Source organism: Streptomyces cyaneus (assembly GCF_004028635.1).
In the GTDB taxonomy this organism is placed as follows: domain Bacteria; phylum Actinomycetota; class Actinomycetes; order Streptomycetales; family Streptomycetaceae; genus Streptomyces; species Streptomyces cyaneus.
On record NZ_RQJW01000004.1, the window covers coordinates 573036 to 629947 of the forward strand.

A 56912-nucleotide genomic window follows, 5' to 3' on the forward strand; every position below is an offset into this window, starting at 1 on the left:
ATGACGTCGTCGTCGGGGAACCGCCGCTTGTGCGCGGCCAGTTGCTGGGCGTACCCGAACATGTCCGCCAGCATCGCGGGCGACCGCGGATTGACCGGCCTGCCCGCCGCGTCCAGCACCGGGGCACCCGCCTCGTCGGGGTCCTGGTAGCCGATCACCCGCTGCGTCCAGTACAGCAGCAGCTTGCGATCGGACTTCGGCACGCCGAGCAGGTCGGCGAGGTTGAGCAGGGCGTAGTCGTCGGTGACGGCGGTGACCAGGTCGACGGTACCGTCGGAGGCACAGGCCTCGTCCAGGGCGTGCGCGAGGAGCGCTCGGGCCCGCTCCTGCGCGACCTTGGTGAAACGCTCGATGCGGCCGGGGGTGAAAGCCCGGCTGACCAGCCGGCGCAGGCGCCCGTGGCCCGGCGGATCCTGATTGAGCATCATGCGGCGGATGAACGGCAGGTCGTCCGGGTCCGGGTCGCGGATCTGGGTCGCGCCGATGTACGAGGAGTACGTCGCCGAGTCCTTGAGTACCCGCACCACGTCCGCGTGCCGGGTCACCGCCCAGAACCCGGGCCCGGCCGGCCAGCCCAGCACCTCGGGCTCGTCCTGGCGGGCCACCGGGTGGTGGTCGCGCAGGATGCGGTAGGCGTCGTGGGGCACGCCGGCGGCGTACTGCCGGGGGTCGAAGACGTCGGGCACCGGGGGAGCGTGGTGGACGGTCACGCCTGCTCGCCCGCGTCGCCAACGCCAACGCCGTCACCGTCGCCGACGCCGAATCCGGGGAGCCGCGGGTCCGCGCGCAGGAAGTCCTCGACCACTCGGATCAGCTCCAGGGGCGTCTCGTCCATGGCGTAGTGACCGGCGGCGGGTAGTTCGTGCAGCTCGGCGCGCGGATACCAGGTCATCCAGGTCTGCCGCATCAGATCCGCGGAGAGGGCCGGGTCGAGGGCGCCCGTCACGGCGAGCGCGGGTACCGGGGAGCCCTCGACCTGGGTGTGGAAGTCCTCGCCGGCCCAGGAGTCCAACCAGGCCCGGAACGCCTTCTGGTCGCTGACCGCGAGCGAACGGGCGACCATACGGTCGAGCCAGGCGGCCGGGCGGCGGCTGCCGGTGGTGATGTCGATGATGGCGCGCCGGTTCTCCGGCTTGTGCGCCGCGTCCGCGAACAGCTCCCACTGCTCCGGCGGCAGCGCCAGCCCCGTGGCCGGAACCGGCGAGACCCCGACCAGCCTGCGCAGTCGGTGCGGGGCGACGGTGAGGAGGCGCTGTCCGACCGCGCCGCCCATCGAGTGCCCGACCACCGAGAAGCGCTCCCAGCCGAGCCGGTCCGCGAGTTCCACGAGGTCGAGGGCGGCCTCGGCGGTCGTACACGAACCGACGGCGTCCTTGGCGCCGCCGTAGCCGCGCAGATCGACCAGGGCGTAGGTGAAGGCCGTCCGGTCGAGGTCCGGGAGGACGGGTGCGTAGGCGGAGCGATCGGCGAACCAGCCGTGCACGGCGAACACCTTGTGGGCGCCGTCGCCGTGCAGCTCGTGCGGGAGTGTGAAGGAGGTCATGCGACCAAGGTGGCGCATAACGGCGAAGACCGGCAGATTGACGGGGCGCCGTTCACATGCTGTATGTGGTGATCATGACAAAAGCTTGGTAGGCATGTCGACATGCCGTTACGTCAATTGCGCGCGGGAACGGGTAACGCGGGAACGGGTGACGCGGGAACGCGGAAAGCGAGGACGGGGAAAGCGGGGACGCGGAAAGCGAGGACGGGGGAAGCGGGGACGGGGAGAGCGGGGGCGAGGGCGGGGAGGTCGGCGGCCGTCGCGGTCACCTTCATGCTGGTGGCGCTGACCGCCTGCGGTGACGACGGGGACTCCTCATCCGGGCCCGGCGGGCGGGAGACCGTCAGGGTGGCCGCTCTGCCACTGATCGACTGCGCCGCCCTCTACATCGCGCGGGACCGCGGCCTGTTCGAGAAGGAGGGCCTCGACGTCCGCATCCAGCAGATCCAGCAGAGCCTCCAGGCGCTGCCGGCCCTGGCCAAGGGCCAGATCGACATGGTTGCGAGCGCCAACTACGTCACCTATCTCCAGGCCCACGAACAGGGCACTCTCGACATCCGGATCGTCGCCGAGGCGATCAGGGCCGCGCCGCGCATGATGGAAGTTCTGGTCCCCAAGGACTCGGACCTCAAGACCGTCGCCGACCTCGAGGGCAAGAAGCTCGCCGTCAACACCCTCAACAACGTCCAGTCACTCACCCTCAACGAGATCCTGGACAAACAGGGCGTGGGCCGCCCCGTCTACCGGGCGATTCCCTTCCCGCAGATGGGCGCCGCCCTGGACAAGGGGCAGGTGGACGCCGTGCACGCGGTCGAGCCCTACGACAGCGCCATCCAGGACGAGTTGAAGGCCCGTGTCCTCGTCGACGGCTCTTCCGCGCCTGTGGAGGCCATTCCCCTCAGCGGGTACATCAGCGCGAGCAAGTACGCCGACGAGAACGGCGAGACGCTGGCCGCGTTCCAGCGGGCCATCAAGGCGGCCGTGCGGATCGCCGAAGAGGACCCGTCCGTCGTACGCGACATCCTGCCCACGTACACCAAGGTGACGGGGAAGCAGGCCGAGTCGATCGATCTGCCCGTCTTTCCCCCAACCGTGGACGCCGCGCAACTCACCCGCCTCACCGACCTCATGGAAAAGCAGGGGATGCTGAAGAAGCCGATCGACCCGGCGACGCTGATGGTCAAGTGACCTGCTGACATGAAGGCCAGTCAGGAGCGGTTCGCACTGGGCGCTTTGGGTGTGCTCCTTGCCTTCGGCGCCTGCGAGGCCGTCTCCCGCGCCGGTTTCGTACGGCGCGACTACCTCCCGCCCGCCTCCGAAGTCCTCGCCCGTGCCGTGGAGTTGGCGGGCGACGCGGTCTTCCTGGACGGCATCGCCGCCACACTGCGCGCCTGGGCGCTCGGTCTCGGCCTGGCCTGCGCCATCGCCGTCCCGGTCGGTCTGGTCCTCGGGAGTGTGCCGGTCGTCGACGCCGCCGTACGCGCGATCGTCGAGTTCCTGCGGCCGCTGCCGTCCGTCGCGCTGATTCCCCTGGTCTCCCTCCTCCTCGGCTCGGGCACCGAGACCAAGGTCGCGCTGGTGACGTACGCGTCGGTCTGGCCGATCCTCTTCAACACCATCTACGGCCTCGGCGAGACCGACCCGCTGGCCAAGGACACCCTCCGCGCTTTCGGCTTCGGCCGCCTCGCCGTCCTCCTCCGCGTCGAACTGCCGGGCACGGCCCCCTTCATCGCGGCCGGCATCCGCATCTCGGCGGCGGTCGCCCTCATCCTGGCCGTGGCCACGGAGATCCTGTCCGGCTTCGGAGAGGGCCTCGGCATCTTCATCGCCCAGGCGGGGCTGGCCACGGACGGAACGCGGGACGTGCTGGCCGGGGTGGTGTGGGCGGGGGCCCTGGGGCTGGTCATCAACGGGGCGCTGGTGTGGGGGGAGCGGAGGTTGTTCCCGTGGACGCCGGGGCGTCGGGGTGGGGGGTAGGGGAGGGGTGCGGTGGCTTGGTGGCTTGGTGGCTTGGTGGGGGGATTGGCGGGCCTGTGCCGGGGGGCATTGCGGGGGCGGGGTTGGCGGCCTGTGCGTGGGATGCGGTGCGGGAGCGGGGGATTGGCCGGCCCGTGCGTGTGTGTGGGAGGGGGCGCTGTGGGGCGATTGGCGGGGCCCTGCGTGGGGTGCCGTGGCCGGGTGGTCCGGGGAGGGCCGTGCGGGAAGAGGCGGTGCTGCGGCGGGGTGGGGCGGTGCCGAAGTGGGTGTGGGGCGTGGCAGGAGGAGCGGTGCCGAAAGGGGGCGGTGGGTGACGTGAGCGGGGATGGGGCGGGCCGCCTGGGCGTGCGGGGCGTTCCTCGGGGTGGGGTGCTTGGCGAGGGTGAGGGCGTAGACGTAGGCGCGGGCATGGACGCGTGGGGTCTGCGCGGGGGGTTGCCTGGCGCCGCGCCCGTGACCCGCCCGCCCACTCCCACGCCGATGCGCACCGAGCATCCCCGCCGCTCCCCGCACCGCGCGGCGAGGAGCGCCGAGCATCGCGGGGCGAGGAGCGGCGAATGAACCAACCTCGCACCACCGCATCCGAATCAGCCCGGTCGCCTGACCGACGGACGCCCGCCGTACGCCATTCCCTGCTCCCGCTCGCCGTGCGCCACGTCCTGCTCCCGCCCCTCGTACGCCGCACCCTGGCCCCCGCTCCCGTCCGCCACGCCCTCCTCCGCTGGTTCGTCCTCGCGCTCGCCGTGGCCGGCTGGCAGCTGGTCGCCCGGGCTCACGGCAGCGTCTACTTCCCGCCGTCCGCCGAGATCGCCCGGCACGCGCGCGACCTCTGGTTCTCCGGCCCCGTACGGCACCTCTTCCTCACCGAGGACGCCGTGGCCGACATCCTGCCCAGCCTCGGCCGGATGGCAGCCGGGTTCGGGATCGCCGCCGTCGTCGGGATCGCGCTCGGCATCGCGGTCGGCCGCTCGCGGCGCGTGTACGCCCTCTGCAACCCCGTCCTGCAGTTCGCGCGGGCCGTCCCGCCGCCCGCCCTGGTCCCCGTCTTCGTCGTGCTCCTGGATTTCGGTACGCCGATGCAGATCGCGTCGATCGTCTTCAGCGCCGTCTGGCCGGTGCTGATCAACACGGCCGAAGGGGCCCGCGACACCGATCCGCTGCGTCTCGAAGTCGCTGCGGTCCTGCGCCTGACCCCGACCGAACGGCTCCGCTTCCTGATCCTGCCCTCCGCGCTGCCCCGCATCTTCGCCGGCCTGCGTCTGAGCCTCTCCCTCTCCCTCATCCTCATGGTGTTCTCGGAACTGCTGCCAGGCACCGCCAACGGCATCGGCTTCACGCTCACCGACGCCCAGTCCCGCTCCGACCTGCTCACCGTCTGGGCGGCGCTGGCCCTGCTCGGCACCCTCGGCTACCTCCTCAACACCGGTCTGCTGGCAGTCGAGAAGCGGCTCGTCGGCAGGGGGAGGACGACGACCGCATGACCCGTACGCCCCCAACCATCTTCGCCCAAGGACATCCATGCTCCGCCTAGACGCGGTCGGCCGGCACTACGGCGACCACCAGGTCCTGCACGACATCACCCTCACCGTGCCCGACGGCCAACTCCTGTGCGTCGTGGGCCCGTCCGGCTGCGGCAAGTCCACACTCCTGCGCACCATCGCGGGCCTGTTACCGGCGTACGACGGCACGATCACCCTGGACGGCACACCCGTGCACGGCGTCCCCGACAACCTGGCCGTCGTCTTCCAGGACTACGCCCGCTCCCTCTATCCCTGGCTCACGGTCCGCGAGAACGTGGCGCTCCCGCTGCGCCGCAGGGGTCTGCCGAGAGCCGAACGCCGGGCCGAAGCCGACCGCATCCTGGCCCGGGTCGGCCTCACCGACACGGCCCGCCGCCACCCCTGGCAGCTCTCGGGCGGCATGCAGCAACGTGTGGCGATCGCCCGCGCCTTGGTCTGCCGACCCTCCCTCCTCCTCATGGACGAACCCTTCGGCTCGCTGGACGCCCAGACCCGCGAGGACCTGGAGGACCTCCTCCTGGAGGTACACCGCACGGACGGCGCGACGATCGTCTTCGTCACCCACGACATCGACGAGAGCGTGTACCTGGGCGACCGTGTCGTCGTCCTCTCCCCGGGACCCGGCGCCAAGGTGGTCCTGGACCTACCGGTCGAACTCCCCGGCACCCGGGACCAGATCACGACCCGGGGCCTGGCGGAGTTCGTCGCCCTGAGGTCGGAGGTCGGGCGGGCGGTTCGCAACAGGTAGCGCGCTCCCTGAGCGGGGCCCGCCGGTTAGCGCCGCCGGTCAGCGCCGCCGATCGCTCCGCCCGTCAGCCCTGCCGTCGCCCCCCGACCCCTCAGCCCAGGCGCACGTCCTGCCACACCATCCGGTGATCGGACGTCGGCACCGTCGTCCCGTTCCCCACCAGCCGGTACAGCGGGTCGTCGGACGTCGGCCAGAACACGCCGTTCGCGCCCGGTATCAGGCCCTTGGACGGCAGGACGTAGTCGACGCGCAGATTCCCGGGAGCGGTGTCGCCGAAGTCGGCGGTGTCGTACGCCGGGTCGCCGGTGTGCGAGGCGTTGGCGCCGCCCTGGAGCCTCGCGGCCTCCACGCCGCCCGCGCTGGCCGGGGGAGTCGCCGGGAGGTGCACCGCCGGGTGGTCGAGCAGCTGCCGTATGGCGTGGTCGTAGCTGTCGCCGTCGTACGGATCGGCGTTGTTGTCGCCCGCGATCACGAACCGCGCCCCGGGCCGCAGTCCGCCGCGCACGCCCTTGTCGTCGTAGAGGTAGGAGCTGCGCCCGCGCCCGCCGATGTAGTCGGCCCACAGCCGGATCTCGTCGTGGTTGCGGCGGCCGTTGCGGTCCTCGGGGCCGTCGAACGTGGGCGGGGTCGGGTGCGAGACAAGGAAATGCACGGTGGAGTTTCCGATGCACACCGGCACGTCCCAGTGGCTCTTCGACGACAGCCGGAGGATCGCGCGGGCCTCGTCGCTGTAGTAGCCCGGGGGCATGATGTGGCCCGGCATGTCCCGCCACAGGAAGCGCTGGAAGGTCCGCACCGCGCGCCTGTCTATCGGGTACTTCGACAGGACGACCATGCCGTACTGCCCCGGGAACCAGCCATAGCCATACGCGTCCTGCCCGTAGGCGTCCGAACCGGGCGTCGTGACCGCGCCGTTCTTCCCGTCGAGGTCCACACCCGTGGCGACGCCCGTGTTCACGGGGCCGGTGAAGTGGTACGGGAAGTGGATCGGCTTCGCTCCGTTGTGTCCGAGGGACAGGTAGTTGCGCAGGAACAGGCGGACCGCCCGGCCCTGGTCGTCGTAGTCGAACTCGTTGATCAGCAGGATGTCCGGGTCGACCCGCTGGATGGTCTCGGCGGCGTTGCGTGCCTGGGCGTTGTCCGGCGTGGACAGGTCGGTGATCAGCGCGCCCTGGGTGGAGCGGTTCAGGGAGGCGTTGAAAGTGGCGAACCGTACGGACCGGCGGCCGTGCCGCTCGGCCGCCGAGGCCGGGAACGCAGCGGTCGTGGCCAGTGCCGCCCCGGCGAGGGAGGCGAGCGCCGTGCGGCGGGAGAGAGATCCGGTGTGGTTCATCGCGACTCCGGAGAGGGAGAGGGGACACGAGGGACGGGAACACATGAAGCTCGAAAAGTCTGCGCGCGTAGAGATGAACGCCACAAGACCCGGCGAGAACTCCCGGATTCACCCGTGATTCATGTGATTCACGCGATCGTGTGATCATGTCCCGTGCTGCGGATGCCTGTTGGGGCCCGGGGGTAGGGCCCGGCCATGACGCAGCAGCCCTTCGAACTCCCGCACTTCTACATGCCGTATCCCGCGCGGCTGAACCCGCACCTCGACGAGGCGCGTGCCCATTCGACCGAGTGGGCGCGCGAGATGGGGATGCTGGAGGGGTCCGGGGTCTGGGAACAGGCCGATCTGGAGGCGCACGACTACGGCCTGCTCTGCGCCTATACCCACCCCGAGTGCGACGGCCCCGCCCTCTCCCTGATCACCGACTGGTACGTGTGGGTCTTCTTCTTCGACGACCACTTCCTGGAGATCTTCAAGCGCACCCAGGACCGCGCCGGCGGCAAGGCATATCTGGACCGGCTGCCCCTGTTCATGCCGATGGAACTGTCGACCCCGACGCCCGAGCCGCAGAACCCGGTCGAGGCGGGCCTCGCCGACCTGTGGAAGCGCACGGTGCCCTCGATGTCGGCCGACTGGCGCCGCCGTTTCGCCGTCGCCACCGAGCACCTTCTCAATGAGTCCCTGTGGGAGCTGTCCAACATCAACGAGGGGCGCGTCGCCAACCCCGTCGAGTACATCGAGATGCGCCGCAAGGTGGGTGGCGCCCCCTGGTCGTCGGGTCTCGTGGAGTTCGCGACGGCCGAAGTCCCCGCGTCCGTCGCCGAGTCGAGGCCGCTGAGGGTCCTGATGGAGACCTTCTCGGACGCCGTGCACCTGCGCAACGACCTGTTCTCCTACCAGCGCGAGGTCGAGGACGAGGGCGAACTCAGCAACGGCGTGCTGGTGTTGGAGACTTTCTTCGGCTGCACCACCCAGGAGGCCGCCGACACCGTCAACGACGTCCTCACCTCCCGACTCCACCAGTTCGAGCACACCGCCCTCACCGAAGTCCCCGCCCTGGCCCTGGAGAAGGGCCTCACCCCTGCGGAGGTCGCCGCGGTCGCGGCGTACACCCAGGGGCTGCAGGACTGGCAGTCCGGCGGCCACGAATGGCACATGCGCTCCAGCCGGTACATGAACGAGCGCGCCGAATCCACCGCGCCCTGGAAGGGCCTGACCGGGGCCGGCACCTCCGCCGCCGACATCGGCGCGCTGCTCGCGGCGGCCGGCGCCGAACGCCTGCGTGCCTACACACACGTGCCGTTCCAGAAGGTCGGCCCCTCCCTGCTGCCCGACTTCTACATGCCCTTCCAGGTGGAGCTCAGCCCGCATCTGAAGCCCACCCGCACCCGCCTCACCGAGTGGATGCACCGCATGGGCATGCTCCAGGAGGGCGTCTGGGACGAGGACAAGCTGGCCGCCTACGACCTCCCGCTCTGCTCGGCGGGCCTCGACCCCGACGCCACACCCGAGGCCCTCGACCTCAGCGCCCAATGGCTCGCCTGGGGCACCTACGGCGACGACTACTACCCCCTCGTCTTCGGCCACCGCCGCGACCTGGCCGCCGCACGGCTGACCACACAACGCCTCGCGGCCTGTATGCCCCTCGACGGTGAGGAGGCCACCGTCCCGCTCAACGGCATGGAGCGCGGACTCGCCGATCTGTGGGTGCGTACGACGGCGGACATGACCCCCGAGTCACGGCGTGTCCTCAAGGACGCGGTGAACGTCATGACCGAGAGCTGGGTGTGGGAGCTGTCCAACCAGCTCCAGAACCGCATCCCCGACCCGGTCGACTACCTGGAGATGCGTCGCGCCACCTTCGGCGCCGACCTCACCCTCGGCCTCTGCCGGATGGGCAACGGCCCCGCCGTCCCGCCGGAGGTGTACCGCAGCGGACCCGTCCGCTCGCTGGAGAACGCCGCCGTCGACTACGCGTGCCTCCTCAACGACGTCTTCTCCTACCAGAAGGAGATCGAGTACGAGGGCGAGATCCACAACGCGATCCTCGTCGTACAGAACTTCTTCGGCATCGACTACCCGACCGCGCTCGCTGTCGTCCACGACCTGATGACCCAGCGCATGCAGCAGTTCGAGCACGTGGCCGCGCACGAACTGCCCATCGTGTACGAGGACTTCGGGCTCTCGGACGAGGCGCGGGAGGCCATGGGGAACTATGTGGTCGACCTGCAGAACTGGCTGGCAGGCATCCTGAACTGGCACCGCGAGGTCGCCCGCTACAAGGCCGAGTACCTGGCCCGCCGCGCCCACGGCTTCCTGCCGGACCGCGCCCCGGCTGTGCCCGTCCTCAGCTGACCTCCCGCACCCGCGCCGCGGCCTCCTCGGCGAGCTCTCGTACGCTCTTCACGGCGTCTTCCGAGAGCTCGCCGAGTATCGCGTCGGCGGCCGCGAGGAGCGTGCGGGCCTCCTCCGGTCGGCCCGCGTCGACCAGGGCGCGGGTCAGCCTGTAGTGCTCCTTGGCGACGAAGCGGCCGAGGCTCGCGCACCGCCAGTGACGCAGGGAGTCGTCCTCCGGGGCCGCGAGAGTTGCGCGCACGGACACCAAGGTCCTGACGGCTTGCGTCAGTTGCCCGACAGCACGCTCCAGGCGGGCCTGGTCGAGGCGGGCCAACACCCGGTCCCACGCTCTCTCCCGCAACGCGGCGGACAAGCGCTGGGCACGCAGCGCCTGGAGGCGGTCGCCGAGCCTTTCGAAGTCGTGCGCCAGCGCGCGCAGCGGAGCCGTGGTCAATTCCCGCGGCGCGTCGGGCCGACGGAGTCTGCTCTGGTCCATGACGATCTCGTCGAGACGGCGGATCAGCGCGATCCTGGCGAGCTCGGTCATGCCCTGGTCGCGGGCCAAGTCGGTCCAGGTGGACACCGGCTCGTCCGCGGGATCCGCACCGAACAGCGACTCGTCGAGCTCCTGCGCCCAGGCCCGCAACTCCTTGGCGCTCGCCCCGGGTTCGGGTATCCCGCCGAGCCCGCACGCGGTGTCGTAGTCCGTCTCGCGTACCTCGTGGAGCAGCGGCAGGTCCGTCACCTGTCCGTGCAGCCCCACCAGTACGGCGGCGAGCCGCAGTTCGTCCGTCATCGACGACCGGGCCTCGTGCCGCAGCAGATGCCTCAGCACGTCCACATCGTCCTCGGCACGGTCGAACTGCGCCGCTCGCAGGGCGAGTCGACGCCGTACGGGATCCTCGGCCACCGCGTCCCAGACCTCACGGTCACTCGCCCGCAGCAGGGCGAGGTCGGCGCGGCCGCCGGCGAGCACCGGCTCCCACAGGGGCGGGCGCGGATACGAGTCGAGCAGTTGGTAGGCGTTGTGCTCCGTCCCGTTCAGCAGCACGAAGTCGGGTTCGGTGCGCAGGAGCGCTGCCTTCAGCAGAGCTTCGAGCTCGGCGGGAGAGCGCTCCGGAAAGCCCAGTGCGGCGCGCAGTTCGGCCCGCGCCGCTTCGAGGTCGCGGTGCTGGTGGGGCTCCTCCTCGTCCTCTTCGGCTACCGCCAGCCCGATCATGATCTCGAGCGCCTCGTCGACGCTGGAGCCGATGATCCCGGCCGATCCCTCCGAGTCGGCGTACAGCACCGAGCCGTCCGCGCGCACGAAGTACGTACCGCCGGTGTCGTCCCCCGCCACTATGTCGAGCGCTCCCCCCGAAGCGAGACGCACCTCCTCGACGTGGCCATGGGCCGCGCGGGCGATGTCGAAGGTGAAGGGGAAGGCCGCCAGTTCGGCCAGGCGGGGGTTCTCGCGGAGCAGCCGCAGTGCGCGATCGGTCATGTCACAGAACGTAACAGCCGCCACTGACAACGGACTTCTGGCCTCCGGAGGCGGTTTTCGAAACCTTTCGGCCGGAACGGGGCATTCCTGGAACTCCGCCGATGCGCCGGGAGTCTTCCGGGATGAAGGGGAACAGACAACAAGAGCACAACGGGGGTGTTCGACCTTGACCGACATCATCGAGAGGTTCACGGACAGCGACACCGGCAGCGACACGGGGACGGAACGGGAGACCGACACGGGGAGGCTGCCGCTCGACACCGGCGAGCTCACGCCGTACGTGGCCCCGCTGCCCGTCCCTCCCGTCCTGCGGCCGTCGTCCGAGGACGTCTTACAGGAGACCGAGATCGCCCTGCGCCCGACCTGGGTGCGGCTGCACCCGCAGCTGCCGCCGACCCTGATGTGGGGGTACGACGGCCAGGTGCCGGGCCCGACCATCGAGGTGCGGCGCGGACAGCGTGTCCGCATCGCCTGGACCAACCGCATCCCCAAGGACAGCGAGTACCCGGTCACCTCCGTCGAGGTGCCGCTGCGCAGGGACGGCCGCCCGCAGTCCACCACCGAGCCCGGCCGCGAGGGCGTCGAGCCCAACAAGGACGTCGCGGCCCTGCCCGCCTGGTCGGTGACCCATCTGCACGGCGCCCAGACGGGCGGCGGCAACGACGGCTGGGCGGACAACGCCGTCGGCTCCGGTGACGCCCAGCTGTCCGAGTATCCGAACGACCACCAGGCGGTGCAGTGGTGGTACCACGACCACGCCATGAACATCACCCGGTGGAACGTGATGACGGGGCTGTACGGCACCTACCTCGTCCGTGACGACGAGGAGGACGCCCTCCATCTCCCCTGCGGGGAGCGGGAGATCCCCCTGCTGCTGGCCGACCGCAACCTCGACACCGACGAGGACGGCCGTCTCAACGGCCGGCTGCTGCACAAGACAGTGATCGTCCAGGAGAAGAACCCCGAGACGGGCAAGCCGGTCTCCATCCCGTTCAGCGGCCCCTACACCACGGTCAACGGGCGCATCTGGCCGTACGCCGAGGTCGACGACGCCTGGTACCGCTTCCGGCTGGTCAACGCGTCCAACGCCCGCATCTACGACCTCGTCCTCCTCGACGAGGACGACAACCCGGTCCCGGGGATCGTCCACCAGATCGGCAGCGACGGCGGACTGCTGCCGCGTCCGGTGCCGATCGACTTCGACGGTGCCCTGCCCACACTGACCGCGGCACCGGCCGAGCGCTTCGACCTGCTCGTCGACTTCCGCTCTCTCGCGGGCAGGAAGCTGCGCCTGGTCAACAAGGGCCGCAACCAGCCGCCGGGCGTGCCCGACCCGGCGGGCGACGTGCGCTGTCCGGCGGTCATGGAGTTCCGGGTCCGGGAGAGCTGCGAGACGGACACGTTCGAACTGCCCGAGGTGCTCTCCGGCTCATTCCGCCGGCTCACGCACGACATCGAGCACGGCCACCGGCTGATCGTGCTCACCCCGCCCGCCACCAAGGGGGCCGGCGGCCACCCGGAGATCTGGGAGATGACGGAGGTCGAGAACCCGGGCGACATCCAGGTCCCCACCGACGGCGTCATCGAGGTCACCGGCCCGGACGGGAAGACCAAGACATACCGGCGCACGGCCCGGACGTTCAACGACGGCCTCGGCTTCACCATCGCCGAGGGCAGCCATGAGCAGTGGAGTTTCCTCAACCTCGCACCGATCGTCCACCCCATGCACATCCACCTGGCCGACTTCCAGCTGCTGGGCCGGGACGCCTACGACGTCTCGGGCTTCGACCCGGCAGTGGGCGGAACCCGCACCCCGATCCGGCACGACGCCGGCACGCCGATCCCGCTGGCACCCAACGAACTCGGCCACAAGGACGTCTTCCGGGTGCCGGGGAACCAGATGCTGCGCGTCATGGGCAGGTTCGACGGGGCGTACGGCCGGTTCATGTACCACTGCCACCTCCTCGAGCACGAGGACATGGGCATGATGCGGCCCTTCGTCGTCATGCCCCCGGAGGCACTGAAGTTCGACCACGGCGGCGGGCATGGCGGGCACGGCGGGCACAGGGCGGGACACACAGGCTGAAGCACGCGCGCGTGGCGCGTCACGGACCCGTGGGCGTCACGCGCGCGTGAGCACGTTTTGCGCGGCGTGACGCCTATGGCTTCCCGTTCTTGACCACTGGTCAGTCTCACTCGATCGTGGCTCGTTGTGCGCCGGTGTGCAGGGTAGGCACCAGCCGGAGGCGATCCGATGGAACAGACTGCGTTGCGACCCAAGCCCATGCCAGGTCAGGGGGCCGGCGACGGTGCCAAGTCCGACTCCGGCGCACGGCGCCCGCACGCAGCGCCCCGCCGATGCGGCCGACGGCTCACGACCCTCCTGGTCGCCCTGCTCGTCGGGACGGTCCTGGTCCTGTCCGGGGTCGGACTCGGCACGCTGGGGGCCACGGTGATCGGCATGAGCAAGCTCGCCGAGCTGCAGCGGCAGGCGGGCCAGGGCGCCCCGGGAAGCCCGGCCCCCTCGGCGGACCCCGGAGTCTCGGCCCCATCGGCCCCGACGCCGACCTCCTCGCCGCTCCCTGCCGCCGTCGCGACCCTCGGCGTGGAGGTCGTGGACGCCGAGAAGGTGGGCGCCCAGGTCGTCGGCGTCCACGTGCCCGGCCCGGGATACACGGCCGGCCTGATCCGGGGAGATGTGGTCCTCGCGTTCGACCAGACCCGCGTCGACTCGGCCGCCGACCTCGCGCGAGCCGTCGCCGGAGCCCGCCCGGGCAGCGACGTCACCTTGACGGTGCGCCATCGCAGCGGCGGCTACCAGCAGCTGACGGTGGTCCCGGGCGTCGTCACCTGACCACCCCGCATCCCGTGGCGGAGTATGTGAAAACCACTGGTCACCTTCCGCCGACAGGGCCACGATGACCCCATGCCGACCACCCTCCTCGCCTTCCTGGGGGCGTGCACCCTCGTCGCCGCCTCGCCCGGCCCCAGCACCGTGCTGATCATCAAGCAGTCGCTGCACAGCAGACGCTCCGGGTTCCTGACCGTGCTCGGCAACGAGACCGGCGTCTTCATCTGGGGCGTGGTCGCCGCCTTCGGCCTGACCGCGCTGCTGACGGCCTCCGAGATCGCGTACGACGTGATGCGGATCGTCGGCGCGGTCGTGCTCGTCGGCTTCGGCATCCAGGCGCTACGCCAGGCGCGCCGCGCAAAGGGGACCCCGGAGGAGGACTCAGAGGACGCATGGGCGGGCACGCAGAAGAGCGGCTGGGCCTCCTACCGCGGCGGTCTGCTGCTCAACCTCGCCAACCCCAAGGCGGCCGTCTTCGCGATGTCCTTCCTCCCGCAGTTCGTGCCGGAGGGCGCCCCGCACCTGCCGGCCATGGTCGGCCTCGCCGCACTCTGGGCGGTCTACGAAGTCGGCTACTACGGCCTGTACGTGTGGTTCGTCGGCCGGATGAAGTCAGTGCTGTCCCGCGCGGGTGTGCGCCGGCGCCTGGAGCAGGTATCGGGAGGCGTGCTGCTGCTCCTGGGTGTCCGTATGGCGCTGGACGGCTGACGCCATGCCCGACGAGCCGCACGAAAGCCCCGCCGACCGGCTCGCGCCGCCCCGTGCGTCCGGGCAGGATGCTGACCGTAGTCCTTTCACGCGCCCAGGGAGGCCCGGATGACCGGCACCGCACCCGCGCCCTTCACCGCCGACGACTACCGGGCCCGTAGAGACCGTGCCGCGCGGGCGGCGGCGGACGCCGGTCTGGCCGGCCTCCTGGTGGCACCCGGCCCGGACCTGGTGTGGCTCACCGGCTACGCGCCCACCGCGGAGACCGAGCGCCTCACCCTGCTGGTCCTCGTCCCCGGCCAGGACCCCGTCCTCGTCGTCCCCGCCCTGGAGGCCCCGGACGCCGCGAAGGCCGTCGGCGTGCCCGGTCTGGCCCTGCGCGACTGGACCGACGGCAAGGACCCTTACGCCGCCACCGCCGCCCTCCTCGACGCGAGCGGCCGGTTCGGCATCAGCGACAACGCCTGGGCGCTGCATCTGCTGGCCCTGCAGAAAGCGCTGCCCGGCACCTCCTACGCCTCCCTCACCGACGCCCTGCCGATGCTGCGGGCCGTCAAGGACACCGCCGAGCTGGAGCTGTTGGCGGCCGCGGGTGCGGCCGCAGACGCAACGTTCGAGGAGATCCGGAAGGTTCCCTTCGGCGGCCGCCGCGAGTCCGAGGTCGCCGCCGACCTCGCCCACCTGCTGCGCCGCTTCGGACACTCCCAGGTCGACTTCACCATCGTCGCCTCCGGCCCGAACGGCGCCAACCCGCACCACGAGGTGGGCGACCGCGTGATCGAACGCGGCGACATGGTCGTCCTCGACTTCGGCGGCCTGAAGGACGGCTACGGCTCCGACACCTCCCGCACGGTCCACGTCGGCGAACCCACCGACGAGGAGCGCCGGGTGCACGACCTGGTGCGCCAGGCCCAGGAGGCGGGCTACCGCGCCGTACGGCCCGGCGTCGCCTGTCAGGAGGTCGACCGGGCCGCCCGCGCGGTCATCGCGGACGCCGGGTACGGCGAGTACTTCATCCACCGCACCGGGCACGGCATCGGCGTCACCACGCACGAGCCGCCGTACATGATCGAGGGTGAGGAGCAGCCCCTGGTGCCCGGTATGTGCTTCTCCGTGGAGCCCGGCGTCTATCTGCCCGGACGCTTCGGGGTGCGCATCGAGGACATCGTGACGGTCACCGAGGACGGCGGCCGGCGCCTCAACGACACGACCCGCGAGATGGTCATAGTGGACTGACCCGGTGACCGATCCCGGCGCAAGGAGCCCCCGTAGACCCCCGAGCGACAACGGCGCGACCATGACCCAGGCACCGACACCCACCGCGGACACCGTCCGCCGACTGGTCCGTTCCCTGCTCAAGGACGGCGTGGACGACTCGGCCGGACCCGAGGTCCGGCCCGCCGCCGCGGGCGCCGAACCCGCCACTTGGTGGGTCGGCACCCGCCATGTCCTGCGCCTCGCCCCCGACCGCGAGGCCGCTGCCCGCCAGCGCCGCGAGCTGCGCCTGCGCGACCTCGTCCGCCCGCACGTCCCGGTCGCGGTGCCGACGAGCGTCGCGTACGGGGAGTGGGCGCCCGGGCTGACCTACACCCTGGACACCAAGGTGCCCGGCGGGGCCGGCGGGCAGCACGAGGTGTCCGCCCTCGGGGAGGCCGACTTGGCCGGGCTGCTCACGGGGCTGCGCGAGGTCCCGGTCCGGCAGGCCGAGACGCTGGGGGTGCCGCGCGCTGCGCCGCGCTCGCTGGAGGCCCTGCGCCGCGCCGCCGAGCGTGCCGCCGGGCGCCTCGCCGACGCCGACGAGTTCGACGCCGCCCGTCTGCGCCAGCTCACCCAGCCGGCCGCCGTGCAGCTCGCGGCCCAGCCCGGCACCGCGGTCCTCGTCCACCACGCCCTCACCGGCGACCACCTCGTCGTCAGCGCCGACGGCCGGGTGCGCGGCGTCCTCGGCTGGGCCGACACCGTGCTCGGCGACCCCGCCGAGGACATCGCCGGCCTCGCCCTGGCCGTCGGCTCCCCGGCCGCCGTCCGCGCCGCCACCCTCGCCGGCTACGGCGCCCGCCCCTGCCTGCGCGGCCTCTGGCTCGCCCGCTGCGACGCGCTCGTCCGCCTCGCGGACCGCCTCGACGGCAAGGGCGACACGCCGCTCCCGCTGCTGAGGGTGCAGCTGCGGCACGCGTGGGAGGCGATCCTCCTGGAGCGCGTGACGGAGTTCAGGGAGGACGAGACGGAGGAGGCGGACGAGGAGCTGTAGACGCGGATACGGACACGGCGCCGCATACGCGGACTCTCCCGCCCCCGGCCGCCCGCTCACCCCAGCAACAGCGTCAGGCCGCTCACCCCTGCAACAGCACCACGCCCGACTCCCCGGGCACATGCAGCACCCCGTCCGCGCCCGGCGCCTGCACGGGCACCCACGCGGCAAGTACGGCCGCCTGGCGGGGCCCCAGGGGGATCGCCGCCGGATTCTTGGCGAGGTTGACGGCCACGCGTACGTCGCCGCGCCGGAAGGCGAGCCAGCGCTCCTGCTCGTCGTAGGCCACCTTGGTGTCCGCGAGGTCGGGATCCGTGAGGTCGGGCTGCTCGTGGCGCAGGGCGATGAGACGGCGGTACCAGGCCAGCACGCGCGCGTGGTGCTCGCCTTCGAGCTCGGACCAGTCGAGGCACGAGCGGTCCCGCGTCGACGGGTCCTGCGGGTCGGGCACGTCCTCCTCGGCCCAGCCGTGCTCCGCGAACTCTCGCCGCCTGCCGCGCCGTACGGCTTCGGCGAGCTCCGGATCGGTGTGGTCGGTGAAGAACTGCCAGGGCGTGCCCGCGGCCCACTCCTCGCCCATGAACAGCATCGGCGTGAACGGCGCGGTCAGTGTCAGCGTGGCCGCGCAGGCCAGCAGGCCGGGGGAGAGACAGGCCGCGAGACGGTCGCCCTGGGCCCGATTGCCCACCTGGTCATGGGTCTGGCTGTAGCCGAGGAGACGGTGCGCCGCGACGCGCGTACGGTCCAGGGGGCGCCCGTGGCGCCGGCCCCGGAAGCTCGAGTACGTCCCGTCGTGGAAGTAGCCGCCGGTGAGGGTCTTGGCGAGGCCTGCCATGGGGGCGCGGGCGAAGTCGGCGTAGTAGCCCTGGGACTCGCCGGTCAGCGCGGCGTGCAGGGTGTGGTGGAAGTCGTCGTTCCACTGCGCGTGCAGACCGACGCCGCCCTCCTCGCGCGCGGTGATGAGCCGAGGGTCGTTGAGGTCGGACTCGGCGATCAGATACAGCGGCCGGTCGAGGTCGGCGGCCAGGCCGTCGACCGCTGTCGACAGCTCCTCGAGGAAGTGGCACGCGCGCGTGTCCTTGAGCGCGTGCACCGCGTCCAGGCGCAGCCCGTCGATCCGGTAGTCCCGCAGCCAGGCCAGCGAGCTCTCCAGGAGATACGCGCGCACCTCGTCCGAGCCGGGCGCGTCCAGGTTGACGGCGGAACCCCAGGGGGTGTGGTGCTTGTCCGTGAGGTAGGGCCCGAAGGCAGGCAGGTAGTTACCGGACGGGCCGAAGTGGTTGTGCACGACGTCGAGGACCACGCCCAGGCCCACTTCGTGCGCCCGGTCGACGAAGCGTTTCAGCGCCTCGGGCCCGCCGTACGGCTCGTGCACGGCCCAGAGGGAGACGCCCTCGTATCCCCAGCCGTTTCGCCCCGGGAAGGGGCACAGTGGCATCAACTCGATGTGCGTGACGCCCAGTTCGACGAGGTGTCCGAGCCGATCGGCGGCCGCGTCCAGCGTGCCCTCGCGCGTGTACGTGCCCACGTGCAGCTCGTACAGCACCGCGCCGGGCAGTGGCCTGCCCGCCCACTCGGTACGCCACTCGTACCGCCCGTGGTCGACGATCGCGCTGAGCCCGTCAGGGCCGTCCGGCTGCCGGCGCGAGCGCGGATCGGGCAGCACGGGGCCGTCGTCGAGCGCGAAGCCGTACCGCGTGCCGTCCCGCGCCTCCGCCTCCCCCCACCACCATCCCGCGCGATCGGGATCGCGCTCCAACGCGCGCGTGGCGCCCTCGCAATGCAGCGTCACACGGTCGGCCTGCGGTGCCCACACCTCGAACTGCACGGACGGTTCCCCTTCGTCTGCTCACCGTGATGTAGCCCGTCCATGGTGCTTCAAACTAGATCAATCCGCTTTTGAATCTTCCCTTTTGTGGCAGGTGTCGTGGCCGGTGCCGTCGATCACGCGTGTGTGGCGGCCGTTTCCCCGTTTTCTGGACACCGTGGGTCCACTGACCGACAATCAGCTCCGTGACGTCGTCTTTCGAGTTCAATACCTACCCCGCGCGGCTCTCCGACGCGGAGCGCGACAAGGCGCTGAAGGTGCTCCGTGACGGCGTCGCCATGGGCCGGCTGTCGCACGACACGTTCGTACGGCGCATGGAACTGGCCCTTGCCGCCCGCCGCGCGGACGAGCTCGCCGTACTCACCGCCGACCTGCCCGTCGAGAGCCGCATGTCGCGTCTGGTGTTCGGCTCGGTCGAGGCGATCTCCGGCTTCACCGTGCGGCTGCGCAGGGCATGGCAGGCCGAGCGGCTGCCCAAGCTGCTGCTGCCCCACCCCGCGACCGGTCATCCGCTGCGCATCGGTCGCGACCCCGCCAACGGGCTGCGGCTGACCCACGAGACGGTGTCCCGCGTGCACGCCGAACTGAGCCATCAGGCCGGCATATGGGTGCTGCGTGACCTCGGCTCCACCAACGGAACCACGGTGAACGGCCGACGGGTCATCGGTGCCGTCGTGGTCCGCGAGGGCGACCAGGTCGGCTTCGGCCGGATGTCGTTCCGCCTCGCCGCGAACTGAGCCGAACCTTAGCTCTGGCCCCGGCATTACTTGAAGCGTTGACTCAAGTCCCTTTGCCCTCTGTGGTGTTGACGTAGTCGTCAACTCGTGACTGACTGTGCGTACACCGTGCACACCAGGTGAATCGACGGCACCGCATTGTGGAGGTGTGCCCTGCCGCCACTCCTCCGCTACCCGACCGTCGACGAGCTGGGCGCCCGGGCGGCCGCGCTCGTCGCCCGCCGCCCCCGTGACGCACGGCTGCGCCGGGTGGGGACGTCCCGCGCGGGCACGCCCCTGTTGCTGCTGTCCGTAGGCCACGGCAACCGCCAGGCCCTCATCGTGGCCGGCCCGCACGCCAACGAACCGGTGGGCGGCGCCACCGTGCTGCGGCTGGCCGAACGGGTGCTCGCCGACCCCCGCCTGCACGAGGGCGCCGACGCCACCTGGAACCTGCTGCTGTGCCTGGATCCCGACGGTCTGCGCCGCAACGAGGGCTGGCTGCACGGCCCGTACGCCCTCGGCGGCTACTTCCGGAACTTCTTCCGGCCCGGATTCCTGGAGCAGCCCGAATGGCTGCCCGACGGTGCCGACGCCGCCACACTGCCCGAGACCCGCACCCTGCTCGACCTCCAGGACGAACTGCGGCCCTTCCTCCAGTGCTCCCTGCACGGCGTCGACGTCGGCGGCGGCTTCGTCGAGCTGACCCACGACCTGCCCGGCCTCGCCCAGCGCGTCGCGCACACCGCCGCCCGCCTCGGCATCCCACGCGAGCTCGGCCCCTACGACACCCTGTACTGGCCGGCACTGGGACCCGCCGTCTACCGGATCCCAAGGCCCCGCCGGGGCGATCTGGCCGCCGCCATCACCGAGGCGGCCGTCGAGTCGACGTGGTTCCATCCGCACCGGCACGGCACCGTCACGGCGGTCGTCGAGGCCCCCATGTGGGGCGTGGCCGCCGTGGAGGACGGTGCCCCGCACGCCGATGAGGAAACGGTCCTGCGGATGGTGAGTCACACCCTGCGCCACGACACCCGCGTCCTGAATCGGCTGCTGGAGCGCCTGCGGCCGCACCTTCCCGCCGGACCGGAGACGGCCCGGCTGCTCGCCCCGGTCGACGACTATTTACTGGTCTGCCCCGGGCTCGCCGACACCTGGGACCCCGACGTCGAGGACGTCGGCGGCGCACGCCCGCTTCCGCCGCTCAGCACCGCCCATCTGGCCGCCCTGCGCATCGCCGGGCGGCGCCTGGCCCTGCGCACGGCCGGACTGCTGCACCAGCTCGTGACCGGCGCCGGGCGTGACCCGGCCCGGGTGCTGCCGGAACTGGAGCGGCTCCTCGACGAGTGGTGCGACGACTACCGCGACGGCTGCGGGGCGCGTTGGATACCTGTCGCGCGCCAGGTGGAGTACCAGTCGCGGGTGGTGCTCGCCGCGTTCGAACTGGCCGGGCGGTACGCGCCCGCGTGCTCCCGTTCGGGTGAGTCGGGCTGGAATGCCGGGGCAGCCGTGCCGATGCATCGGGAATGACGCAACGCATCACAGCCGTACGAGGCGCTCTGCTCACGGCAGCCGCCGCCCTCGCCCTCGGCGCCGCCGCGCCCCAGGCGACGGCTCAGGACTCCGACCCCGGCAACTGGCTCTTCGTCACGGTCACCCGTGGTGACGCCCCCCACAGCGAGGCGCCCGGCCGGCTGCTGCTGTGCGATCCGCCGCAGGGCCACGGCAAGGCGGCCGAGGCCTGCGAACAGCTCGACAGGGTGGGCGGCGACATCGGCCGACTCCAGCGGAAGGACGCCTTCTGCCCGATGATCTACGCGCCGGTGACCGCCCACGCGCGCGGAGAGTGGAACGGGCGCCCGGTCGAGTACCGGGAGACGTTCTCGAACGGTTGCGGGCTGTCGGCGCGCACGGGCGCGGTGTTCGCTGTGGACGGCTGACGCCGTACCGGACGGTGCTGCACGCGCGTGTGCCGCGTCCCGGCCGCGGATGCCGCGGCGTGGCTCACGCCGCTCGGTCACGTGCGTGCAGCGCTGCCGCGACGACCGTCCGGGACTGGTGCTCGACCTGGTGCTCCAAGGGCACCCAGCGGGCGCGGAAGCGTTCGGCGAAGGCGTCGCTCCAGGTCGCCACGAGGCGTTCGAGCGGCGGTGCCGCGCGGTCGCCGGTCTCCTGCAGGACACGCAGCAGCATGGCCGCCGCCCGCAGCGGCAGCCGCCGCCCGAAGGCGTCCACGCTCCCGACGTACGCCATGGTGTCGTCGGCGGGCGGCGTGTGCATCCAGTCGGCGGCCAGCCCCGGCACCAGCTCCAGCGACCACTTCGCGGCTCGCAAAAGGGGCCCGTCGACGCCGTCCAGGCGGGGGAGCGCCTCGCCAAGGACCCGCTCCACCTGCAGCGCGTCCCGCAGCAGCCGGGCCGCCAGCCGTCGCATCGCCCTGGCCGGGGCCGGATGCGGCGCCGGGTCGTCCACCAGGTCGCTGGCCCACATCGGCACCTCGACGACCGCGGTCAGGCCGCCGTAGCGGTGCACGTGATACCAGGTGCTGCTGCGCGCGTCGTCCGGCATGCTCGGATACGCCGCGCCCGCGCCCGGCGCCGGCATCACGTGCACCCCGGGCCCGGCCGCGGGCCAGCCCGCCGCGTCCGAGGCGCCGGTCTCCACCGGGATGTGCAGCTGGGCCGCCGACTTCGCGAACGGCTCGGCGAGCCCGGGGACGTCCTTCGTCAACTGCACCCAGCTGCCGCCCAGATCGGTGCCGTGCAGGGTCACCTGGAGGTAGGGGCGCAGTTCGTCGATGACCCGGGTCAGCACGCGCGTCTCGGGCGGCAGCCGGTGGGGCGGCAACGCGGCCGGTGCCCACTCCGGCTGCTCCGGGGCCGCGGGCCGGAAGAAGCCGCGGTGGTACTCGAACAGGCTGCGGGGCGCCGGAGTGACATGCAGACTCGCCCCGTCGGGATCCGCGCACAGCAGGAAGTGCCAGGAGATGTCGTCCCGCAACTCCCGCTCGTGCATGACCCGTTCGGCGACCGCGAGAAGGGTGGAACTCCCCGTCGGTTCGTTGGAGTGCGCACCCGCGACCACCAGTACGGCGCGTCGGGCGTGACCGATGGACAGCAGATGTAGGGGTCTACCCGCGCGGGAGGCCCCCACCTGTCTGAGTACGCACAGGTCGGGCCGGTGAGCGGCCAACGCTCGGGCGGACAGGATCAGTTCGGTCAGCGTGGGGTAACGCAGCTCCGGCAGGAGACTCACCCCCGTCACGTCCGCCCTGCTTCGCAATCCGCAGTACCCCATGGTCTGGTTTATGTGTCAAGGAGTTCACGGGGGAGGCTCCAGGGGGCGCCCAGTTGCATTTGCCCCCAGCAGGTACGCGGCGACCGGCGTCAGCGGGAGTGCCAGGGCCGTCCTGCCCGGGTGGCCGGCCCGGTTTCAACCCGTTCACGCCACTTCCGGCCGCCCATGCGGCTGTCGGCAGCCTCGGCGCGACGAGGGCGTCGACGCTCGTCACCATGCGCCGGCCGTCGTGCCCGAGCCCCGGGAGTGTGCGCGGGCCCGAGCCGGTCGCCGACAGGACACCACGGCGCGCGAGGCAGCCCTACGCGCCCGAGCACGCGCTCCATGGGAACGCCGTACGGCAGCACGGCAGCACGGCCGCTCGGGCCCCGCTCACGGCGACTCCTCCACGCCGACCCGCTCCAGCAACGCCACCGGCAGCCGCCCGAACAGCTCCTCAACGCGCGTGTGCCCGCTGAACTCCCGCTCCGGAGCCAGCACGTCGGCCCACCGCCCCGGCGGCAGCGGCAGCAGCGTGTCACGCCAGCCGCCCGAGCGCGCCAGCCGCAGCGACAGCCGGGTCACGGCGGTGACCACCTCGCCGGAGCGCACGAAGGCCACACAGTGCGCGGCTGACGGCCCCTCGGCGGCCAAGGGCGCGTACGACGCCGAGTCACCGAACACATCGGGGCGACGCCTGCGCAGCCGTAGCGCTGCCGCCGTCACCGCGCCCTTCTCGCCGGGATCCTCGTGCGGGAAGCGCACAGCCCGCCGGTTGTCCGGGTCGACCAGCGCCCGGTACTCGCCCTCGGTGCCCTGGTAGACATCGGGGACGCCCGGCATCGTCAGCTGGGCCAGGGCCGTGCCCAGCATGTTGGCCCGGATGTGCGGCTCCAGGGCGCCCCGGAATGCGGCCACGCGCGCGTACGGCCCCCCACACGGCCCCGCCGCGACGAACTCCGCTACCGCCTCCTCGTACGGCGGCTCCTGCTCCGTCCAGCTCGTGAACAGTCCCGCCTCCCGCACATGCTTCAACAGGGCGCCCTGCACGCGGTCCACGGCCGCCTCGCCCAGCCCGAACACCGTCTGCCAGGCCGCCCATGCCAGTTGCGCGTCGGGGACGCCCTCGCCGTCGCGTGTCACCTCGGTCAGGACGTCCGCCCAGCGCTCCGGGCACTCGGTGAGCACGGCCAGTGCGGCCCGTACATCGCCACTGCGCTTGGTGTCGTGCGTCGACACGGCCGTCCCGGTCACGGGCCAGTCGCGCTGCACGCGCGCGCAGTAGGCGTGGAACTCCTCGGGCGAGACGGCAGGGCTCCCCGGATTCCCGCCCACCTCGGTCGCCGACAGCAGCGGCACATACCGGTAGAACGCCGTGTCCTCCACGGACTTGGCCCGCAGCGCCGACGCGGTCTGCGCGAACCGCGTCCGGAACTCCACGTGCTCCGGCCCGTCCCCGGCCCGCCCGAGCACCAGCTCGCGCACGACATCGACCGCGCCGGCCTCCTCGGGCACGACGAAGGCGAGCCGGGCCTCGGCAGCGGCCTCCTCGGTGACCACACGGGCCGCGTCACCGGAGGCGTACGGCCGGTAGACCTCCAGCCGGACGAGGAGTTCCTGCAGCGCGGTGCGCAGCGCCCAGGGCGCACGGTCGCGCAGCGCGGGCTCCGGGGACGTGGCACACACGCGGTGCGCCACCCTCGTCAGCCGGTCGATCTCGGTGGCCAGCTCGTGCGTGAGGACCTTGTACGCCGCCCGCCGCACCGTCGCCTCCCAGTCACCGCCCCGGTCCGTCTGCGGGGCCGCGAACCGCCGGTACTGGCCGAGGAGTTCCCCGAACCCCGCCGGGTCGGTGAACAGGCCGTCGACCTGCCGCAGGGCGTCGTAGCCAGTGGTGCCTGCGACGGGCCAGGAGGCGGGCAGGTGCTCCCCGTCCGACAGGATCTTCTCCACGACCGTCCAGCGCCCGCCGGTCGCCTCGTGGAGGCGCCGGAGATAACCGTCGGGGTCGGCGAGGCCGTCGGGATGGTCGATGCGCAGCCCGTCGATCACGCCCTCGTGCAGGAGCTGGAGGATCTTGGCGTGCGTGGCCTCGAACACCTCCGGGTCCTCGACCCGCAGCCCGATCAGCTCCGAGATGCTGAAGAACCGCCTGTAGTTGAGCTCGGTACGGGCCAGCCGCCACCACACCGGCCGGTACCACTGGGCGTCCAGGAGCTGCGGCAGCGGCAGCTCCTCGGTGCCCTCGCGCAGCGGGAACACATGGTCGTAGTACCGCAGGACGTCGCCGTCCACCTCCATACGCCCGAGCTCCTCGCCCAGCGGGTGCCCCAGCACCGGCAGCAGCACCTGGCCGCCCTGCGCCTCCCAGTCGATGTCGAACCACCTCGCGTACGGCGACTTGGGGCCCTCGCGCAGCACCTCCCACAGGGCGCGGTTGTGCCGCGGGGCCATGGCCATGTGGTTCGGCACGATGTCCACGACCAGGCCCAGGCCGTGCTCGCGCGCGGTACGCGCCAGCGCGCGCAGCTCCTCCTCGCCGCCCAGTTCCTCGCGCACGCGCGCGTGGTCCACGACGTCGTAGCCGTGCCCCGACCCCGGGACCGCCTCCAGGACGGGGGACAGGTGCAGGTGCGAGACGCCGAGCGAGGCCAGATACGGCACGGCCGCCGCCGCGGCCCCGAACGGGAACTCTGGCTGTAGCTGCAGCCGGTAGGTTGCGGTCGGCACCATCGGGTCAGGTCGCTCAGGTGTCATGGAAAGCTACGTACCCGCCCTGCCGCCCTTCGTGTCATCGTCCCCTCCACGTGGGCCCACGCGCGTGCCTAGCTTCGAGCGATGGGAAAGACGGGGACGAGTGGTCGAGGCGGTGCAGGCGGTGCAGGCGGCCGAGTCGGTACGTCGGCGACCTACCGCGAGGTGATCGGCCTGACCGGGCCGCTGCTGCCGGTCATGTCCTTCCTGGCCCGGCTGCCGACCGCCACCGTCCAGTTCGGCAGCGTGCTGCTGGTCGCGCGGACGAGCGGTTCCCTGACCGCCGCGGGGCTGACCGGTGGCGCGCTCGCCATCGGGCAGGTGGCCTGCGGCCCGCCGGTGGGCCGACTCGCCGACCGGCACGGCCAGCGGACGGTCGTGCTCGCCTTCTCCCTCGCCAACGCCCTCGCGATCGCCGGTTTGGTCGCCGGAGCGCTTGCGCGGCTGCCGGCGGCGGTGCTGGCCGTGCTCGGGGCAGTGGCCGGGGCGACGGTGCCGCAGATCGGCCCCATGGCGCGAGCGCGTCTTGTCGCTCTCGCGCGTCGTGCCGGGACTCGGGAGAGCACTGTGGGCGCGGCGCTCTCCTTCGAGAGCACGTTGGACGAGATCTCGTTCGTCCTTGGGCCGGCGTTCGTCGGTCTGGCTGCCGTGACGGCACATCCTGGGTACGCGCTGGGTGGCGCCGCGGTGCTGGTGGGCCTGTGCGGCACCGGCTTCGCGCTGCATCGGACGGCGGTGGTGGCACGGCGGTCCGGGCCCGTCGCCACGTCGACGGATGGACGGTCCGGTTCCGTCCGGACGCGCGCGGGGCGACGATCCGGTGCCGTCCCTACGCCCGCGACGCAACGATCCGGTGCCGTCCCAACGCCCTCGGCAGGACGAGACGGTGCCGTCCCTGCGCCCGCGACGCAACGATCCGGTGCCGTCCCTACGCAGCCGGCGCGACGATCCAGTCCCGTCCCGACGTCCATCCCCCGCTCCATCCACGCCCTGCGAGCCGCCCTCGCCCTCCAAGGCGCCATGTTCGGCGCCTGCCAGGCCGGCATCACCGCCCTCACCCAGCGTCTCGGCCAGCCGGAGCAGGCAGGCCTCGTATACGCCGCCATGGGAGTGATGAGCGCTGTCGCCGGGCTCTCCATGGCCGCGGTGCCCGCCCGCGTGGGGCTGAACGCCCGGTGGCGAGCAGCGACCGCGGCGGCGTTCCTGCTCTCGCTGCCCCTCCTGTGGACCGGCAGCCTCCCCGCCCACTACGCGGTCGTCACCGTCCTCGGCACCGCCTACGCCCCACACCTCATCACGCTGTTCGGGCTCACCGAGCGCGTGGTTCCACCGGAGCGGCTCGCGGAGGCGATGGCGTTCGCGACGAGCGCGCTCGTCGGCGGGCAGGCCCTCGCGGTCGCCGTCACCGGCCGCCTGGCCGAGTCGTACGGCCCCGGGGCTGCCTTCGGGGCGGCGAGCCTCGCCGCCGCGCTCGCCTGCGCGACAGCGCTGACGGCGCGCCCGGCGTCGTACACCGCACGCGCCGTCGAAAGCCACCTCCACGCGCGCGTGCCCGACGAGGACGAGACCGGAACCGGGACTGGGACCGGGACCGGGCAGGCACCCACCGACACGCCGCTCTAGACCGGCCGCTGCAACACCGTCAGACTGCGGTCCACCAGCGTCAGCCGGTCCCCGGCCTGCACCTTCGCTCCGGTTCCCGGCGGCACCCCGTCCGTGCGGGCGGTGTCGACGACCACCTGCCACTGGCGGCCGTGGTTGACCGGCACGACGAAGTCGAGGGTCTTGGGGGAGGCGTTGAACATCAGCAGGAACGAGTCGTCGGTGATGCGCTCGCCGCGCGCCCCCGGCTCCGAGATCGCGTTGCCGTTGAGGAAGACCGTCAGCGTCGACGCCTGCGCCCGGTCCCAGTCCCGCTGGGCCATCTCCTTGCCCTGCGGTGTGAACCAGGCGATGTCCGACAGGTCGTCGTGGGTGCCCTCCACGGGCCGCCCGTGGAAGAAGCGTCGCCTGCGGAAGACCGGATGGTCCCGCCGTAGCCACACCATCGCGCGCGTGAAGGCGAGCAGCTCGCGGGGCAGCCCGTTCGCGCCCTCGCCGGCCGAGCCTTCCTCCCCGTCCTCGGCGCTGTCCTGCGGCCAATCGATCCACGCCAGCTCACTGTCCTGGCAGTAGGCGTTGTTGTTCCCGCGCTGGGTGCGCGCGAACTCGTCGCCGTGGCTGAGCATCGGCACGCCCTGGGACAGCATCAGCGTGGCGATGAAGTTCCGCATCTGGCGGGCGCGCAGCTCGAGGACCGCCGGGTCGTCGGTCTCGCCCTCCGCCCCGCAGTTCCAGGACCGGTTGTGGCTCTCGCCGTCCCGGTTGTCCTCGCCGTTGGCGTGGTTGTGCTTGTCGTTGTACGAGACGAGGTCGTGCAGCGTGAACCCGTCGTGGCAGGTCACGAAGTTGATGGAGGCCAGCGGGCGACGCCCGTCGTCCTGGTAGAGGTCGGAGGAGCCCGTCAGCCGGGACGCGAACTCGGCCAGCGCGCGCGGCTCTCCGCGCCACAGGTCCCGTACGGTGTCGCGGTACTTGCCGTTCCACTCGGTCCACAGAGGCGGGAAGTTGCCCACCTGGTAGCCGCCCTCGCCCACGTCCCACGGCTCGGCGATCAGCTTCACCTGGGAGACCACCGGGTCCTGCTGCACCAGATCGAAGAACGACGACAGCCGGTCCACCTCGTGGAACTGCCTCGCCAGCGTGGCCGCGAGGTCGAAGCGGAAGCCGTCGACGTGCATCTCGGTGACCCAGTAGCGCAGCGAGTCCATGATCAGCTGCAGGACGTGCGGGGACCGCATGAGCAGGGAGTTTCCGGTGCCCGTGGTGTCCATGTAGTAGCGCGGGTCGTCCGTGAGCCGGTAGTAGCGCTGGTTGTCCAGGCCCCGGAAGGACAGCGTGGGGCCCAGGTGGTTGCCCTCGGCGGTGTGGTTGTAGACCACGTCGAGGATGACCTCGATACCGGCCTCGTGCAGCGCCCGCACCGCCGACTTGAACTCCAGGACCTGCTGGCCGCGGTCGCCCCAGGAGGCGTACGCGTTGTGCGGGGCGAAGAAGCCGATCGTGTTGTAGCCCCAGTAGTTGTTCAGGCCCATGTCGACGAGGCGGTGGTCGTTCACGAACTGGTGGACCGGCATCAGCTCCAGCGCCGTCACGCCCAGCTCGGTGAGGTGCTCGATGACCGCCGGGTGCGCGAGGGCGGCGTAGGTGCCGCGCAGTTCCTCGGGCAGGCCCGGGTGGCGCATCGTGAGGCCCTTCACATGGGCCTCGTAGATCACTGTGTGGTGGTACTCGGTGCGCGGCCGCCGGTCGTCGCCCCAGTCGAAGTACGGGTTGACCACGACCGACGACATCGTGTGCGGCGCCGAGTCCAGGTCGTTGCGCCGGTCGGGTTTGTCGAAGTGGTAGCCGTACACCTCCTCGCCCCAGCGGATCGAGCCGCTGACCGCCTTGGCGTACGGGTCGAGCAGCAGCTTCGCGGAGTTGCAGCGCTGACCGCGCTCCGGGGCGTATGGGCCGTGCACCCGCAAGCCGTACCGCTGTCCTGGCATGACGCCCGGCACGTACGCGTGCCGCACGAAGGCGTCGCTCTCCCGCAGTTCCACCGCCGTCTCCGAGCCGTCGTCGTGCAGCAGACACAGCTCTACTCGGTCCGCGGCCTCCGTGAAGACCGCGAAATTGGTGCCGGCGCCGTCGTAGGTGGCACCGAGTGGATATGCCTCTCCAGGCCAGACCTGCATGGACACGACTCTTTCAGCTGGACCTCGCCGTCGGGGGCGCCTTGCCGTCGAGTCTCCCCGAAAGTGATGGAACCACCTATGACTTACGTCCCTCTTACCGGTCGACCAGTGCAGACGCGGGTGTGCCAGATAGTGGCGTACCCGGTGGGGCCAACACGTACTCCCGGGGATGTAGGGGGAGTAGGGGGAAGATGTGCGCAAGATAGTGCACCGCCATCTGGGCAAGGTGGTGGCAGGTGCGGCCATTGCGGTGGCCGGAACCGCCGTGATGGTCGGAATCACCCTGCCGGGGACGGCCGGGGCCGACGACACGGGAGGGAACAACGGCGGTCAGACCGCCCAGCAGACGGCCCCGGGACAGGGCGCCGACGCGGTACCGCCGGGCGTCGTCGAGGAGGCGCCCAGCGAGGGTGACAAGGGCACGGGCGACGACCCGCTGACCGATGACGAGATGGAACGGGCCGCGAAGCTCGCGGCGAGCCCGCAGCTGCGCAACGGCGGCGAGAACGTCGAGGGCGACCGAGGCCCGCAGCGCGTCGGCGTCGATCTCGCCGAGCCGGACGCCGCCGAAGTCGACGGCCGGAGCGCACCGCGCCGGGCCGAGGTGACGTTCTACGACTACAAGGCCGACGCGCTCGTCACCAGGACCGTCAACCTCGACACCGGGAAGGTCGAGCAGAGCACCACCGAGCACGGTGTCCAGCCACCGCTGAGCCGTGCCGAGTACGCCGAGGCGGCCGAGCTCCTGATCGCCGACCCGCTGGGCGCGGGCATGAAGGCGGACTACAAGGACGCCACCGACAAGGAGCTCACCTCCCCGGACCAGCTGCTGCTCAACGGCGCCGTGTACCGGGCCGCTCCGGGCGCCCAGCCCGCCGTACTCGACAAGTGCGGCGAACACCGGTGCGTGCGGCTGTTCCCGAAGGTCAAGAACGGGCCCTGGATCGACGCCCGGTCCTTCGTGATCGACCTGAGCGCCCGCAAGGTCGCCAAGCTCGACATGCGCTGAGCCGCTCTCCGTTCACTTTTCCAACTCGCATCCCATGCACTTGCACCTCCTGTAAGGGAGTCATTTCTTCATGCGCGTAAAGAGTTCGATCAGCGGCGTCCCGCCGCGGAGAATGAGCCGTGCCCGCAAGGGCGCTGCCGTGGGCCTGTCGGTGGCCGCCCTGGCCGCCGGCGCGACGACCGGCGCCGGACCCGCCTCCGCACAGCCGAAGAACGCCCCGGCACCCGCCGCCGAGTGCAGCGCCGCCTACCGCATCGAGCAGAAGCTCACCGGCGGCACGACCTGGCGGATGTGCTGGCGCTACGACGGCAAGGCCGGGCTCGTCCTGGAGAACATCTCCTACCAGCCCAAGGGCGAGGCCAAGCCGATCAAGGTCCTCAACAGCGCCAGGCTCGGGCAGATCCACGTCCCGTACGACGACGGCAGCGTCGAGTACGACGACCTGACGGGCTTCGGCTTCGCCCAGGGACTGATGACCCTCAACCCCGCCGAGTGCCCCGGCGGCACCATCAAGTCCGTCAAGGTCCCGGAGGCCTGGGATCCGCAGAACCAGAACGTCAAGGGCCTGTGCACCACCACGCGCGCGCGTGGGCACGCCTACCGCATGCAGGGTGACAGCGCGAGCAAGGTCTACCAGGCGCAGAGCAAGGACCTGCTCGTCTACACGGTCAACCAGGTCGGCTGGTACGAGTACATGACCGAGTGGCGCTTCCAGGACGACGGCACGGTCACCATGAACGTCGGCGCGACCGGCAGCCTCTCCTGGGACGACTACGACGCCGGCGACGGCCGCGGCTGGCCCATAGGCAAGGGCAACACGGCCAAGGCCACCAGCCACAGCCACAACGTCTTCTGGCGGCTCGACTTCGGCCTCGACGGTTCCACCAAGAACCGGATCGAGCAGTACGACTCCGCCGTGACCGCGCCCTCCGCCGGCGCCCCCGCCCCGAAGACCAAGACCACCAGCACCAAGGTCACCAAGGAACTCGCGGGCGACGCCAAGGCGTACCGCTGGTGGCGCGCGGTCAGCGCGACCGGCAAGAACAAGGACGGCCACGCGCGCTCGTACGAGATCGTCCCCGGCGCCAGCACCAAGTACCCGGGCCGCAGCTTCACCAAGCACGACATGTACGTCACCGAGTACAACAAGTGCGAGAAGTTCGCCACGAACAACCCCGGTTGCGGGAACGGCCACCCCAAGTCCGTCGACAAGTGGGTCGGTGGCCAGAACCTCACGCACCCGATCGTCTGGATGAACGTGGGCTTCCACCACATCGCCCGGGACGAGGACCAGCAGCCCATGCCGGTTCACTGGCAGGGATTCTCCATCGTCCCGCGTGACGTGACGGCTATGAATCCGCTCACTCCGAGCGAGCTCGCCTGGCAGAACGGCCACTGGCGGCCCCGCAGTTGAGAAACGACCCTGTCCATCCGGCTGCACCGTCGACCGCTCCCGGAGTACCCTTCCTTGATCGTTGAGACGGGGAGTGCTCGGGGGAGCGGAAGGCGGTGCGCGGGTGGGCTCGGGAGGGCTGGAGTTGCCCCCTGGTGACGAGGGTCACGAGGGGAACTCCACAGACGTCCCGCCCGGCGCGGTGTCCCTGGCCAGGCCGATGGAGACCAACTCCATCGGCCCGGAGCTGGACTGGGACACCGACGCCTGGCGCGAGGTGCGTACACGCGCCCAGCGCGCCGGCCGGGCCTACATCTGGCTGAACCTCGTCGAACAGCGGCTGCGCGCGGTCGTGGCCGCTGTTCTGCGCCCCATCTACGAACCCGTCCACGGCGACGACTGGGTGGTGGCGGCGGCCGGACCGGCCGGTCAGGAGTGGGTCCAGCGCGCGGTCGCCGTCCGCGAAGTCAGCCGCCGCAAGGGCTACTTGCTCGACCCGGCCGACGACAACGTCCTCAGCTTCCTCACGCTGCCGCAGCTGCGCGAGCTGATGGTGCAGCACTGGCCGTGCTTCGAGCCGTACGTCGACGACCGTCGGGACGTCGAACTCGCCCTGGACGAACTCGAAGTGACCCGGAACGTCGTCTCGCGCAACCGCGCCCTGTCCGAGGCGGTCCTGAACCAGGCCGAGCGGGCCTCGGCGCGCCTGCTCGAGATCCTCGGCGCGGGCGGCGACGTACCCTCCGCCCGCCGGCTGCCCGTCGACGCGGTAGAGGACCTGGTCGGCGACCGGTACGCCGATGTGGTCGCGGTGCACCCCGACCGGGTACGGCTGCTGCGCCAGTTCCCGGCCGAGGACATCTTCGGCGGCGCGCGCCGGCTCGACGCCATCGGCATCGGCCTCAACCTGCTCGTACAGAACTTCTCCGGTCGACGCCTGGTGCGCCTCGCCGAGTCCGGCTGCCGGGTGCGGCTGCTGTTCCTCAACCCGGCCTCCAGCGCGGTGAAGCGGCGCGAGCGCGAACTCGGCATCAAGCGGGGCGAGTTGAGCCGCGCGGTCGAGATGAACATCCTGCACATGCGCCGGGTGCGGTCCCGGCTGCGGGACCCGGGCGCCTTCGAGATCCAGGTCTTCGACGAGACGCCCCGCTTCACGGCGTACCTCGTGGACGGCGACGGCTCCGACGGCATCGCGATCGTGCAGTCCTATCTGCGGCGCACCCGAGGGCTGGAGGCGCCGGCCCTGGTGCTGCGCAACGGCAGCCGGGTGGTCAAGTCTGAAGAGATCGACCCAAGTGGGCTTTTCCCGACGTATCGCGAGGAGTTCGAGCTCATGTGGGCGGATTCGAGACCGGTGTCCTGAACTGTCCCACTGTGGAATGTCCCACTGTGGAAGCGCCGTCCGGCCGTGGAAGCACTGTCCCACCGCGGAAGCGGAATGCGGTCCTCTGATTGTCAGTGGCGCATGGGAGGGTGGAGACCACTGGGGGAAAGCACCACCAAGAAGGGGGACCGCCCATGGGCTGGCACCGGGAGCTGCTGATCGGCTTCGACCTGGAGACGACCGGGACCGATCCGCGCGAGGCGCGCATCGTCACGGGCGCCGTGATCGAGGTCAGGGACGGGCAGACCCTAGGGCACAAGGAGTGGCTGGCGGATCCGGGCGTGGAGATCCCGGCGGACGCGGTCGCGGTCCACGGCATCAGCAATGAGCGTGCGGCCACTGAGGGCCGCCCGGCCGACCAGGTGGCGGACACCATCGCCGACGTCCTCGCGACGTACTGGAAGACGGGCGTACCCGTCGTCGCCTACAACGCGGCCTTCGACCTGAGCCTGCTCTCCGCCGAACTGCGGCGATACGGACTGCCGTCCCTGCGCGACCGCCTGGGCGGCGTGGATCCCGCCCCGGTCATCGACCCGTACACCATCGACCGCTGGGCCGACCGCTACCGTCGCGGCAAGCGCAACCTCGAAGCGGTCTGCCGGGAGTACGGCATCTCGCTCGACTCCGCGCACGACGCCTCCGCCGACGCGCTCGCCGCGGCCCGGCTGGCCTGCGCGATAGCCGGCCGCCACCCCAAGGTCGCGGCCCTCGGCCCGGCGGAGCTGCACCGCCGCCAGATCGAGTGGTACGCCGAGTGGGCGGCGGACTTCCAGAGCTTCCTGCGCCGCAAGGGCGATGCGACAGCGGTGGTCGACGGGACGTGGCCGCTCAGGGAGCCGACGGGGGAGACGGTGGCGGGCGAGACGGTCTGAGGGCCGCGGGGCAGACCGGTTGCAGTTTTGGTCCGGTCGAGGCCCCGGTTCGATCGAGGCCCGGTTCGGTCGGGTCCTGGATCCGGCTGGGCCCCAGTTCCGGCAGGCCGGGCCGTGCTGGCGCTCGGCACACCAATACCCGTGGCCGGTGGCCACAGGGATCCGAGCCTGTGCGGCGCCGCCCTCCGTCACACCGACGCGGGCGCCGCGATGCGTTCGATCCGGGGCTTGGCCAGCCGCTCGTAGTCGGCGCCCGAGATGAGCAGCGAGCGGTCGAGCCGGGCCGCGTTGAAATACAGCTTCGGCTGGGCCACGACGTCCGGGTCGGCGATCAGTTCGAGGTCGGGGTCGAAGCTGAACGGCAGGACGGTGCCGGGGACGGCGCGGGCCAGCCGCTCGGCCGTCTCCGGCTCGCTGAAGCCGACGTAGCGCGCGGCGAACAGCGCCCGGACGGCGTCCAGGTCCACCCGGCGGTCTCCGGGGACGACCGCCAGGACATGACGGGTGGTGCGGCGGTCCAGCTTGACCCGGAGCACGATGCACTTCGCGGCCTCGGAGGCCGGGTGCCCGCGCAGGGCGCAGACGGCCTCGGTGGCGCCTTCGGGCTCGTGGTCGATGAGGCGGTAGTCGACGGAGGAGGAGTCGAGCAGGGAGATCAGGTGGTCGTAGGTGTCGTATGTGCTTTCGGGCATTCCGATTCCTTGTCGAGGGGGTGGGGCGAGGTGTGGGGTGAGGGGCGTCGGCGTTGCGGTGCGCTTCGGTGTGCCCGTTCCACTGCCTGCCCCCAGTACGTGCCGGCGACCATCAGGGCCGCCCCGAGACCCGTGAGCGCGGTGAGATGCTCACCGCCGAGCGCGATGCCCACCGCGACGGCCCAGACCGGCTCCGTGCCGAGCAGCAGGCTGGCCCGGCTGGCGGAGGTGCGCTGCACGGCCCAGGTCTGGGCGAGGAAGGCGAACACGCTGCAGAACAGGGCGAGATAGATCAGCTGGGCCCAGGTGGCCGGGGCCGCGTGAGCGAGCGTCGGCAGGTCGTGGGCAGTGGCCGGCAGGAACAGGGCCGTGCCGACGAGGGTCTGCACGGTCGTCAGGTGCAGTGGGCGGATGGCCCGCCCGGTGGTGAAGCGGCCGACCAGCGCGACATGCCCGGCCCGGATCAGCGCGGCGCCGAGCATCAGCAGGTCGCCGAGACGGGGCGTGTGGAAGCCGTTGCCGGACATCAGCAGCCCGACGGCCAGGACGCACACGCCGGTCGCGGCGAAGAAGGACACGGGAAGTGCGCCGCGGTGGCCACTGCGGTCGAGGAGCGGGGTGAGGACGATGGTCAGGCTGATGATGAGCCCGGCGTTGGCGGCGCTGGTGTGGGTGACGCCGTACGTCTCCACGAGCAGGACCGCGGCCTGGGTCACCCCCAGGGGCACACCGGCCCGCAGCTCGGCACGCGTCCACCGGCGCGCCCCGCGCTTGCGGGAGGCGATGACACCGAGGCAGGTGAGCGCGGAGAGGGCGTAGCGGGCGAACAGCACCAGCAGGACGGGGAGCGCGGCGGTGGCCGTCTGGGCCGACAGATAGCTGGAACCCCAGACGAGCGCGACAAGGAGGAGTACCGCATCGGTACGGCGGATCTCGGACACGCACATACCGTGCACTGGCGGCGACCCTGTAGCCCAGTACCACCTTCTAAAACGATCATTTAGCAGCCCTACATCGTCTCTACACTGAGGCGATGGACGAACGGCAGCTGAGGATCCTGCGGGAGCTCGGCGAACTCGGCAGTGTCACGGCGGTCGCCGAGGCGCTGTTGGTGACGCCGTCGGCGATCTCCCAGCAGCTACGGCTGCTGCAGCGCGCGATTCCGGTGCCGCTCACCGAGCGGCAGGGGCGCCGGCTGGTGCTCACCGACGCCGGACAGGCGCTGGCGGGGGCGGCCGTCGAGGTGGAGACGGCGCTCGCGCGGGCGCGGCACGCGGTCGAGGAGTTCGTCGAGCGGCCGGAGGGGGAGGTGTCGGTGGCGGCGTTCCACAGTGCGGCCACGGCGTTCTTCCCGCTGCTGATCCGCGCGCTGGCCGGACCGGGCAAGCCGATGCCGAGGCTGGCCGACGAGGACGTACCGCAGGAGGACTTCCCCCGGCTCACCCGGGAGTACGACATCGTCCTGGCCCACCGCCTGGACCACGCCCCGCCCTGGCCGGACACGGTGACCGCGACGACGTTGCTGCGCGAGCCGCTGGACGTGGCGATGCCCGTCGATCACCCGCTCGCCGCCAAGCGCCGCGTCAGCCCACGCGACGTGGCCGACGAGCAGTGGATCACCGTGCACGACGGCTTCCCGGTGCTGGCGGTCATCGAAGCCATCGCTGCCGCGGCCGGACGCCGACTCCAACTGGCCCACCGCATCAACGAGTTCGCGGTGGTGGCCGAGGCCGTCGCGGCCGGCGGGGGCCTGGCCCTGATGCCGCGCTGGACGATGCCCCCGCATCCGGCACTGGCCCTGCGGCCGCTCAGCGGAGTGCAGGCGCGACGCCATATCGACGCCCTCTACCGACCCGAGCGCACGGCACGCACAGCAGTCCGCACAGTCCTGACCGAACTGCGCCGTGCCGCGCGCAGCATCCAGAACAGGGAAGTCGACGGCGAGCTGACGCGCTGAGCGCCTGTATGCGCTCTCGGAGGGCGTACCTGCGCTGTGCACCGGTCAGTCGGGGGTGTCGGCCGAGGCCATGTCCTTCGTGAGGGTGTCGAGTCGGGCGGCGAGGTCGGGGTGGGCCGCTGACAGGTGGGGCCGGGTGGCGTGCAGGGGCTGGATGAGGGCGGTGGGGTCGTCATGGGCCAGGGCCGCGTCGAGTTGGCTGAGCGGGCGGCGGGCCGCGGTGGGGAGGTCGGTGAGTGCGGTGATCTGGCCGGCGATGCGGCGCAGGCCGGCCGCGTTGTGGCGGGCCCAGGTGGCGAGGGTGCGGTCGGCGGCGCGGCGCTCGCGGGTGGCCTGGACGCGTTGTTCGCCGGTGCTTCCGGCGGGGCCGGGCCGGTTGCGCAGATAGCGGCGTTCGGCGGCCTGGCGGCTGGCGACGCCGAGGGGATGGGCGAGGTCGGCCCAGCTGGCGCCTGCGTGGCGGGCTGTTTCGATCAGGCCGGTTTCCCATCCGGCGAGCTGCTCGCGCACCTGCCGCAACAGCAGGAGGGAGGCCAGGGCCTGCTCCGGGCCGGTGACCTGGGCGGTGGGGCCGACGGGGGTCTCGTGCTGGGCGGCGTGCAGGGCGTTGTGGATGGTCTCCAGGGCCGCCGCGGCGGCGAGAAACGAAGCCGGCGTCTGCGTGTCGGCGCTGGAAGAGGCCGACTGGTCGGCTGCTGCCATGGGCACCCCCTTCAGGGTCGTCATCCTTTCGACGACATCATGTTTGTCATCCATTGGATGACATGTTACAACGGTTTCAACGAGGCGCATTGGCAGGTACTGCCTGAACCTTCTGGAGGTGTTTCGTGATGTTGATGCGCACCGACCCCTTCCGTGAGCTCGACCGGCTGGCTCAGCAAATGATGGGCCCGGGCACCTGGTCGCGGCCGTCCACGATGGCGATGGACGCCTACCGCGAGGGTGACGAGTACGTGGTGGCCTTCGACCTTCCCGGCGTCAGCGCGGAGGCGATCGACATCGACGTCGAGCGGAACATGCTGACCGTCAGGGCCGAGCGTCGCCCCGTGGCGAAGGCCGACGACGTGCAGATGGAGCTGTCGGAGCGGCCGCTGGGCGTCTTCTCCCGCCAGATCGTGCTGGCGGACACGCTGGACACCGAGCACATCAAGGCCGACTACGACACCGGGGTGCTCACCCTGCGCATCCCGATCGCCGAGCGAGCCAAGCCCCGCAAGATCACCGTCGGCGGGGAATCCACCCGCCGGGAGATCTCCGGCTGAGCCGTCGACCCGGGCCGATCAGTCGGCGGAGGACGGGCACCTGTTCTCCTCCCCCCCCGCACCCGTCCTCCGCATCCCCCGGGACCGGAAGAAGGAACTGAAGAGAAGGGTGGCGGCCGACGTGACCCTGCGATGGGAAGCATTCCTCGACCATGTGAAGGAACGCGGCGAGTACGGAAGCCCGCAGGAAGCAGAACGCGCGGCCCGCGTCGTACTCGCCCTGCTGGGCGCACACCTGGTCGGCGAGGTGCGTGCCCAACTGGCGGCGAGACTGCCGGAAGACTTCGCCCTGATCCTGCTCAGCCCGCTGCAGAGCGCCGAACCGCTGCCACCGGAGCGGTTCGTGCGGGCGACGGCGGCCTGGATCGAGGGGGCCACCGAGCAGACCGCGGCCTGGGATGTCAGCGCCGTCCTCAGCACCGTCGCCGACGCTGCCGACGACGACCTGCTCAAGCAGATCCTGCTGCAGCTCCCCGCAGGCTACGACCTGCTCTTCGGCCGCCCCCAGCCCACCTGACCACCCACACCACCCGGTGCCCGCACGCTCCGCCGGACACCGGCACCACCACCTCGGCGAGAGAAAGGCAAACTCCGCAGTGATGTCCGACCGGCGTGCACCGCTTCGGCACCTGTCCGTGATGACGTTCGAGCAGATGCTGGAGAAGGTCCGTTACGAAGGCGCCTATCCCACCAGGGAACGGGCCGAGGAAGCTGTCCGCCTGGTCCTTTCGGGACTTGGACGCCAGCTGACGGGCGATGAACGCGTCGAACTGGCCGCCCGCCTGCCCTTTGAAGCCGCACGCATCCTCACCGAACAGATCCCTGACACCCAGCCCCTCACCGGCTGGGCCATGGTCAAGGACCTCGCAACTCGCACCGGCGCCACCCCCGCCACCACCCGCTGGGACACCGGCTCCGTCCTCACCACCGTCGCCGCCCTGGCCGGCCCCGAACTGCTCACCCGCATCCTGCGCCGGCTCCCCTCCGGCTACGCGCTTCTGTTCGGCCGCGCCGAACTCGCCCAACCCGCCTGACCGTCACGACGACGTGCGGCTGCGGCTCGCTGGATCAGCAGGGACTGGGCGAGGGCGCTCAGAACGAATACCACCGCACCGTCTCATCCTCCTCCCTGAGTGAAGCCACCCGCCGCTCGAACTCCGCCAACGCCTTCGGATTGCTCGGCGCATGCTGAGCCACCCACGCACAACTGGCAGTCTCCCGAGCCCCCCGCAGCACCGAGCAGCCCTCCCACTCCCGTACGTCCCAGCCATAGGCCGCGGTGAAGGAGTCGTACGCCGCGGCCGCAAGGCCGTACCGATCGCGGGAGAGGACCATCACCACCAGGTCATGTTCACGCAGGTCGGCCGAGAAGGTCTCCAGGTCGACCAGCACCGGCCCGTGCGGACCGACATGCACATTGCGCGGCAGGGCGTCCCCATGGATCGGCCCCGGTACCAGACGGGGCGTCAGCCCCGCCGCAGCCGCAGCGAACCCGTCCCGCCGCTCCCGCAGATACGCCGCGTCCGCCGGATCGATCGCGTCGCCCGCCAGCCGCAGCCACCGCTCCACGCCGCCCAGCAACTCACGGGGCGGCAGTGCGAAGGAGGGTGCCGGCAACGCGTGCACGACCCGTAGCAGTTCGGCCAAATCCCGTGGCTCGGCGGGCCGTACCGGATCGGGCAGCCGGTGCCACACGGTCACCGGGTGCCCCTCCACCAGCAGCGCCTTGGACTCGGCCGCCCGCACCGCCGGCACATCCGCCTCGGCCAGCCAGCCCGCGATGTCCAGTTCGCGCTGGGCCCGGCCCAGGAGTTCGGCGTCGCGACCCACCTTGACGACCAGGTCACCGGCGGCGAACACCGCGTTCTCGCCCAGGGCGAGCAGTCGCGCGCCTCGCGCCGGGACGGCCACCACCCCCGCCGCGGCCAGTACGTCCCGCGCCCGTGCCTCGTCCATCGCCCGCCTCCGTGTGGTCGTACGCCGCCATGAACGGCGTCGGATTCCCGCCATCCACCGCTCAGTCTCGCATTCGCACAGGTCGGACCGCGTGCGAGCTGTCTTGACGGGGCAGAGCGCCTTCACGACCATGACGGGGCCCATCCCGAGCGGCGCAAAGGGGCTGATTCCGTGACAACGGTGACGGAGACGGAGAGGCCGGTGAGAGGCGCGCCGGGCGGCACCAGGAAGCGGCGCGTCACGGATCACGGCGCCTGGTTCCTCGTACTCCCCGCCCTGATCCCCATCCTGATCCTGAGCGTCGGCCCGCTGCTCTACGGCATCCTGCTGTCCTTCACCGACGCCCAGTCCGGACGGACCCAGCCCACCCAGTGGATCGGCGGTCTCAACTTCCGGGATCTGCTGCACGACACGCTGTTCTGGGAGTCGTTCCGGATCGGCCTGGTGTGGGCCGTCGGCGTCACCGTGCCGCAGTTCCTGCTGGCGCTCGGCCTCGCCCTCCTCCTCAACCAGGACCTGCGTCTGCGCTGGCTGGCCCGCGCGCTGGCGATCGTCCCGTGGGCCATGCCCGAGGTCGTCGTCGGTGTCATGTGGCGGCTGGTCTACAACCCCGACGCGGGCATCCTCAACGAGACGCTGCGCGACCTGGGTCTCGGCGACGGCCGCGACTGGCTCAGCGGGCTCGGCACCGCCCTGCCCGCCGTGATCGTCGTGGGCATCTGGGCGGGCATGCCGACCACGACGGTCGCGCTGCTCGCCGGCCTGCAGAACACCCCCCGCGAACTGCACGAGGCGGCGGCCGTGGACGGCGCAGGCGCCTGGCGCCGCTTCCGCACCGTCACCTGGCCCGCCCTCAGACCGGTTGCCCTCTCCATCACGGCACTCAACCTGATCTGGAACTTCAACTCCTTCGCCCTGGTCTACGTGCTCACCAGCGGCGGCCCCGGCGGCCGAACCCGCCTGCCCATGCTCCTCGCCTACGAAGAGGCCTTCCGCTACGGGCAGTTCGGCTACGCGGCGGCGATGGGATGCGTGATGGTCGCGGTGATCTCGATACTCCTCGCCCTGTTCCTGGTGGGCCGGCTCAGGGGAGGTGACGACGCATGAGGACCAGCCGAACCGGGCGCGCCGGGCAGTACGTCGCCCTGCTCGCCTACCTCGTCTTCCTCGCGTTCCCCTTCCTCTGGCTGATCTCCACCGCCTTCAAACCGCCACGCGAGCTGGGCAGCCTGCACCCCACCTGGATCCCGAAGGACCCCACCCTCGCCAACTTCCGCCAGGCCTTCGACGAACAGCCCCTGCTGCACGCCGCCCTCAACTCCCTGATCGCCGCGCTCGGCGCCGCCCTGATCGCCGTACTGCTCGCGACCCCGATGGCCTACGTCATGGCCCGCCGCCGCACCCCGCTCGCGCGCGCGGCGACCGGCTGGGTGGTCGTCAGCCAGGCGTTCCCGCTGGTGCTGGTGATCATCCCGCTGTTCCTGGTGCTGAAGAACCTGCGGCTGATCAACTCGGTGCCGGGGCTGGTCATGGTGTACGTGGTGTGGGCGCTGCCGTTCGCGCTGTGGATGCTCGTCGGGTACGTCCGTGCGGTGCCGCCCGAGTTGGAGGAGGCGGCCGCGGTCGACGGGGCCGGGCGGCTGCGGACGCTGGTGTCGGTGACCGCGCCGCTGCTCGCGCCGGGGATCGTGGCGACGGCGCTGTTCGCGTTCGTCACGGCGTGGAACGAGTTCTTCTTCGCGCTCGTTCTGCTGAAGACCCCGGAGAAACAGACCCTCCCGGTCGTCCTCACCCACTTCATCGGCGCGGAGGGCGTCGCCGACCTCGGCCCGCTGGCCGCGGCCGCCTTCCTGGCGACCCTTCCCTCACTGGTCGTCTTCGCGATCATCCAACGGCGGATCACGGGCGGCATGCTCGCCGGGGCGGTGAAGAGCTGATGCGTACGAGAGTGCTGTTGCCCCTGGTCGTTCTGGCTCTGCTGCTCGCCGGGTGCAGCGGCGACGACGGTGGCGGAACCGACGGACGTGTCACCTTGCGCTTCCAGTCCCTGGCCTGGCAGGAGGAGTCCGTCGAGGCCAACAAGGAGTTGGTGAAGGAGTGGAACGCCGCTCACCCCGACGTCAAGGTCGAGTACGTACAAGGGAGTTGGGACAGTGTCCACGACCAGCTCCTGACCTCCTTCGAGGGCGGTGAGGCGCCCGACATCATCCATGACGCCTCGGACGACCTCGCGGACTTCGCGTACGGCGGCTACCTCGCCGATCTCACCGACCTGCTGCCCGAGCGGCTCAAGTCCGACATCCCGCAGCGCGGTTGGGACACCACGACCTTCGGCGACGGGATCTACGGCGTCCCCTTCCTCCAGGAGCCGCGTGTCCTCATCGCCAACGCGAAGTGGCTGAAGGAGTCCGGCGTACGGATGCCCACTCCCCAACGTCCTTGGAGCTGGCCGGAGTTCCGGAGGATCACCGAACAGCTCAGCGGCGACGGCAAGTACGGGGTCGCCTGGCCGCTGAAGGAACCCGTCTCCGCCACGCTCAACCTGTCGCTGTCGGCGGGCGGACAGCTCTTTCACCGGGCCGCTGACGGCAAGGTCACCATCCGCTTCCAGGAGGCCGACGAGGTCGTACCCCGCACCGTCCACGACCAGGCGAACACCGACCGCAGCGCCTCGCCCACCACCCTCGGCAGCGGCGGCTCGGACACCCTGCCCGGCTTCTTCGGCGGCAAGTACGCGATGGTGCCGCTCGGCTTCTCGTACCGTCAGCAGATCGTCCAGCAGGCACCGAAGGGCTTCCAGTGGCAGGTGCTGCCCGCCCCGGCCGGCGCGGACGGGCTCACCCAGGGCGTCAGCCCGCAGACCCTGTCCATCGCCGAGGACAGCCCGCACAAGAAGGAGGCCGCCCAGTTCATCGACTTCCTGCTGCGGCCCCGGAACATGGTGCGGCTCGCCCTGGGCGACTGGATGCTGCCCACCGGCACCCAGGCGCTGAAGGACCCCGCCCTGCACACCACGAAGGACGGCTGGGCGACCGGGACCGCGCTCGCCGCGCACCTGCGTTCGGCGCCCGCGCAGTCCGTGCGCGGCTACCCCGAGTGGAAGGACAAGGTCGCCACCCCCGCGCTCCAGGAGTACTACAGCGGCGCCATCGACCTCGGTGAACTGCGCGAACGCCTGGAGCAGGACGGCAACTTGGTGCTCGCCCGCTACCAGCGCTGAGCCACACGTCCGCCCGCGCGCCTCAGGGCACGGCGGGGCCGGTGATGTACCGCCCGTCCTCGTCGTACGGCCAGACATTGGGTACGCAGCCGTGCATGCCCTTGATCTGCTGCATCATCGCGGGGGCCGGTTTCCCTGCGCCGGGGCAGCCGACGTGGCCGTGGTGGAGGAAGTGGCCGACCTCGTGGTTGATGATCAGCGCCCGGTAGGCCGTCACGTCCTTGGCGTAGACGGGCGTCGCCAGTTCCCAACGCCTGAGGTTGACCATGACGTTCTCGGCCGCGCTGCAGTTGTACTCGCCGCCGGTGTCCAGCCCGTGCTGCCCGCAGATCTTGTCCACGGTCCCGGGGGTCGCGACGCGCAGGGCGAAGTCGGTGGCGCCGCCGGACACCCGCTGGAACGCCGACTTGCCGTCCGCCGTCCAGCCGCGCGGGTCGCCCAGGATGCTCTCCACCTGCTTGGCGACCTCGGTCAGCGACAGCTCGAGGTCGTCTTCCACCTCGACCCGGTAGCGCAGGGCCGTTCCCGTCCCCACCTTTGCGCTTGCGCCGGGCGCGGTGGTGAACGTGCCGGGTCCCGTGGCTGGGACGACGGGCTTGGAGGGCCGGGCGGACGGACTCACCGACGGACTCGAAGACGCGCTCGGGCTCAACGACGCGCTCGGGCTCGAAGGCGGGCTCGGGGCGCGACCGGCCCCCGCCCGCCCGGTGGGCGCGGCGGCCTCTGTCGTGGAGTCTGACGTGAACGTCCATCCCGCAGCCGCGAAACCGGCGGCCCCGAGGACGGCCAGCGCGGTCAGACCTCCCCACAGCGGTCCCCTCCACCCGCGCGCGGGGGCGTGCGCGGGGCCGCTCCTGCGGCGACGGTTGCGGGACGGAGTTGCTCGGTGTGCGGTCATGGTGGTTCAGGTTGTGATCGTGATGTGATCGGATCTGGCTCAAGTGATAACGAAAGGGTAACGGCGCCTGATGTGATCATCCGGTAACAGCGCCCTGAACTCGTGAACGACGTGCCGATACTGGGCCCATGCCACGCGTTCTGCTGATCGAAGACGACCGTGCCGTGCGGGAGGGGGTCGCCCTCGCGCTGCGCCGCCAGGGCCACGAGGTCGCCGCCGCCGAGACCGGCGAGGAGGGGCTGGAGCGGCTGCGGTCCTTCCGGCCGGACGTCGTGGTGCTGGACCTGATGCTGCCCGGGATGCCGGGTCTGGACGTGTGCCGGGGGATGCGCGCCCTCGACCAGACGCTGCCGATCATCATGGCGACGGCGCGGGGCGACGACGAGGACATCGTCGTAGGACTGGAGGCCGGGGCGGACGACTACGTCGTCAAGCCCGTGCAGGCGCGGGTGCTGGAGGCGCGGATCCGGGCCGTGCTGCGCCGGGCGGGCGGCGCGCCCGCCGACGGGGGCATACCGAAGATCGACACCTACGGCGACCTGGCCGTCGACCGGGCCGGGCTCTCGGTCACCTGGCGGGGTGAGCCGGTCGCGCTGGCCCCGTCCGAACTGCGGCTGCTGCTGACCCTGTCCGCCGCGCCCGGCCAGGTGTTCAGCCGGCAGCAGCTCCTGGAGGCGGTCTGGGAGCACAGCTACCACGGCGACGCGCGCCTGGTGGACGCCTGCGTCAAGCGTCTGCGCGCCAAGATGGGCGAACCCCCGCGCGAACCCCGCTACATCCAGACCGTGCGCGGCTTCGGCTACCGGTTCGCCGCCCGGTTCGTCTCCCCATGACGGCGCGCGACGGATCCGCGTCGAGGCCGACGTTCCGGATGAGACCCCCGCAACTGCGCGGCCTGCGCGTGCGGCTGGTGGTGGCCTTCGTACTCGTCGCCGCGCTCACCGCCGCGACCACCGGCGCCCTGACGTTCCGGGAGGCACGCACGGGAGTGCTCCAGCAGAGCCAGGACGCCGTGATCAAGCAGCTGCGCGCCCAGCTCGACCGGCTCGCCCCCGAACTCGCCGTCCCCCCGGGCGAGTCGGAGCTGCGGCGCTTCGCGGCCGACGTGGCCGCCGCCGAACCGGCCGGAACCTGGCGGGTGTTGGTCGCCTACGGCGATCTGAGCGTGAAGTCCGCCGTCGACGACCCGTTCGAGGAACTGACCCCTGCCCTGCGGGAGGCCGTGAACTCCAGCCGGGCCACCGTCTTCCAGCGGGTGCGCAGCGGCGACCACACCGCGCTGGTCGTCGGCATGACGGTCACCTTCGCCACGCCCGACATGGCCGCCTCCGGGGTGCAGGTCTTCCTCACCGTTCCGCAGACCGCCGAGGCGGCTTCCGTCGACGCCCTGGTGACCGCCATCGAACGGGCCACCCTGCCCGCCCTCGGGCTCGCCGTACTGCTCGCGCTGCTCGCCGCCCGCGGGGTGCTGCGGCCGGTGCGTGCGCTGCGGCACGCCACCCGCAGGATCGCCGAGGGGCGCCTCGACACCCGGCTCGCGGTCGACGGCTCCGACGAACTCGCCGACCTCTCGCACACGTTCAACGAGACGGCCGCTGCCCTGGAGGCGTCCGTGGCCGAACTGCGCGGCATGGAGGCCCGGGCCCGCCGGTTCGCCGCGGACGTCTCGCACGAACTGCGCACCCCGCTGGCCGCCATGTCGGCGGTCACCGACGTCCTCGACGAGGACGCCGCCCGCCTCGACCCCGACACCGCCACCGCGGTCCGGCTGATCAGCGAGGAGACCGTGAAACTGGCCCGGCTGGTGGACGACCTGATGGAGATCTCCCGCTTCGACGCGGGCGCGGCCGTGCTGCACCTGGACGAGATCGACCTCGCCGAGTCCCTGCGGCGCACGCTCGCCGCCCGTGCCTGGACCGACCAGGTGGACGCCGACCTGCCACCACCCGACGCCGTACGCGGACGCGTCGACCCGCGCCGCCTCGACGTGGTCGTCGCGAACCTGGTCGGCAACGCGCTGCGGCACGGCGCCCGACCGGTCCGGCTGCGGCTGTACGGCCGCACGGAGAGCCTCGCGGTCATCGAAGTGCTGGACAGTGGCCCCGGCATCCCCGACACCGTGCTCCCGCATGTCTTCGAGCGGTTCTACAAGTCCGACGCCGCCCGCACCCGCACCGAGGGCAGCGGTCTCGGCCTCGCCATCACCGCGGAGAACGTCCGGGTGCACGGCGGCACCGTCCGGGCGGCGAACCGTCCGCAGGGCGGCGCCGTCTTCACGGTGGAACTCCCGCTGCGCCGGGACGCATCGACCTCGGAGAGTGGAGAGTGAGAGCCGTGCGCCGAGTCGCGCTGCTGGCCGTTCCCGCCCTGTTCGGGCTCGCTTCCTGCGGCATCCCCGAGACCGGTGTGGTGGAGGCGGGCGGGCCCGCCGGTGGGGTGGTGCCGACGATACGGGTGTACTTCGCGGCGGACGGCGCTCTCGTCGCCGTATCGCGCAGGAGCATCGTGATGGTCGATGCCGAGTCGGCGGTGGAGCTCCTGCTCCTGGGCCCGACCGACGCGGAACGCGCCAAGGGGCTGACGACGGGGCTGCGACCGCCGGGCATGCTGCCGACGCTCGCACCGGACCCGTGGGGCACCCCCGATGCCTCCTACGGTCCCGCGCCGGAGGGACTCGCCGCGGCCGGTCCCGTCAGGGCGACGACCGGCGACAAGGGCATATCCATCGAACTGACCGCCGCGGCAGGCGAGTTGTCCGGCCTGGCGGTGGACCAGCTGACCTGCACGGTCCTCGGTGTCCAGCGCCTGGCCGCCCCGTCGGCCGAACCACTGCCGGTGACCGTCACGGGGCCGGACGGCCGACGCGCGGAGGGAGGCGGCGCGAGCTGTCCCGAACGGTGACGCAGGCATCCCGGACCGAGATCGGCAATCAGATTGCACGAGACGTCTCGTCTCGCTTACGGTGGGGCTCATGACCAGTCGCCCCGCACACATCGCCATGTTCTCCATCGCCGCCCACGGCCACGTGAACCCCAGCCTCGAAGTGATCCGCGAGCTCGTGGCGCGCGGGCACCGGGTCACCTACGCGATTCCGCCCCTGTTCGCCGAGAAGGTCGCCGAGACCGGTGCCGAGCCGAAGCTCTGGAACTCCACGCTGCCCGGACCCGACGACGACCCGGCGGCGTGGGGCACCACCCTCCTGGACAACGTGGAGCCCTTCCTGGCGGACGCGATCCAGGCCCTGCCGCAGCTGATCGAGGCCTACGACGGCGACGAACCCGACCTCGTGCTGCACGACACCGCCTCCTACCCGGCCCGGGTCCTCGCCCACCGCTGGGGAGTCAGGGCGATCTCGCTCTCGCCGCACATGGTCGCCTGGGACGGCTACGAGGAGGAGGTCACCGAGCCCATGTGGGCCGAGCCGAAGAAGACCGAGCGCGGCAAGGCCTACTACGCCCGCTTCCAGGCCTGGCTGGACGAGAACGGCATCGACCAGGACCCCGACTCCTTCGGCGGCCGACCCGACCGCTCGCTCGTCCTCATCCCCAAGGCACTTCAGTGGAACGCCGACCAGGTCGACGAGAGCCGCTACACCTTCGTCGGCGCCTGCCAGGGCGACCGCTCGGCCCAGGGGGACTGGCGGCGACCGGCCGGCGCGGACAAGGTGCTCCTCGTCTCCCTCGGCTCCGCCTTCACCAAGCAACCCGGCTTCTACCGCGAGTGCGCCAAGGCCTTCGGCGACCTGCCCGGCTGGCACATGGTGCTGCAGATCGGCAGGCACGTCGACCCGGCCGAGCTGGGCGAGATCCCCGCCAACGTGGAAGTGAGGGAATGGGTACCGCAGTTGGCCATCCTGAAGCAGGCCGACGCCTTCATCACGCACGCGGGTGCCGGCGGCAGCCAGGAGGGGCTCGCGACCGCCACACCGATGGTCGCCGTACCGCAGGCCGCCGACCAGTTCGGCAACGCGGACGTACTCCAGTCCCTCGGCGTCGCCCGCCACATCCCCACGGAGGAGGCGACCGCCGAGGCCCTGCGCGCCGCCGTCCTCACGCTCGTCGACGACCCGGAGGTCGCCCGGCGCCTGAAGGACATCCAGGCGCAGATGGCCCAGGAGGGCGGCACCACGCGGGCCGCCGACCTGATCGAGGCCGAGCTGGCCGCCGTACGAGAAGCGCACGGGAACACCTGAAGGAGCAGAGCCCGTTGACTCCCCTGTGGTCAACGGGCCCTGCTGGTCGGGAGGGTGGGTCAGACGGGCACCCGCTCGCCCTCGTCGTCCCGGGCCGCGCTGCGCGTCACGGCCTCGGGCGCCTCGTCGTGTGTCAGGTCAGGCAGGCGGTTCAGCCACTTCGGCAGGTACCAGTTGCGCTCGCCCAGCAGGGCCATCACCGCCGGGAGCAGTACACCCCGGATGATCGTCGCGTCGATGAGGACCGCGGCCGCGAGACCGACGCCCATCTGCTTCATGGACTGCATCGACAGCGTGCCGAAGATCGCGAACACGGCGACCATGATGACCGCGGCGCTGGTGACGACCCCGGCCGTGGTGACCACGCCGTGCTGGATCGCGTCCTTCGTCGTACGGCCCCGCAGACGCGCCTCGCGGATCCGCGAGACCACGAACACGTGGTAGTCCATCGACAGGCCGAACAGGATCACGAACAGGAACAGCGGCAGCCAGGTGATGATGGCGCCGACGCCCTCCGCGCCCACCAGGGACGCGCCCCAGCCGTGCTGGAAGACGGCGACGAGGATGCCGTAGGCCGCGCCCACCGACAGCAGGTTCAGCACGATCGACGTGATCGCGACCGTCAGCGAGCGGAACGACAGCAGCATCAGCACGAAGGCGAAGACCACGACGAAGGCGAAGACCGGGATGACGGCTCCGGCCAGCTCGTCGTTGAAGTCCTTCGAGCCGGCGACCTGTCCGGTGATCGGCGCCTCGACGCCGTCCACCTTGCCGAGCGTGGCCGGGCGGACCTCGTCGCGCAGCTTGTCCAGGCTCGCCCCTGCCTTGTCGAGGTCGGAGCCGCCGACCAGCGGGACGTACACGAAGGCGACGTTCTGGTCGTCGTGCAGCTTGATCTCGACCGGGCCGCGCGAGGCGCCCGAACTGACCGCCCGCTCACGGAAGTCGGCGAGCGCGGACTTCACCTCGGGAGCGTTGATGTCGTTCGCCTTGACGACCACCTCGGCCGGCTCGGAGCCGCCCGGGAAGGCCTCGTTGAGCCGGTTGTACGTCTGCACGATGGGCAGCGAGTCGCCGAACTCCTTGTCCAGGGTGAGCTGCTGGGTCTTCATGCCGAGCGCGGGAGCCGCGATGGCGAGCAGCGCACCGGCCGCGACGACGACCGAGATGACCGGCCGGGCGAGCACGCCCTTCAGTACGGCCGTCCAGAATCGGCTCTCGCGGTTGCCGCGCCCACGGTTGCGGAGCTTGCTCTGCGGGTGCAGGAAGGGGATCTTGCCCTTCTCGACCCGCTCGCCCAGCAGTGACAGCAGCGCCGGAAGCACCGTCACCGATCCGACCATGGCGACCGCCACGACCATCAGCGAGGCCAGGCCCATCGCCTCGAACTCGGCGAGCCCGGTGAACAGCATGCCCGCCATCGCCACGCACACCGTGACACCGGAGACGATGATCGCGCGGCCACTGGTGGCGGCGGCGACCCTCAGGGCCGTCTGCGCGTCCCGGCCGGCCTCGCGCTCCTCGCGCTCACGGCGCAGATAGAACAGGCAGTAGTCGACGCCCACGGCCAGGCCGACCAGCAGCATCACGGAGTTGGCGGTGTCGCTCATCGGCATGACGTGGCTGACGATGCCCATCAGACCCATCGTCGCCATGATCGCGGTGACCGCCAGCAGCACCGGCAGCAGGGCCGCCACCAGCGCGCCGAAGGCGATGAGCAGAATGCCGAGGGCCACCGGCACCGCGGAGTACTCGGCCTTCTGGAAGTCGTCCCCGAACGCGTCGTCGAACGTCTTCATCATGCTCGCGCCGCCGATCTCCTCGATCCGCAGCGACTCGTGGTCCTTCTGGACGTCCTCGACGGCCTTCAGCACGGGCTCCACACGCTCGCCCGCGGTGTCCGACTCGCCGCGCATGTCGAACTGCACCAGCGCGCTGCGGCCGTCCTTCGAGATCGTCCGCGTGTCGTACGGCGACGTCACGTCCGTGACCTTGCCGGTGCCCTCGACCGCCTTCACGACCGCGGTGACCGCCGACCTGAACTCGGCGTCCGTGGCCTTGAGGCCGCCGTCCTTCGCCTGGATCAGGACGGTCTCACTGGCCGGCTCCTCGATCCCCGCGTCCTCGATGATCTTGGCCGCGGTGTGCGTCTCGCCCTTCAGCTGGTCGCTGTCCTTGACGTCGACCCGGCCCGCCGCCGAACCGAGCCCCATCGCCAGGACGACGAACAGCACCCAGATGCCGACGGCGGCCCATCGATGGCGGGCGCTCCAGCCGCCGGCGCGGGCGGCGAGTCCCCGCACGCGTGTGTCTCCGTTCCCCATGACGGGCTTGCCCCCTTGATTGCGGTGGCGGCCCCCTGCCGCCCCCTTTCGTTTCGAAGGTATGGGCCGGATAAAGCCATCTCGTCGTGCTGCCCGGTGAAGTGCGACGGCCGGAACTCATCCCCTCGGCCACCGGGCTCTCCCCACTGGGGAGGATGAGGGTCCCTTACATCTATCCGGACGTGTCGGGGAGGCGGCTCGGGGATGTCGATGGGCGTGACGGCCCCGTCGGTGTCAGTGGCGCGTCTTAAGGTGACCGGATGACGACGACGTATGCGGCGCTGCTGCGCGGAATCAACGTGGGCGGCAGCAGAAAAGTCCCGATGGCCGACCTGCGCACCCTGATGACCGGCCTTGGTCACGACGGCGTACGCACCTACCTGCAGAGCGGCCAGGCCGTCTTCGCCGCCGACCACGGCGACGAGGAGTCCCTGGCCGCGGAGCTCGCGTCGGCGATCGAGAAGCACTTCGGGTTCGCCGTGGACGTGATCGTGCGCGACCACGCCTATCTCAAGGCCATCGCCGACAACTGCCCTTTCCCCGCAGCCGAGTTGGAGCCCAAGCAGCTCCATGTCACCTACTTCTCCGCCCCGGTCGACGCCGAGCGCTTCGCGGAGATCGACCAGGCCGCCTACCTCCCGGAGGAGTTCCGGCTCGGCGACCGCGCGCTGTACCTGTACGCCCCGAACGGCCTCGGGCGCTCCAAGCTCGCCGAAATCCTGTCGCGACCCCGGCTCAACAAGGGTTTGATCGCCACCAGCCGTAACTGGAACACCGTGGTGAAACTAGTGGAGATGACAGGTGACTGAAGTCCGCACCCCTGCCGTGGAAGCCGCCGTCGAGGGCGAACTGCGCCTGCTCAGGCCGGAGGTCCGGTCCTCGCCGGAGCTGCTCGAGAAGCTTCTGCACCCCGAGTTCCGTGAGTTCGGCGCGTCGGGGCGGTACTGGGACCGGACGTCGATCATCGAGTCCCTGCTCGCGGGCGTCGCCCCAGGGCCACGACCCGTCGTCGTCTCGCGGATGGAGGGCGTCCAGCTCGCCCCCGACGTGGTCCACCTCACCTTCGACACGGAGAACAACGGCCGCCGGGTGCACCGCAGTTCGCTGTGGCGGCGCACGGACGACGGATGGCAGATGTACTTCCACCAGGGGACGCCGTTCACCCCTGAGGAAGCGTGACCCTGCGCAAGCCGAAGCCGGGCGACTGGGAGAGGATCTCGCGGGGCGCAGCCAGCCGTGACTCCTCGTACAGGCGCCTGACCTCCTCGTCGGTGTGCGCGGTGGCGACGGCGTCCAGGAGGGCGAGGTCGTCGGCGGAGAGCGACTCGTGGTCGCCGAAGCCGGCCAGGGGCTCCCAGCCGTCCCAGGGCAGCGTCTCGACGCCGTTCCGGCAGGCCAGATCGAGGACGAGGCTGCCCCGGACGAACCACATCCCGCGCAGGCTCTCGACGGACCAAAACCCGAAGGTCTCCGGATCGGCCTCCCCGGCCCGGCACGCCCGCCATGCCTCGCCCGCCACGAGGAACCGGTCGCGCGGCACGTCCAGCGGGTCGAAGCCCAGGTCGCCGTAGGCCGGATGCAGGACCTGCGGGTCGACCAGCCGCCAACTCCCGTCCGGCAGACGGTACTCGGTGATCCAGTGGTCCTCGTGGAAGCCGTCGACGAAGTAGGTGCCGAAGCCGCCGCGGACCCGGGCGGGCGTCGCAGGATCTCGGTGACGTAGCGGGACTCGGCGTCCTCGCGCAGCCGTTGCTCGGGGATGGCGTACCCAGGCGCGGGCCGTCGCCCTGATGGATGATCGCATTCCTTACGACATGCGCTAGTTGGCCCGGTTCGCTCGGCAGCCCACTGATGTCCAGGTCCCCCGGATCGCTGTACGGCGTCTGCTTTAGGTAGAAGTCGTCCATGCCGCGGGAACCCTGAAGCCTGCCCCAGGGGCAAGGTCAACCCGGCGGAACAGCTGTGCGAGGCTCGTCGTATGCGCTACATCATCATCGGGGCAGGGGCGGTCGGCGGCGTCATCGGTGGACGGCTCGCGGGCTCGGGACACGAGGTCGTACTGGTCGCGCGGGGTGCGCACTTCGAGGCCCTACGGGACCACGGACTGCGGCTCAAGGTGCCGGAGGGCGAGCTGACGCACCGGCTGCCGGTCGTCGACGGGCCGGCCGCGCTCGGCGAGCTCCGCCCCGACGACGTCCTCGTCCTCGCCGTCAAGACACAGGACAGCACGGCCGCGCTGCAGACGTGGGGCCCGGTCCCGGTCACGGGCGGCGGTACGGCCGCCGAGCGCCTGCCGCTGGTCTGCGCCCAGAACGGCGTCGAGAGCCAGCGCCTCGCCCTGCGGCTCTTCCGGCGGGTGTACGGCGTCTGCGTCTGGCTGCCGTCGACGTACGTCGAACCCGGCGTCGTCTCCGCCGCCGGCAGCCCCCTCACCGGCATCCTGCATCTCGGTCGCCACCCGCACGGCACCGACGAGACCGCCCGCCTCATCGCCGCCGACCTGGAGAAGTCGCACTTCGAGGCGCCGGTCGTGGCGGACGTGGCGCGCTGGCAGTACGCCAAACTGCTGGGCAACCTGGGCAACTCCCTGGAGGCGGTGACCGGCCCCGTCGACAGCGAGGCGGCCGCGGCACTGTTCCGGCGGGCGCGGGCCGAGGGCGCGGCCGTGCTCGACGCCGCCGGGATCGCGTACGCGAGCGCCGAGGAACAGCAGGCCGTACGGGGCGACAAGGTCACCCTCGTGCCCCTCGACGGCGCCCCGCGCGGTGGCGGCTCCTCCTGGCAGTCCCTCACCCGCGGCACCGGCACCATCGAGGCCGACCACCTCAACGGCGAGATCGTCCTCCTCGGCCGCCTGCACGGCGTACCGACCCCGCTGAACGAACTCCTCCAGCACCTCGCCAACACCTTCGCGCGAGAGCGACGGGCGGCGGGCTCGATGCCGGTGGAGGAGCTGGTGCGGCTGGCGGACGAGGCGGTGGGGGCGGCGGGCGCTTCATAGACGGGGCCGACTTCTTCCAGCGCCATCGCAAGCGCAAGCGCACCCGCACGGGCGGATTGCGACGGCCTCGCGCTCGGCCCCGCCGCCGAAGCCCGCCCTCAGGCCCCGACCGCCGCCAGCACCGGCACCCCGGCCGCGTCGTACCGCTCCAACAGCAGTCGCGCCACCTCGGGCGCCGGGCCGAGCACGTCCGCCAGTACGTCCGCCTCGGCCGCGCCCCGCGCGATGCGGTCCGGGAGGAACCCGGGGGCCAGGACGTACGGTGCCACCGCCACACGCGCACAGCCCAGCGCGCGCAGCTCCCGCACGGCGTCCTGCGTGCGGGGAAGGGATGCGGAGGCGAACGCAGGTCGCACGGCGCACCAACCGGTGTGCCGCCACTCCCGCGCGATTTCTGCGATCACTGCGATCGCCTCCGGGTCGGTGGACCCCGCCGAGGCCAGCACGACCCCGGTCGAGGACTTGTCGGCGGGCGTCAGCCCCGCCTCGTACAGCCGCCGCTCCAGGGCCGCCAGGAGCAGCGGCGACGGCCCCAGCACCTCGGCCTGCCGGATCCGCAGCTGCGGCGGCGCGTCCCGCAGGACCGCCGGAATGTCGGCCTTCGCGTGGAACGCCCTGGTCAGGAGCAGGGGCAGCGCTACGACGTCACGGACGCCCTCCGCCGCCAGGGACTCCAGGACCCCCTGTACCGACGGGATGTTGAAGTCCAGGAAGCCGGTCTCCACCCGTACGTCCGGGCGCAGCGAGCGCACCCGGCGTACCAGGGCATGCACCGTCGCGGCATGCCGCGGGTCACGGCTGCCGTGGGCGATGACGAGAAGAACCGGCTTGTTGAACACAGGACTTCAGCTCCTTGCCAGCAGACCGCGGCTGCGCAGCACCCACCGCTCCAGCGGGCTGAAGATCAGCAGCTCGATGGCGATGCCGACGACGAGAATGAGCAGGATCGCGAAGAAGACCATGGCCATGCTGCTGTTGTTGCGGCCGTTCTCCAGGAGTTGGCCCAGGCCCACGCCCAGGTCGGGGTGGGAGGCGATGATCTCCGCCGCCATCAGCGAGCGCCAGGAGAAGGCCCAGCCCTGCTTCAGGCCCGCCAGATAGCCGGGCAGTGCGGCCGGCATCACGATGTGCCAGGTGCCCTTCAGACCCGTCGCGCCCAGCGTGCGGCCCGCTCGCAGGAACAGCGGCGGCACCTGGTCGACGCCGGACACCAGGCCGTTGGCGATGGAGGGGACGGCGCCGAGCAGGATCACGGCGTACATCATCGAGTTGTTCAGGCCCAGCCAGAGAACCGCGGGTGCCACCCAGGCCACGGACGGCAGGGACTGCAGGCCGGACAGGATGGGACCGATGGCGGCCCGGACGAACCTCACGCGGGCGACCACCAGGCCCAGGGGCGTGCCGATGGCGAGGGCCATGAGGAAGCCGAGCAGGCCGCGTGAGACGGACGTCCAGATGTAGTCGAAGAGGGTTCCCTGGAGCCAGGACTCGCGGACCTCGCCCCATACGTCGGACGGCGAGGGCAGCTTGTATTCCGGGGCGACCTCGGCCCACACCAGCAGCTGCCACACCACCAGCACCAGCACGATCGCGGTGACGGGCGGCAGCACCTTGCGGGTCAGGGTCTCGCGCAGCGGCGTACGGCTCGTCTGGACCGTCTCCAGGGCGTCCAGGCCGGCCTCGACTCCGTCGAGATCGTTGCCGTCCTTGACGGCGGTCGTCTCAGTGCTGGCCATGGCGACGGATCTCCCCACGCAGTTCTTCGGTGATCTCCCGGGACAGCTCCGCCACTGCGGTGTCCTCGATGCGGCGCGGCTGCGGAATCCCGACCGTCCACTCCCGGGCGATACGGCCGGGGCGGGAGGACAGCAGGACGACGCGCTGAGCGAGCCGCACCGCCTCGCGCACGTTGTGCGTGACGAACAGCACCGACACCCCCGTCTCGCGCCAGATGCGGGTCAGTTCGTCGTGCAGCACGTCGCGCGTGATGGCGTCCAGCGCGGCGAACGGCTCGTCCATCAGCAGCAGCTTGCTGTCCTGGGCGAGCGCCCGCGCCATGGCGACGCGCTGGCGCATACCGCCGGACAGCTCGTGCACCCGCTTGCCGTACGCGCCCTTGAGCCGGACCAGTTCGAGGAGCTCCTCGGCCCGCTCGCGCCGCTCGGCCTTGGGTACGCCCCTGAGCTTGAGGGCGAGTTCGATGTTCTTGCCCGCGGTCAGCCACGGGAAGAGGGCGTGCTCCTGGAACATCAGCGCCGGCCGGCCGTCGGTCGTGATGCTGCCCGCGCTGGGCTTGTCCAGCCCGGCCACCAGGTTGAGCAGCGTCGACTTGCCGCAGCCGGACGCCCCGAGGAGGGTGACGAACTCGCCGGGCGCGACATCGAGCGTGATGTCGTCGAGGACGAGCTGCTGCCCGGCCGGGCCGGCGAACGACTTCGAGACGTGGTCGATACGCGCGGCGTGCTCCACGGACGCATCCGTGTCGGCGGCCTTGGCGAGGGCGGTTGCCATGGTCGTCACCTCCTGGGAACTCGCGGAATCCGGAAAATGGGGCTTACTCGACGCCGAGACCGGCATCGTCGACCTCGGGCTCGCCCTCGGCCTTGAGGACCTTGTTCAGCGGAGTCAGGTCGTAGATGCCGGTCAGATCCGGCTTCTGCAGCAGCCCCGCCTTGACCGCGTGCTCGGCCTCGGTGTCGAGCGTGGCCGCCAGCGGGTCGTCGGTGACGTGGATGGACTGCCACGCCGGGTCGAGCACACCGGCCGGCAGCGCCTTGCCGGTGTCGGCCTTCAGCTGGGCGTTCGCCGCAGCCTTCGCTTTCTCCGGGTTGGCGTCGATCCACTTGTTGATCTTCACGGAGGCACGCAGTACGGCCTCCACGGCCTTCGGGTGATCCTTCAGGAAGCTCTGCGACACGATGACGTTCGTGATCACGAACTTCTTGTCAGGCCACAGGTCCGCCTCGTCGAGGAGCACCTTGCCGCCCTCGGCGACCAGCTTCGACGCGGTCGGCTCGGGCACCCAGGCGCCGTCGATCGAACCGGACCGGTAGGCGTCCGGGACGACCTTGTTGTCCGTGCGGACGACGGAGACGTCGCCCTCGCCGCTCTGCGCGTCGACCTTCCAGCCCTGCTCGGAGACCCAGTTGAGGAACGCCACGTCCTGGGTGTTGCCGAGCTGCGGGGTGGCGATCCGCTTGCCCTTGACGTCCTTCAGGGACTTGACCTTCTCCGGATCGACGACGAGCTTCACGCCGCCCGACGCCGAACCGGAGATGATGCGCAGGTTCTTGCCCGCCGCCTTGATGTAGCCGTTGATGGCGGGGGAGGGGCCGATCCAGCCGATGTCGATGGACTTGGCGTTCAGCGCCTCGATCTCCGAGGGACCGGCGTTGAACGGGACGTACTGCGCCGTCGTGCCGCCCAGCTCCTTCTGGAACAGCCCCTCCTGTCGGCCGACCAGCGCGGTGGCATGGGTGAGGTTCCCGAAGTAGCCGATCTTCACCGAGTCCAGGCCGTCGACCTTGGGCGCCCCGGCTACGGCCTGCTCGGTGTTCTCCTTGGCCTGCGAGCCGTAGCCGCAGCCCGCGAGGGCGAGCAGCGGCAGCGCGGCCAGGACCGCGAGGGTCCGTCGCAAGGCGGGGGTGG

50 protein-coding genes and 1 pseudogene (2 of these 51 cut by a window edge) are annotated in these 56912 nt (G+C 71.3%); 32 read left to right on the top strand and 19 right to left on the bottom strand.

What is annotated here, in order from left to right; all coding sequences use genetic code 11:
• Positions 1-710, bottom strand: the 5' portion of a protein-coding gene (locus EHO50_RS17855) for a cytochrome P450 (RefSeq protein WP_128431123.1). Its footprint begins 553 nt before the window's first position; only the first 710 of its 1263 coding nucleotides appear in the window; it begins with the start codon at positions 708-710; its stop codon lies beyond the left edge, outside the window.
• Positions 707-1543, bottom strand: coding sequence for an alpha/beta fold hydrolase (locus EHO50_RS17860; RefSeq protein ID WP_128431124.1), 837 nt, complete (start codon positions 1541-1543; stop codon positions 707-709). The genes EHO50_RS17855 and EHO50_RS17860 overlap by 4 nt, the downstream gene beginning before the upstream one ends.
• Before the next feature lie 273 nt (positions 1544-1816).
• On the opposite strand from EHO50_RS17860, the gene EHO50_RS17865 reads away from it, so the two are divergent.
• The 4 genes from EHO50_RS17865 (at position 1817) to EHO50_RS17880 (ending at position 5788) form a co-directional block, all read left to right on the top strand.
• Positions 1817-2731 (top strand): ABC transporter substrate-binding protein, encoded by a 915-nt coding sequence (locus EHO50_RS17865; protein ID WP_128431125.1) that lies wholly within the window; start codon positions 1817-1819, stop codon positions 2729-2731.
• A 9-nt stretch (positions 2732-2740) separates the two neighbouring features.
• Positions 2741-3520, top strand: coding sequence for an ABC transporter permease (locus EHO50_RS17870; protein ID WP_128431126.1), 780 nt, complete (start codon positions 2741-2743; stop codon positions 3518-3520).
• A 557-nt stretch (positions 3521-4077) separates the two neighbouring features.
• Positions 4078-5001 carry an ABC transporter permease gene (locus EHO50_RS17875; RefSeq protein ID WP_128431127.1) on the top strand — a complete coding sequence of 308 codons (924 nt, stop codon included), beginning with the start codon at positions 4078-4080 and terminating at the stop codon, positions 4999-5001.
• A gap of 37 nt (positions 5002-5038) precedes the next feature.
• Entirely contained in the window at positions 5039-5788 is a 750-nt protein-coding gene (locus EHO50_RS17880) for an ABC transporter ATP-binding protein (RefSeq protein ID WP_128431128.1), read from the top strand.
• A 91-nt stretch (positions 5789-5879) separates the two neighbouring features.
• Here the strand turns inward: EHO50_RS17880 and EHO50_RS17885 are convergent, their stop codons facing one another.
• Positions 5880-7121, bottom strand: coding sequence for an endonuclease/exonuclease/phosphatase family protein (locus EHO50_RS17885; protein WP_128431129.1), 1242 nt, complete (start codon positions 7119-7121; stop codon positions 5880-5882).
• 195 nt (positions 7122-7316) lie between these two features.
• Between EHO50_RS17885 and cyc2 the strand changes: the two genes are divergently transcribed.
• Positions 7317-9476: a germacradienol/geosmin synthase Cyc2 gene (cyc2, locus tag EHO50_RS17890; RefSeq protein ID WP_128431130.1), complete on the top strand. Its 2160-nt coding sequence runs from the start codon at positions 7317-7319 to the stop codon at positions 9474-9476.
• Here the strand turns inward: cyc2 and EHO50_RS17895 are convergent.
• Entirely contained in the window at positions 9469-10941 is a 1473-nt protein-coding gene (locus EHO50_RS17895) for a hypothetical protein (protein ID WP_128431131.1), read from the bottom strand. The genes cyc2 and EHO50_RS17895 overlap by 8 nt on opposite strands.
• Before the next feature lie 166 nt (positions 10942-11107).
• Between EHO50_RS17895 and phsA the strand changes: the two genes are divergently transcribed.
• The 5 genes from phsA to EHO50_RS17920 all read left to right on the top strand — a co-directional run bounded on the left by phsA (position 11108) and on the right by EHO50_RS17920 (position 16751).
• Positions 11108-13027, top strand: coding sequence for an O-aminophenol oxidase PhsA (gene phsA / locus EHO50_RS17900; RefSeq protein WP_128431132.1), 1920 nt, complete (start codon positions 11108-11110; stop codon positions 13025-13027).
• Between the two features lie 168 nt (positions 13028-13195).
• Positions 13196-13795, top strand: coding sequence for a PDZ domain-containing protein (locus EHO50_RS17905; protein ID WP_128431133.1), 600 nt, complete (start codon positions 13196-13198; stop codon positions 13793-13795).
• A 72-nt stretch (positions 13796-13867) separates the two neighbouring features.
• Positions 13868-14500: a LysE family translocator gene (locus EHO50_RS17910; protein ID WP_128431134.1), complete on the top strand. Its 633-nt coding sequence runs from the start codon at positions 13868-13870 to the stop codon at positions 14498-14500.
• A 108-nt stretch (positions 14501-14608) separates the two neighbouring features.
• The gene (locus tag EHO50_RS17915; RefSeq protein WP_128431135.1) at positions 14609-15736 is read left to right on the top strand and encodes an aminopeptidase P family protein; all 1128 of its coding nucleotides are present in this window, start codon (positions 14609-14611) and stop codon (positions 15734-15736) included.
• A gap of 61 nt (positions 15737-15797) precedes the next feature.
• Positions 15798-16751 carry an aminoglycoside phosphotransferase family protein gene (locus EHO50_RS17920; protein ID WP_128431136.1) on the top strand — a complete coding sequence of 318 codons (954 nt, stop codon included), beginning with the start codon at positions 15798-15800 and terminating at the stop codon, positions 16749-16751.
• 82 nt (positions 16752-16833) lie between these two features.
• Here EHO50_RS17920 and treZ read toward each other — a convergent pair whose 3' ends face one another.
• A complete protein-coding gene (gene treZ / locus EHO50_RS17925) occupies positions 16834-18579 on the bottom strand; it encodes a malto-oligosyltrehalose trehalohydrolase (protein WP_128431137.1) in 1746 nt (581 codons plus the stop codon).
• Between the two features lie 185 nt (positions 18580-18764).
• On the opposite strand from treZ, the gene EHO50_RS17930 reads away from it, so the two are divergent.
• The 3 genes from EHO50_RS17930 to EHO50_RS17940 all read left to right on the top strand — a co-directional run bounded on the left by EHO50_RS17930 (position 18765) and on the right by EHO50_RS17940 (position 21235).
• Positions 18765-19316, top strand: coding sequence for an FHA domain-containing protein (locus EHO50_RS17930; RefSeq protein ID WP_128431138.1), 552 nt, complete (start codon positions 18765-18767; stop codon positions 19314-19316).
• A 138-nt stretch (positions 19317-19454) separates the two neighbouring features.
• Entirely contained in the window at positions 19455-20825 is a 1371-nt protein-coding gene (locus EHO50_RS17935; RefSeq protein WP_128431139.1) for a M14 family zinc carboxypeptidase, read from the top strand.
• Positions 20822-21235: an SSI family serine proteinase inhibitor gene (locus tag EHO50_RS17940; RefSeq protein ID WP_128431140.1), complete on the top strand. Its 414-nt coding sequence runs from the start codon at positions 20822-20824 to the stop codon at positions 21233-21235. The genes EHO50_RS17935 and EHO50_RS17940 overlap by 4 nt, the downstream gene beginning before the upstream one ends.
• A 64-nt stretch (positions 21236-21299) precedes the next feature.
• Here EHO50_RS17940 and EHO50_RS17945 read toward each other — a convergent pair whose 3' ends face one another.
• Positions 21300-22550, bottom strand: a complete 1251-nt coding sequence (locus tag EHO50_RS17945; protein WP_128431290.1) for a M14 family zinc carboxypeptidase — start codon at positions 22548-22550, stop codon at positions 21300-21302.
• Positions 22551-22964: 414 nt separating this feature from the next.
• Complete coding sequence (treY, locus tag EHO50_RS17950) at positions 22965-25304, bottom strand: malto-oligosyltrehalose synthase (RefSeq protein ID WP_246101213.1); 2340 nt, start codon at positions 25302-25304, stop codon at positions 22965-22967.
• A 105-nt stretch (positions 25305-25409) separates the two neighbouring features.
• Here treY and EHO50_RS17955 point away from each other — a divergent pair, with 105 nt between their 5' ends.
• The gene (locus EHO50_RS17955; RefSeq protein ID WP_425472207.1) at positions 25410-26948 is read left to right on the top strand and encodes an MFS transporter; all 1539 of its coding nucleotides are present in this window, start codon (positions 25410-25412) and stop codon (positions 26946-26948) included.
• Here EHO50_RS17955 and glgX read toward each other — a convergent pair.
• A complete protein-coding gene (glgX, locus tag EHO50_RS17960; RefSeq protein ID WP_128431142.1) occupies positions 26945-29104 on the bottom strand; it encodes a glycogen debranching protein GlgX in 2160 nt (719 codons plus the stop codon). The genes EHO50_RS17955 and glgX overlap by 4 nt on opposite strands.
• A 193-nt stretch (positions 29105-29297) precedes the next feature.
• On the opposite strand from glgX, the gene EHO50_RS17965 reads away from it, so the two are divergent.
• The 4 genes from EHO50_RS17965 to EHO50_RS17980 all read left to right on the top strand — a co-directional run bounded on the left by EHO50_RS17965 (position 29298) and on the right by EHO50_RS17980 (position 33762).
• Positions 29298-30113, top strand: coding sequence for a Tat pathway signal sequence domain protein (locus EHO50_RS17965; RefSeq protein WP_128431143.1), 816 nt, complete (start codon positions 29298-29300; stop codon positions 30111-30113).
• Positions 30114-30183: 70 nt separating this feature from the next.
• Positions 30184-31527: a copper amine oxidase gene (locus tag EHO50_RS17970; protein WP_164904874.1), complete on the top strand. Its 1344-nt coding sequence runs from the start codon at positions 30184-30186 to the stop codon at positions 31525-31527.
• 103 nt (positions 31528-31630) lie between these two features.
• Complete coding sequence (locus EHO50_RS17975; RefSeq protein ID WP_128431144.1) at positions 31631-32869, top strand: SAV2148 family HEPN domain-containing protein; 1239 nt, start codon at positions 31631-31633, stop codon at positions 32867-32869.
• Positions 32870-33024: 155 nt separating this feature from the next.
• On the top strand, positions 33025-33762 hold the full coding sequence (locus tag EHO50_RS17980; RefSeq protein ID WP_128431145.1) for a 3'-5' exonuclease: 738 nt from the start codon (positions 33025-33027) through the stop codon (positions 33760-33762).
• Between the two features lie 188 nt (positions 33763-33950).
• Here the strand turns inward: EHO50_RS17980 and EHO50_RS17985 are convergent, their stop codons facing one another.
• Positions 33951-34454, bottom strand: coding sequence for a YbaK/EbsC family protein (locus tag EHO50_RS17985; RefSeq protein WP_128431146.1), 504 nt, complete (start codon positions 34452-34454; stop codon positions 33951-33953).
• The gene (locus EHO50_RS17990) at positions 34418-35395 is read right to left on the bottom strand and encodes a DMT family transporter (protein ID WP_128431147.1); all 978 of its coding nucleotides are present in this window, start codon (positions 35393-35395) and stop codon (positions 34418-34420) included. Before EHO50_RS17990 ends, EHO50_RS17985 begins: the two co-directional genes overlap by 37 nt.
• A 92-nt stretch (positions 35396-35487) precedes the next feature.
• Here EHO50_RS17990 and EHO50_RS17995 point away from each other — a divergent pair, with 92 nt between their 5' ends.
• The gene (locus EHO50_RS17995; protein WP_128431148.1) at positions 35488-36411 is read left to right on the top strand and encodes a LysR family transcriptional regulator; all 924 of its coding nucleotides are present in this window, start codon (positions 35488-35490) and stop codon (positions 36409-36411) included.
• Positions 36412-36456: 45 nt separating this feature from the next.
• Here EHO50_RS17995 and EHO50_RS18000 read toward each other — a convergent pair whose 3' ends face one another.
• A complete protein-coding gene (locus tag EHO50_RS18000; RefSeq protein ID WP_128431149.1) occupies positions 36457-37113 on the bottom strand; it encodes a type III effector protein in 657 nt (218 codons plus the stop codon).
• A 128-nt stretch (positions 37114-37241) separates the two neighbouring features.
• Between EHO50_RS18000 and EHO50_RS18005 the strand changes: the two genes are divergently transcribed.
• From EHO50_RS18005 to EHO50_RS18015, 3 genes are all read left to right on the top strand, one after another.
• Entirely contained in the window at positions 37242-37673 is a 432-nt protein-coding gene (locus EHO50_RS18005) for an Hsp20/alpha crystallin family protein (protein ID WP_128431150.1), read from the top strand.
• Positions 37674-37794: 121 nt separating this feature from the next.
• On the top strand, positions 37795-38190 hold the full coding sequence (locus EHO50_RS18010) for a DUF2267 domain-containing protein (RefSeq protein WP_128431151.1): 396 nt from the start codon (positions 37795-37797) through the stop codon (positions 38188-38190).
• An 82-nt stretch (positions 38191-38272) separates the two neighbouring features.
• Entirely contained in the window at positions 38273-38707 is a 435-nt protein-coding gene (locus EHO50_RS18015) for a DUF2267 domain-containing protein (protein ID WP_128431152.1), read from the top strand.
• A 58-nt stretch (positions 38708-38765) separates the two neighbouring features.
• Here the strand turns inward: EHO50_RS18015 and EHO50_RS18020 are convergent, their stop codons facing one another.
• On the bottom strand, positions 38766-39629 hold the full coding sequence (locus EHO50_RS18020) for a phosphotransferase enzyme family protein (RefSeq protein ID WP_128431153.1): 864 nt from the start codon (positions 39627-39629) through the stop codon (positions 38766-38768).
• A 171-nt stretch (positions 39630-39800) separates the two neighbouring features.
• Here EHO50_RS18020 and EHO50_RS18025 point away from each other — a divergent pair, with 171 nt between their 5' ends.
• Genes EHO50_RS18025 through EHO50_RS18035 form a run of 3 tightly spaced genes read left to right on the top strand, consistent with a single transcriptional unit; the run spans position 39801 to position 42849 of the window.
• Complete coding sequence (locus EHO50_RS18025) at positions 39801-40736, top strand: carbohydrate ABC transporter permease (protein WP_128431154.1); 936 nt, start codon at positions 39801-39803, stop codon at positions 40734-40736.
• Complete coding sequence (locus EHO50_RS18030; RefSeq protein ID WP_128431155.1) at positions 40733-41566, top strand: carbohydrate ABC transporter permease; 834 nt, start codon at positions 40733-40735, stop codon at positions 41564-41566. Before EHO50_RS18025 ends, EHO50_RS18030 begins: the two co-directional genes overlap by 4 nt.
• Complete coding sequence (locus EHO50_RS18035) at positions 41566-42849, top strand: ABC transporter substrate-binding protein (RefSeq protein ID WP_128431156.1); 1284 nt, start codon at positions 41566-41568, stop codon at positions 42847-42849. Before EHO50_RS18030 ends, EHO50_RS18035 begins: the two co-directional genes overlap by 1 nt.
• Positions 42850-42871: 22 nt before the next feature.
• Here EHO50_RS18035 and EHO50_RS18040 read toward each other — a convergent pair whose 3' ends face one another.
• Positions 42872-43747 carry a DUF3152 domain-containing protein gene (locus EHO50_RS18040; protein WP_128431157.1) on the bottom strand — a complete coding sequence of 292 codons (876 nt, stop codon included), beginning with the start codon at positions 43745-43747 and terminating at the stop codon, positions 42872-42874.
• Between the two features lie 128 nt (positions 43748-43875).
• Here EHO50_RS18040 and EHO50_RS18045 point away from each other — a divergent pair, with 128 nt between their 5' ends.
• From EHO50_RS18045 to mgt, 4 genes and pseudogenes are all read left to right on the top strand, one after another.
• Positions 43876-44580: a response regulator transcription factor gene (locus EHO50_RS18045; RefSeq protein ID WP_128431158.1), complete on the top strand. Its 705-nt coding sequence runs from the start codon at positions 43876-43878 to the stop codon at positions 44578-44580.
• A gap of 38 nt (positions 44581-44618) precedes the next feature.
• On the top strand, positions 44619-46076 hold the full coding sequence (locus tag EHO50_RS18050; RefSeq protein WP_128431159.1) for a sensor histidine kinase: 1458 nt from the start codon (positions 44619-44621) through the stop codon (positions 46074-46076).
• A gap of 5 nt (positions 46077-46081) precedes the next feature.
• Positions 46082-46648: a hypothetical protein gene (locus tag EHO50_RS18055; protein ID WP_128431160.1), complete on the top strand. Its 567-nt coding sequence runs from the start codon at positions 46082-46084 to the stop codon at positions 46646-46648.
• Positions 46649-46675: 27 nt separating this feature from the next.
• Positions 46676-47939, top strand: a pseudogene (gene mgt, locus EHO50_RS18060) (macrolide-inactivating glycosyltransferase).
• A 59-nt stretch (positions 47940-47998) separates the two neighbouring features.
• On the opposite strand, the gene EHO50_RS18065 reads toward mgt, so the two are convergent.
• Complete coding sequence (locus EHO50_RS18065; protein WP_128431162.1) at positions 47999-50263, bottom strand: MMPL family transporter; 2265 nt, start codon at positions 50261-50263, stop codon at positions 47999-48001.
• 260 nt (positions 50264-50523) lie between these two features.
• On the opposite strand from EHO50_RS18065, the gene EHO50_RS18070 reads away from it, so the two are divergent.
• Positions 50524-51072, top strand: coding sequence for a DUF1697 domain-containing protein (locus EHO50_RS18070; protein ID WP_128431163.1), 549 nt, complete (start codon positions 50524-50526; stop codon positions 51070-51072).
• The gene (locus tag EHO50_RS18075; RefSeq protein ID WP_128431164.1) at positions 51065-51442 is read left to right on the top strand and encodes a nuclear transport factor 2 family protein; all 378 of its coding nucleotides are present in this window, start codon (positions 51065-51067) and stop codon (positions 51440-51442) included. The genes EHO50_RS18070 and EHO50_RS18075 overlap by 8 nt, the downstream gene beginning before the upstream one ends.
• Here the strand turns inward: EHO50_RS18075 and EHO50_RS18080 are convergent.
• Positions 51423-52067 carry a hypothetical protein gene (locus EHO50_RS18080; protein ID WP_246101214.1) on the bottom strand — a complete coding sequence of 215 codons (645 nt, stop codon included), beginning with the start codon at positions 52065-52067 and terminating at the stop codon, positions 51423-51425. The two genes, EHO50_RS18075 and EHO50_RS18080, sit on opposite strands and share 20 nt — an antisense overlap.
• 174 nt (positions 52068-52241) lie before the next feature.
• Between EHO50_RS18080 and EHO50_RS18085 the strand changes: the two genes are divergently transcribed.
• Entirely contained in the window at positions 52242-53264 is a 1023-nt protein-coding gene (locus EHO50_RS18085; protein ID WP_128431165.1) for a ketopantoate reductase family protein, read from the top strand.
• Between the two features lie 98 nt (positions 53265-53362).
• On the opposite strand, the gene EHO50_RS18090 is transcribed toward EHO50_RS18085, so the two are convergent.
• The 4 genes in view from EHO50_RS18090 to EHO50_RS18105 are tightly spaced (at most 43 nt apart) and all read right to left on the bottom strand, a layout consistent with a single transcriptional unit that may run on beyond the window.
• A complete protein-coding gene (locus EHO50_RS18090) occupies positions 53363-54103 on the bottom strand; it encodes a sirohydrochlorin chelatase (protein ID WP_128431166.1) in 741 nt (246 codons plus the stop codon).
• Between the two features lie 6 nt (positions 54104-54109).
• Entirely contained in the window at positions 54110-55000 is an 891-nt protein-coding gene (locus tag EHO50_RS18095; protein ID WP_128431167.1) for an ABC transporter permease, read from the bottom strand.
• Entirely contained in the window at positions 54987-55775 is a 789-nt protein-coding gene (locus EHO50_RS18100) for an ABC transporter ATP-binding protein (RefSeq protein ID WP_128431168.1), read from the bottom strand. The genes EHO50_RS18095 and EHO50_RS18100 overlap by 14 nt, the downstream gene beginning before the upstream one ends.
• A gap of 43 nt (positions 55776-55818) precedes the next feature.
• Positions 55819-56912: the 3' portion of an aliphatic sulfonate ABC transporter substrate-binding protein gene (locus tag EHO50_RS18105; protein WP_128431169.1), read on the bottom strand. 7 nt of this gene lie beyond the right edge of the window; the window shows 1094 of its 1101 coding nt (coding positions 8-1101); its start codon lies beyond the right edge, outside the window; its stop codon occupies positions 55819-55821.

Excerpts from the sequence above, each read along its gene's own strand:
- EHO50_RS18050 (WP_128431159.1), top strand. The coding sequence starts at position 44,619 with ATGAGACCCCCGCAACTGCGCGGCCTGCGCGTGCGGCTGGTGGTGGCC.
- EHO50_RS17905 (WP_128431133.1), top strand. The coding sequence starts at position 13,196 with ATGGAACAGACTGCGTTGCGACCCAAGCCCATGCCAGGTCAGGGGGCC.
- EHO50_RS18020 (WP_128431153.1), bottom strand. The coding sequence starts at position 39,629 with ATGGACGAGGCACGGGCGCGGGACGTACTGGCCGCGGCGGGGGTGGTG.
- EHO50_RS17865 (WP_128431125.1), top strand. The coding sequence starts at position 1,817 with ATGCTGGTGGCGCTGACCGCCTGCGGTGACGACGGGGACTCCTCATCC.
- EHO50_RS17940 (WP_128431140.1), top strand. The coding sequence starts at position 20,822 with ATGACGCAACGCATCACAGCCGTACGAGGCGCTCTGCTCACGGCAGCC.
- EHO50_RS18015 (WP_128431152.1), top strand. The coding sequence starts at position 38,273 with ATGTCCGACCGGCGTGCACCGCTTCGGCACCTGTCCGTGATGACGTTC.
- EHO50_RS18005 (WP_128431150.1), top strand. The coding sequence starts at position 37,242 with ATGTTGATGCGCACCGACCCCTTCCGTGAGCTCGACCGGCTGGCTCAG.
- treY (WP_246101213.1), bottom strand. The coding sequence starts at position 25,304 with ATGGTGCCGACCGCAACCTACCGGCTGCAGCTACAGCCAGAGTTCCCG.
- cyc2 (WP_128431130.1), top strand. The coding sequence starts at position 7,317 with ATGACGCAGCAGCCCTTCGAACTCCCGCACTTCTACATGCCGTATCCC.
- EHO50_RS18100 (WP_128431168.1), bottom strand. The coding sequence starts at position 55,775 with ATGGCAACCGCCCTCGCCAAGGCCGCCGACACGGATGCGTCCGTGGAG.
- EHO50_RS17995 (WP_128431148.1), top strand. The coding sequence starts at position 35,488 with ATGGACGAACGGCAGCTGAGGATCCTGCGGGAGCTCGGCGAACTCGGC.
- EHO50_RS17885 (WP_128431129.1), bottom strand. The coding sequence starts at position 7,121 with ATGAACCACACCGGATCTCTCTCCCGCCGCACGGCGCTCGCCTCCCTC.
- EHO50_RS17875 (WP_128431127.1), top strand. The coding sequence starts at position 4,078 with ATGAACCAACCTCGCACCACCGCATCCGAATCAGCCCGGTCGCCTGAC.
- EHO50_RS18095 (WP_128431167.1), bottom strand. The coding sequence starts at position 55,000 with ATGGCCAGCACTGAGACGACCGCCGTCAAGGACGGCAACGATCTCGAC.
- glgX (WP_128431142.1), bottom strand. The coding sequence starts at position 29,104 with ATGCAGGTCTGGCCTGGAGAGGCATATCCACTCGGTGCCACCTACGAC.
- EHO50_RS18035 (WP_128431156.1), top strand. The coding sequence starts at position 41,566 with ATGCGTACGAGAGTGCTGTTGCCCCTGGTCGTTCTGGCTCTGCTGCTC.
- EHO50_RS17860 (WP_128431124.1), bottom strand. The coding sequence starts at position 1,543 with ATGACCTCCTTCACACTCCCGCACGAGCTGCACGGCGACGGCGCCCAC.
- EHO50_RS17955 (WP_425472207.1), top strand. The coding sequence starts at position 25,410 with ATGGGAAAGACGGGGACGAGTGGTCGAGGCGGTGCAGGCGGTGCAGGC.
- EHO50_RS17980 (WP_128431145.1), top strand. The coding sequence starts at position 33,025 with ATGGGCTGGCACCGGGAGCTGCTGATCGGCTTCGACCTGGAGACGACC.
- EHO50_RS17920 (WP_128431136.1), top strand. The coding sequence starts at position 15,798 with ATGACCCAGGCACCGACACCCACCGCGGACACCGTCCGCCGACTGGTC.
- EHO50_RS18030 (WP_128431155.1), top strand. The coding sequence starts at position 40,733 with ATGAGGACCAGCCGAACCGGGCGCGCCGGGCAGTACGTCGCCCTGCTC.
- EHO50_RS18070 (WP_128431163.1), top strand. The coding sequence starts at position 50,524 with ATGACGACGACGTATGCGGCGCTGCTGCGCGGAATCAACGTGGGCGGC.
- EHO50_RS17880 (WP_128431128.1), top strand. The coding sequence starts at position 5,039 with ATGCTCCGCCTAGACGCGGTCGGCCGGCACTACGGCGACCACCAGGTC.
- EHO50_RS17910 (WP_128431134.1), top strand. The coding sequence starts at position 13,868 with ATGCCGACCACCCTCCTCGCCTTCCTGGGGGCGTGCACCCTCGTCGCC.
- EHO50_RS18000 (WP_128431149.1), bottom strand. The coding sequence starts at position 37,113 with ATGGCAGCAGCCGACCAGTCGGCCTCTTCCAGCGCCGACACGCAGACG.
- EHO50_RS18080 (WP_246101214.1), bottom strand. The coding sequence starts at position 52,067 with ATGCGATCATCCATCAGGGCGACGGCCCGCGCCTGGGTACGCCATCCC.
- EHO50_RS17870 (WP_128431126.1), top strand. The coding sequence starts at position 2,741 with ATGAAGGCCAGTCAGGAGCGGTTCGCACTGGGCGCTTTGGGTGTGCTC.
- EHO50_RS17915 (WP_128431135.1), top strand. The coding sequence starts at position 14,609 with ATGACCGGCACCGCACCCGCGCCCTTCACCGCCGACGACTACCGGGCC.
- EHO50_RS17895 (WP_128431131.1), bottom strand. The coding sequence starts at position 10,941 with ATGACCGATCGCGCACTGCGGCTGCTCCGCGAGAACCCCCGCCTGGCC.
- EHO50_RS18065 (WP_128431162.1), bottom strand. The coding sequence starts at position 50,263 with ATGGGGAACGGAGACACACGCGTGCGGGGACTCGCCGCCCGCGCCGGC.
- EHO50_RS17970 (WP_164904874.1), top strand. The coding sequence starts at position 30,184 with ATGCGCGTAAAGAGTTCGATCAGCGGCGTCCCGCCGCGGAGAATGAGC.
- EHO50_RS18085 (WP_128431165.1), top strand. The coding sequence starts at position 52,242 with ATGCGCTACATCATCATCGGGGCAGGGGCGGTCGGCGGCGTCATCGGT.
- EHO50_RS18045 (WP_128431158.1), top strand. The coding sequence starts at position 43,876 with ATGCCACGCGTTCTGCTGATCGAAGACGACCGTGCCGTGCGGGAGGGG.
- EHO50_RS17985 (WP_128431146.1), bottom strand. The coding sequence starts at position 34,454 with ATGCCCGAAAGCACATACGACACCTACGACCACCTGATCTCCCTGCTC.
- EHO50_RS18040 (WP_128431157.1), bottom strand. The coding sequence starts at position 43,747 with ATGACCGCACACCGAGCAACTCCGTCCCGCAACCGTCGCCGCAGGAGC.